A 57671-nucleotide genomic window follows, 5' to 3' on the forward strand; every position below is an offset into this window, starting at 1 on the left:
TTTCATGCGGTTTCCCTGCATTAGGCATCAATAGCTATACATGAAAAAGCGCCAACACGGCGCTTTTTTACTGCCTATTTTAAAAGCACACCCATTTCAGCGACTATGATAACTTATCTAATTAGTGACGAGACACTGTTACTAGGATACTTACATTGATCACAAAACAGACAATGGCGCTTTATCTTTGAACAATTTGATTTGTTGCTAAAAATAATTATTAATCAATAAATTAAAACAAAATCTAACGAATTCAAGCTTGGTTATGCTGATAAATCCAGCAAAAAAAACTTGATCAGTATCTACAACTCAAATACTGTATACACATACAGCATGTATGAAAGGACAGTGTTATGCTTCAAGTAAATTTCGCTTCTCAACTATCAGCTCAGTACCCTTTGGCTAATGCCCATCGCTCAGTAAATACGATTGAACAAGCCATGATGTCAAAGCTTGCTAAGCTATCTCAGCACCAACAGCAGTGGATCTTATTCACCTCTGAATGTCCTCGACCACAGTATGAACAGTTTGCTTCTTTCAATATACATTGCGACAGAGTGATCCACATGAAACCCTCTCAAACGTTATCGGAATTAGAGATTGTGATTAAAGCTATCCGCTCCGGAAATGCCAGTGCGATAATCGCGTCAAATACTATTGAGCCTATCAACCAACACCTACTCAAGCAATTAGCGGCCGAGCAGCACTGTGATGTATTTTTTGTTGCAGGGAAACAGCAACCGTTTCATTGATCGAGAAAATGCTGTTGAGGGTGAATAATGCTGTATTACCCTCCATAACAGCAAAGGCCTAGCACTGTGGCTAGACCTTTGAGATTAGAACATCTTAATTGTGTTACTGTGACACCAATAGATTAGATATCAATTACATCGAATGCCACTTCAGTATCGACATCGGCTTCGTAATCAACGCCATCAACGCCAAAACCGAATAACTTCAAGAATTCTTCTTTGTATTCAACGTAATCCGTCAGCTCTTTTAGGTTTTCAGTAGTGATCTGTGGCCAAAGCTCACGGCAATGCTTTTGAATATCTTCACGCAGTTCCCAGTCATCCAGACGCAGACGATTTTGCTCATCTACTTCCGGCGCACTACCGTCTTCTTTATAAAGACGTTGGCTAAACATGCGATAGATCTGTTCAATACATCCTTCATGTACACCTTGCTCACGCATTTTCTTAAACACCATTGCGATGTAAAGAGGCATAACAGGAATAGCTGAACTGGCTTGAGTAACAACCGATTTAAGAACGGCCACATTAGCCGTACCGCCTAATACAGAAAGCTGTTCATTCAGTGCCGATGCGGCGCGGTCTAAATCCATCTTCGCTTTACCTAGCGCACCATCCCAATAGATTGGCCAAGTTAGCTCAGTACCGATATAGCTATAAGCCACGGTTTTACACCCTTGGGCCAATACGCCAGCTTCAGCAAGTGCATGGATCCATAGCTCCCAATCTTGACCGCCCATAACCGTTACCGTGTCTGCAATTTCCTGCTCAGTTGCAGGTTCAACACTGGCTTCAATGATGATGTCTTTATTGGTATCAACCGCTGTCGCGGTGTATGTTTGGCCAATCGGTTTCAATGATGAGCGAATCAGTTCGCCAGTTTCAGGTAACTTACGCACTGGTGAAGCAAGCGAGTAAACCACCATATCAATTTGACCTAAGTCTTGTTTGATTAGCTCGATCGCTTTCTGTTTTGCTTGGTGAGAAAATGCATCACCATTTAGGCTTTTAGCATACAAACCCGCCTCGTGAGCAAGCTTGTCAAACGCGGCTGCGTTATAAAAACCGGCGGTGCCTGGTTTTTTATCCGTGCCCGGTTTTTCAAAGAAAACACCGATGGTCGCAGCACCTCCACCAAAAGCGGCGGTAATACGAGACGAAAGGCCGTAGCCACTGGATGAGCCTACAACAAGTACACGTTTCGGTGCATTTTTGATAGGGCCTTGTGCTTTGGTGTAAGCAATTTGTTCTTTTACATTAGCTTCACAACCCACAGGGTGCGTTGTCGTACAGATAAATCCACGAATTTTAGGTTTGATGATCATATTCAACTTCCTTCAAAAATCTCCGCTAGGATAAAAGTTTCGCTCGAAGATCTCACCCTATTTCTTTAAAAACAGGCAGAAATTGCAAGTGGTTGGATCTCTCGTGGCTCAAAAAATCAGGGCACCCGACTAGGATGCCCTGATATATGGTCACACTTTTAGTGACGATATTCGCGACTAGGCGACATGATTAAGCTTTGGCTTTCCCGGCTTATTGGTCATCACCTCGCTCAAGTCATGGCTAAAGTGATCAACTTGAATCGCTTTATAACGCAGTTTGTCTGCGGCCAAAATTTGGTCTACTTCAGTTTGAGTCAACACATTTTCACTTAAGGCTTGAGCTAATCGCTCAGTCAGGGCACCTTTACGCGCAATTTTACCCTCTTTGGCTGCGCGGAACAGCTTGCGCTCAAGTGCACTGATACCGTACATCGCCAAAAACGCTTTTTCCATCAAGCCAACGCTATCGTCTTCCTCTGGCCCAATGTAACAAAGATGAGTGAGACGATCTCGATGTGCTCCAGGAGTCATTAAGCTTTCCGCCAGTTTGACCGACAGCTCATCGCTAGGTTTGTCATAATGGTTGCCCAAAGGGAAGACCAACACTTTAAGTAAGCGCCCAACCACTTTGTTGGGGAAGTTGCTGTACGCCTCTTGCAAAGATTTAGCCGCGTGGTACAAACAATATTGCACCGCGTAGTGCACGTAATCTAAATCGGTTTGTTGGCGGCCTTCATCTTCATACTTTTTCAAGGTCGCTGAAGCCATGTACAGATAACTCAAACCATCACCTAAACGCGCTGAGATCATCTCTTTACGTTTAAGATCGCCACCTAACGTCAACATAGCGAAATCGGCACTCACGGCAAGTGCTCGGCTAATGCGCGTCAACTGTTGGTAATACGCTTTTGTTGGGCCGCTCATCTGCGCTTTGACAAAGCGCGAACCCGTTAATGCAGCACCGAGTGCCCCAAAGGTATTTTTGGTCGCGTGGCTAATGTGCTTAAACAACAGCTTATCGAAATCTTTCGCGCCTTGCTCTGTATCAGGATTAGCCGCCGCTTCCATCTCTTTCAAAACATAAGGATGACAACGAGTGGCACCTTGGCCAAAGATCATCAAATTGCGAGTTAGGATATTGGCCCCTTCAACCGTTATTGCGACCGGGATACCGAGATAATGTGTTCCGAGGTAGTTCATTGGCCCATCTTGAATCGCTCGACCAGAGTGAATATCCATCGAATCATTTAAAATTGTGCGCGCAATTTCTGTCATATGATATTTGGCAATGGCAGTCACTATGCCCGGCTTTTCTTTCAAATCGAGCGAGGTTGTGGTTAAGGTTCGTGTCGCTTCAAGCAAATAAGTTAAGCCACCGATACGGCCCAGTGCTTCAGCTACCCCTTCAAATTTACCAATCGACATGCCAAATTGCTTGCGCACATAAGCGTATGCACCTGTCGTGCGCGAAGTTAAGTGACCAATCGCCGTACCAAGTGCGGGTAATGAAATACCACGCCCTGCCGACAAACATTCCACCAGCATGCGCCAGCCTTTACCCGCATAGTCAGCACCACCGATGAGCCAATCCATCGGGATGAAAACATCTTGACCACGCGTTGGGCCGTTCATAAACGCAAGACCGAGTGGATCATGTCGCTCGCCAATTTCCACGCCTTTGTGATTAGCAGGGATCAACGCGCAGGTAATACCGATATCGAGCTTATCGCCTAGAAGTTTTTCAGGATCACTGAGTTTGAAAGCTAGGCCTAGCACAGTTGCAACCGGAGCCAGCGTGATATAACGCTTATTCCAACTGAGTTTAATCCCAAGGACTTCTTTGCCCTCGTGCTTGCCGTAACACACCACGCCTTGATCAGGAATGCCGCCAGCATCGGAGCCTGCTTCTGGCCCTGTCAGCGCAAAACAAGGGATATCCGTACCGTCAGCTAAGCGAGGAAGCCAGTAGTCTTTCTGTTGTTGTGTACCGTAGTGAGAGAGAAGCTCTCCCGGGCCAAGCGAGTTTGGCACCATCACTGTAACAGCGGTACTGATACTGCGCGTCGCAATCCGTGACACTATGGTGGAATTGGCGAGTGCGGAAAATTCACGACCACCGTAGGCCTTTGAAATAATCAAAGAGAAGAAACGCTCTTTACGCAGAAACGTCCACACTTCCGCTGGCAAGTCGCGATCTTCTTTCACGATTTTATGGTCATCTAACATAGACAGCAGCGTTTCCAATTCATTATCAATGAAAGATTGCTCTTCATCTGACAAGGTTGGTTTTGGGTAATGATGCAGCTTGGTAAAGTCTGGACGACCTGAAAACAGTTCACCATCCCACCAAACGCTGCCCGCTTCCATCGCCTCTTTTTCTGTCTCCGATAACGGAGGCAAAACTTGCTTAAACAGTTTAAAGGCGGGGTCGCTTATCCATTTTCTTCGTAGAGAGCTCATGATCAGATCCTTTTGTTCGCTTGGATTGTTACTTCTTATAATAGATTTAATTGGGTTAATCAGCCGCAACGCCGGCGGCTAAATAAGGAATAAGTAAGTCGACGACGGCTTTGGCATCCACTTGGTTGCCAAAATCACTTTCGGCAATCTCAGCCAATGCTTGGCTCGACGCCATGGTAAAAACACACGTGCCTAACGTGAAGTGCAAACGCCAGAATAGAGTTTCAGGCGTCAGTTTTGGATTCGCCTTCATCACTGACTGAGTAAACAGTGACAATACATCGCTGTAGCGTGTGGTGATAAACCAACGCAAATGACCTTGCACATCGGTATAGCCGCGACCAATCAACAACATAAAACGGCTGGTACCGTTGGGCCTAACATCATTCAACGCACGTAATGGTGTACGCAATGACTCAAACACTTCCGACATTTGATATTCATCTTGGGAGTTTAACTCCTGCAGCGCTTGTTGAACGGCAGGCATAAATGCTTCTAAATAACGATTCAACACTGCACGCACTAACGTTTTCTTATCACCAAAATGGTAGTTAACCGAGGCTAGATTTACTCCAGCTTTGCTGGTGATAGCTCGTAACGATGTATCGTTGAAGCCATGTTCAGCAAACAATCCCTCTGCAACATCTAGGATTTTTTCTTTGGTACTACTTCTTGGTGCCATTTCAATCACTCGTATCAAACAGGTGTTTGAAATATACTATCGACACAATTGATTAACAAGCAATTAACATCACATTTTTACGAAATGATCGGAGCTGAAGAGTAAAATAGAAGTAAGCTAATGAAAGATAAATATTTTAAAAATAAATTGAAAAAAATGGCTTTGAGATGGAACTGATTGTGAAATGCTCAGTCTCAATAAGTGTAGTTAGCAGAGCATTAAGAATTTTACAGGCCGTCAAATTTTTCTTCTTACTGTAACTACCGATATGCTGCTTTTTCTTATTAACTCCTATGTTTATTTGTATCCGCCCAGCGCCTTTTGCTCTGGGCTTTTTTTTTGCCACATGAGAGGCAAAGCAGTAACTGACGAGCGATAAAATCGGCCAACACTGCAATTTTTACTCAGGTCAGTATATACTACGGCCCTTTTCTGCTCGAAAATCATCATGAAACTGTCTGACACCCCCATAACGCAACATACTTTTGCCAATAACCGCTTCTATTTAAAACGTGATGATCAACTTCACAGCCATTTTTCCGGAAATAAAGCGCGTAAGTTCATGGCGTTATTGGATAGCGATCTCCCCGGCATCAACACTTTAATCAGCTATGGTTCGGCGCAATCGAATGCTCTCTATTCTCTGGCAGCTCTTGCGCGCATTAAAGGGTGGAAATTTGAGTTTTATGTAGACCACATTCCAACGTGGTTACAACAAAGGCCGATTGGCAACTATCGTGGTGCACTGGATTTAGGAGCGCACATCATCGAAGTTAGCCCCATCAATATAATGGCCCCCGAGCAGTATATTGATACGATCCGCCAGCCTGATGCTTCATGCTTAGTCGTACCGGAAGGCGGTCGCTCAAAGATGGCCGAAACGGGCATTAAGCAGTTGGCTCTAGAAATTCTCAACTGGATGAGAATGGAGACAAAAACGCAATTCGTCGTTGCGTTGCCCTCCGGGACAGGAACCACTGCGATCTACCTGCAAAAATATCTAAAACCGCACGGCATTGAGGTTCTGACCTGTGCTTGTGTAGGGGGAAATGACTACCTCATCCAACAATTTGACGAGCTTGAAGAGCGCCAGTACCCTACGATTATATCTACAGAGAAAAAGCATCACTTTGGACGATTATACGAAGCCGATTATCGGATGTGGCAAAATCTACTTGAGCAGACTCATGTGGAATTTGATCTGTTGTATGACCCTATGATGTGGCAATGTTTGTTACCTTGGATGGAAGCTCATCCAGAAAAAACGGTGATTTATATTCATCAAGGTGGGTTACTGGGCAATGAAAGTATGCTGCCCCGCTATCAGCGGCAATTTGATTAACTACCTCACTATAAATAGGAGATACACCATGCTGAAGTACTGTGTTTGGTTATTATTGATTGCTCCTAGCTTTGGCTACACGAAAGTAATCAATACCGCTTCGCTACCGGTTGTGGTGGCTACAGAAGGTAAAACTTTGCAACGTGTTTGCTATTATAAGGACCAAGCTTATTCTATCGGTGCAGTGATTCAAGTCGGTGAGCTGTATATGATCTGCCAAGAGGCCAATGATTTTGAAACCAATGGCCCCTTAAGATGGGTGTTACTGACTCAACAAAAATAGTGAGAGGAAGATTAGTTTAAGCCTCCCATTAGGGTGTATTTCACTTCCAAATATTCGTCTAGCCCCTGCTTTGCTCCCTCGCGGCCAAGACCTGACTCTTTGATGCCGCCAAACGGTGCGACTGTAGTTGATATCAAACCTTCGTTAATACCAACAATGCCGACTTCCAGTGCCTCACTCAATCGCCAAGCCCGAGCCAATGACTGCGTATAGCAGTATGCAGCTAATCCAGAATCCGTGTGGTTTGCACGTTCAATCACTTCCTCTTCGTGAGTGAAACGAAACAAAGGTGCAAGTGGGCCAAAGGTTTCTTCTTGAGCCACCAACATCTCTTCTGTCATCTCAGTTAATACGTGAGGCTCAAACAAGCGGCTACCGGCTTGAGGCAGAGTGCCATATTGCACTAAAGCGCCCTGCGCGGTGGCATCCGCAATATGTAATTTGACTTTAGCCACCGCCGCATCATTGATTAAAGGCCCCATTGTTACGCCTGATTCCAACCCATTTCCCACAATCAGCTTGCTGACTTTATCAACCAATTTTTTAACAAATTTATCGTACACGCCCTCTTGCACATAGATTCGATTGGCACAGACACAAGTTTGGCCAGCGTTACGAAATTTCGCCACCATCACACCCTCTACGGCGGCATTAATGTCGGCATCATCAAACACAATAAAAGGGGCATTACCACCCAGCTCGAGCGACAACTTTTTGATGTTGTGCGCGCACTGTGCCATTAATATTTTCCCCACTCCTGTTGAGCCAGTAAATGAGAGTTTCCGTACCACTTTGCTGCTGGTTAATTGCTGCCCGATTGCGATTGCCTCTCCGGTCACCACTTGCAATAAGCCAGCGGGAAGCCCAGCACGATGCGCCAATTCCGCCAAAGCAAGAGCAGTAAAAGGCGTATCTGGTGCTGGTTTGAGTACCACTGCGCATCCAGCCGCAATCGCTGGAGCACATTTACGAGTCACCATAGCCGCAGGGAAATTCCAAGGCGTGATCGCAGCAACCACACCAATAGGTTCTTTCGATACCAGTATTCTTGCATCCGCTTTATGACTCGGGACAAGCTCACCATAAGCTCGTTTTGCCTCTTCGGCATACCATTCGACAAAGCTGGCAGCATAGCTGATCTCGCCTTTCGCTTCCGCTAAAGGTTTGCCTTGCTCGTTGGTTAAAATCAGTGCCAGATCATCGCTGTGTTCAACAATCAATTCATACCAAGCTCTAAGCACTCTCGCTTTGTCCGCCGCTGGCTGTTTTTTCCACAGTTTCTGCGCAAGCTCTGCACCCTCAATCGCTTGTTGAACTTGCGCACTATCTAGCTGCGGAACCGTTCCAATCAGAGTGCCGTCATAAGGGTTGTAAACAGTTGAGGTGAGCGAATTGGATGCACAAACCCATTGACCATTGAGATAACATTGTTGTTTAAAAAGTTGAGGATCACGAAGCTGCATGACAATGCTCCTAGCGATAATAAAGGGGGGGGGAGAAGCACAGGGTAAAAGGAAACTGAGTCAGGTTCAATTGATAAACGGTATTATTCAGGGATTGCGGCTATCTACTCATGCATCAGCCTCGACCCAGCCGCTTCCTATGCAGAAAAATGGCGTTAACTCACCACGTCTTCCACTGTAAAAACTCCCCTTAAGGGATCAATGTTTTGACAATAAGTGTTACCAACCACCTCTTTCGCTTGATACATCGCCTCATCAGCCAAGGCCATTAAATGGTGCATACTATTGGTTTGTAAGGGGAAATAGCTGATACCGACACTAACACCAACGGTTAGGCTTTGCCCTTCAAACTCAATGGGCAGCCCTAAGCATTTGATAATTCGTTTGACTTTCTCTGCGACAAAATCGTACTCATCAATCAGATCGAGGCACACTACAAATTCATCGCCTCCAAGCCTTGCCGAAAAATCAGATTGGCGGATACTGGCCTCTAAGCGAATCGCGATTTGCTTTAAAATTTCATCTCCCGCGCAGTGGCCTTGAGTGTCGTTAATGGTTTTGAAATTGTCCAAATCAATGAAGAGCAGCGCTAACTTCACCTTAGTCCTGTTGGCTTTTACGATGGCGTTATCCAACAATTTTTCAAACGCTCGCCGATTAAGTAGCCCCGTCAACGAATCATGTTCAGATAGAAACTGAAGCTGATCTTTTTGAATTTTTAACTCTGAGGTTTGTCGCTCAACCTCTAATTGCAATTCATCTTTTGTCACGGTTGTCGTTTTTAGTGAGACCTTCATATGGTTAAAAAAGTCAGCCAAAGCTACAAATTCAATATCCAGATTAACTGGTTCAATCTTGCTTTCAAGGTCACCATACGTCAAAGCTAGGATACCTTGTTTAATTGACGCAAACCCCCTTTTGAAACGTTTCAAAATCAACCAGGCAATGCCACTCACTAAGATTGAAAAAAATAATATTTTCAGTGCACTCACCATCAAGGTCATTTGTTGACTCTCAATGCTTTTTGCTAAGACTGATTTTTGTAAGTAAAACAACTCTTCAGTCATATTTTGCACGAGCATATTGTAACGTGAATGTAACAGCCCTTTCGCGCTGATTAAAGAGTTGCTTTTTGCTTCAGCATCTTGATGAGTAAGCTTTTTTTCTTGTTGCAGTAAGACGGCAAGGCTAGTATTCATGCGTTGTAAGTTTTCGATATGTTTGCCCATCATCTTATGATTAAGCAGTCTCTTGGAGAGGCTTTGCTGAGCAATATCAACCTGGTCCAAACTTGATACATCAGAATACTGCAGGAAAATCCAAAGTTGGCTACGCAACAAATCCACACTCAATTGGATCTGCATAATATCTTCTAGATCTTTTTTTGTTTGCTCTTGTTCTTTAAGTAAGCCCCACAGAGAAAAAGTGATCAAAAGGATTAGAAATGCCGTGGATGCGAACAATAATGTCAATTTACGTACAATCGAACTGATCATTTTATCGATACCTTAGTACGTAGCACTTCCTCGATCGGCTTGGAAGCAAGCACTGTCCGAAAATCCGGCTTGTCGCCCGTAACCATACCAGCCTCAATCGCCCATCTTGCTTGAAGCTGTAAGTTAAATAAAAGTGCATTACCTAACGACAAACGAAATACATAATCATTCCAAGACCACTCGAGTTGGGGTAACGGAATATTTAAGGCCTGTGCAATCACCTCTCTCGATTGTTCAGGATTGAGGTTAATCCATTCATTAGCCTCTTTTAATGCGCGTAATATTGCCACTATCTCGTCATGCGCCTCTTCGACGGTTGCTTTCATCGAAAGTAAATTAAACGACAAATGATAAATACCAGATAGCCCAAGGTTCAATACATCGGATGGTGCAGAGGTTTCAGTTTTATAACCGTAAGGTTCCCAAACAGAAATAGCATCAACTTGTGAGGAGAATAATGAGTCATTTAGCGCTTCTGGTGGTAAATAGACTTTTTCAACAGCCATCTCTTTCAGGTCACTGGCAATCAACAATGAATCAAAGTAAAACTCACTGGCACTCGCCTTAACGATGCCTACTTTTTTACCTTCCAAGTCACTCAGGTTAACAATGCCTAATCGCTCTAACGTGAGCAGCTTTAAATCGTTATCTGACTCAACAAAACTGGTTAATAGTGCAAAATCATTACGCTGGAAAAGCTTAAACATAACCACCGACTCAGAGGCAGTCGCATAGCCTACATTCCCACTAAACAAAGCTTGAGAACAGGCCACACCTCCAGAACAGGGCACTAGTTCGACATTCACCCCTTGTTGTTCAAAAAAACCCAAACTTTCGGCAATAATAAAGGAGGAAGAGAGTGGCGTTTGCGAAACCGCTATTCTTACTGCTTTACGCTCTTCAACACGGCTAGCATCATAAAAATGACCAAGTTGCCTATTAAAAATAGCAATAGTGACTACCAATACAACAATAGCCACTGCAACTTTATGAAAGGTCTGAGCTTTGTGCTTTTTCGTAACCATAGCCAATAAGTGAAATTATTTTATATACAACAGTTTAGCTCTTAATTGGAATTATTTTTGAGTGAATGGCTATTTAATAACCGTTAGCAGGGGATGCATTGAGATTGTTTAGATTAAACAGTGAGTTAAGCTTGAGTTAGCATGGTATTTTACGCACAAAAAAACCGTAGACAATCGTCTACGGTTTAGAATATGGCGGGAGTGAGACAGCAGAGTTTAACCATTAAACTATTGATTTAGTTTAATTTAAAACAAAAACTCACACCCAAGTATTACCTAAGACAACCGATACCGCATCTTGGTACGCAAGTTTTAATGAGCACTATTTTAATTTGATGAAAGTTTAACCTTTTCTAACAAGTTCACCTGCTTTCTGGAAAGCCCGGCTTTACCATATCTATAGCACAAGTAATCTGAGATATCCTGTTCATGGGTAGACATTACTACTTGCCTATCCCTTAGTTCAACACGGAGCAAATCACTCAACGATGCTATGTTAATCTCATCCATACATTGTGTTGGATCGTCAATAAACACAAACGCAGTTTTGGCGTATTTTTTGTTAAGCGCAAGAAATAAAGATAGCGAAAGAGCGCTGATTTGACCGCTGCTCATCGAGAGCGCGGCATCATGCTCAGAGTCACGTACCGTAGTAAAGTTCATTGCAGCTGTTTTTCGCGGTTTACCATTAGGCGTATCGATAAACACCCCTAGCCCACTTTGATAGTTTTGTAGCAATCGTCCACTATAGATATGAAAAAGTGACTCCATTTGACCTAGTGTTTGATTGGTATAGTGTGTACGTGCACGTTTAAGCTGGGTTTCTATATTTTCTAACTTTGAACATAAGTCTTCTAAATGCAGATATTTTGAATGATAAAATTCTACATCCTTTTGCCGCTCAATAATCGACGCATTTACCGTCAATTTATACTGTTGCTGAATGTAGTTTTTCTTCTGCTCAATCTGCTCTTCTGTCAAATTTTCAAGCTTGCTTAGATCGGAAAAATGAGCTTTGAAGAAGTCAAACTGATTCGTTGATAACATCTCATCTTCTGGCTCCAACGATCGAAGAATAGCGGTATTGACTGCTGAAACTTGTTTCGATTGGTCTTCTGAGTCAGAGGCATAAACCCTAGGTAACTTAATCCCTTGCATTTCCAATTTTTGTCCAATAGAGACCAATCGCTGCATTTGATGTTCATATTCAGCTAACTCAGAATGCAATTTTACGTTAAACTCACGCCTGACCGTTTCTAACAATGGAATATATTTTGCCTTCAAAGGTACAAGGATGGCCTCTAGCGCTTGGTAACATTGATTAATTTGCAAACCGATCGTGGTTAGTTTCTGCTCCAGTAGAGCTGTCTTCGCCTCGATTGCCGATAGTAGTATGCTGTTCTCTTGATAGTCAAAGCCACAAAGTGGGCAGTCATGCTCACTATTATCAACTGTTTGGAGTAATTTTGTTCGTAATTGCATCACTACTGCTTGCTTTTTGCTCACACTACTGTGGCCTAAATGTAGCTTATTCTTATCATCAAGCAATTGCATAAGTTTGATAGATTCTTGTTCTTCTATATATGAAGAAATTAACGAACCATGTGATGAAGTGAGCTTTGATACATCAGTATCCAGTGCACTACAGATTTTTTCTAACTTATCTAACTCCGCTTTATTTTTATGTAAGTCTGGAAGCTTGTCGAAATGATGAAAAAGCCTAACAGCCAAATCAAATTCATTTCGTTTAGTGAATTCAATTTTTTGTTGGTTCCTTATCCTCTTAGCAATCTCGTGTCGGCCAACATAGACTTGATTTAGTAAATCAAGTTGACCCAATAGTTGATCTAAGTTTTTGAAACTACCTACAGTAAATGGCGTTTTAAGATCCCACTGAGGAGTAATCTTTAGCTCCGTAAGCTTAGTGTAAGCAACTGGGGTTGCATCACTAACAGTTAAAGTCCGCTGTAACTCTTCTAGCTGAGTTTTTTGCTCAATATATACTTTATTCGTCTCTCCGAGCTGTGCCTTTGACTCAGACTTTAACTTACCAATGGTATCAATTCTGATATCTAGCTCATCAAGGTTAAGTAGGTGACTTATTTGATCTGTTCGTTTATCACTATTACATCCGTCAGGAATAACAATTGATTTACTATCTTGCTGCAAGTAGTTAAGCACTGGGAAGTTTTCCAGAAACTTATCTCCAAATTTCTCTGACCAAAACTTTTTCTCATCATCAATTAGCCTAGGACTAGCAGTTTCATCGAAACCAGATAGCTCATAAAGCTTAAATTCATTAAAACTATTAGGTCTATTTACACTTGAATCTAAATCTTCCTGTTTAGCCAGCCTCATCACATAAAGTATTTCATTACCTTTTTTAAGCTCTGCGATAATAGATATCCCATCATGGCAATTGTGATTTTGAAATATACTACGATTGTATTTTTTGCTACCACTTTTGATCGCGCGATGTCTAGCCGAGATTCTCGGAAGTTCACAACAAAAAAGCAGTTGTTTGGCATCAAATAAGGAGGTTTTACCAAAGCCATTCGGTCCATCATAGATAACTAGATCAGACGAATAGCTTTCTGAAAACTGCGTAAATACCTTGAAACCATTAATCTTCAGCCTGTGAATTCGCCATCTTGCCACGAATATACTCCTCAACTATTCCTTTGTAATTATTACTATTGCTTGTGAGCGCTTCAAATTCATGGCCTATCGCCAATAAACCTATTTTTTGCAAGTATTCATCCGCCAACTGACAAGGGTCATCTAATTCTGATTCATCTACAGGAACAGATAAAAAAGGAAGCTTAATGTATATACGGCTCGCAATGCCGTACTCTGACTCAACCATTGGAGATTTCTTGTATAAGCTGAATTTACTTTGATCTTTTATCAAATTAGCAATATCACTTGTATCATTTTCATTAAGAAGATCTAGTTCGGTTTGAGAGTAATACAAAACATGTTTTTTAAAACTATAGCTATCTTCCTCTAAAGCAAAAATCTCACTTTCATGATCAACTATATCAGCTAGCCGATTCAGCTCGAACAACACCACAACATCTGTATTTTTTGCAAAAGTAGGTTGTTCTCTCAATACATCTGGTGTGTTTTCCAAAATCCACTGATTAAGCTCATTTGGTTTCATCAGTTTCAAAACCTTAACAACTGCCAAAAAACGTTGGTGATTGTTCGACGTAGATTGATAAAAAGAAAAATGCTCAGCATCTTGTTCTACTAGCTCAAACTGACACGGAGAGTTGCTTGATAAAGTTGTAATTATCTGATTAATCATTTATTTCATCACTTGCGTCACGCACTGACACAAACCTCACATTGTTTATTTTTGTAATTCTGTTTTTATCGTTTTCAGAAATTTCAGTAAATTTACCACTAGAGCTCGATTCACTACGAAGTAGAAATGGTGTGCTATCCATATGTACAACTAGATTATCGTAATCATAGAGCACATCTTGTACGTCTAGGTTTCCACGCAGACCATCAACATTTTCTTGAATTTGCTTTACGTCTAATTTCTTATTTAAAAAATCAAACTTCATCGCAGTAGGAAGGAACGAACCAAGTCCGCTTTTAAAGTAGTGTGGTAAGTCTTCAGATGTTTTAACTCCCATGATACAGAGAATTATTCTTAAATAATGATCTACAGTATCATTACTGAAACCAGCTAAAGTGATTTCCTTTTGATTTGGTTTCTTTGAATAGTAGAGGCGAGTTAAAGCTGGAATATCCATATTCGCTACTGCAAATCTACACTTACAAATACCATTCAAATCAATAGACTCGCCTTCCTGAAGACTATCTAATATTTGGTCTGTTCTATCCAAAAGTGTCCTTCTAAACTCGAACAGAATTACTGCATGATCATCACTATGAATTACCTCGGAATGTAAACAACACTCTATCTCCGAAAAGTAAATTGGAATAGATTCCGCCGCTTTAAACTTGTTCATCGACTCATGTTGGTTTCGGTAGTGAGCTAAATTCACTCGCCCAGCTAGCAATACATGCAACTTAGCCAATTTATGCGCAATTAGTAATTCTGTGGATGGCAGTCCGTATGCTCCAAGGTACTGCTCAATAATTTCATTGAGTTTAGTATCGATAGAGTTCGTTTCAACATAACAACGATCATCATGGTACTGATAAAACTGAACAAGATGCTCGCCATTAGCGACATTAGCAGCCCTATCAGAAAAATCATCAAGCCCCACTGAAACGTGAAACCATCTAACCGTGTTCTCATTACATCTCTCTGATATTTTTGATGCTTGTTGCAAGGCAGAGTTATAAGAATACCGCTTGTCACTCTTCATAGCTTTGACCTGGTGAAGAGATAAAACGTGACCGCTGCGATCATGTATCACAAAGTCATCTAGGTGCTCGACATTCAGGTAATCAGCTTCGGAATCCTCTTGCGTAAGAAGACGTATCGCGTGATACAAGGCAACTTTACCTTGATAAACAAACCCACTCCACGCAGGAATGGCGCTGCTGTTTACAATCTGAGAGGAGACTTCTGTCAATCTAAATATTCCTTTTCGTAAATGGTCCTGTGTTTTCAAGCTTTCATAACTACGTACAACGTCAGATTTAAGCTAACGCTCACCAAAAACCAAGCAGGCACGACTTCATATACAGTTGTTGCATATTAAACTGAAAAACCATGTCAGAAAAAGGGAAATTAACAACAATCTAGTTCTAAAAAATGAACACATCAAAATTAGACAAATCACTATCATCGCCAACTGCTTGCGATTAAATAGTTTTTGAAATATCCCTTCAACAGGCATGATTAAATGCCTAATCACATTAATCGTACAACCTGATATGAACACATTCGCGTATTGGTTATAGTTTACTCAGCGAGCTAAACAATGAGAAAAGATTATGACTATCAACTTCAACGAAAAAGTTAGAGGGACGAGGGTATATCACAATGGAACTGCCACTAAACCTCGTTCACTGACTGAACCTGATAAAATTGCTGCACAAGGAAACTTCGAAAGTGATCGAGGTAGAATCCTCAACTCTGCTGCAATCAGAAGGCTTCAACAAAAAACTCAAGTGTTTCCTCTCGAACGCAATGCTGCTGTTCGCAGTCGTCTCACTCATTCCCTCGAAGTTCAACAAGTTGGCCGATACATCACTCAATTAATCTTTAAAGAGCTTTCAGAAAAATCTAAGCAAGACTACAAGCTAATCGGATTAGAGCGTCAATTTGAATCGATAGTCGAAATGTCATGCTTAATACATGACGTTGGCAATCCACCATTTGGACACTTTGGAGAGCAGGCAATAAATGACTGGTTTTCTCGTAACTTATCTTCTCTTATGAAAGATGAGAAAGGAAACTCGCGAGTGAATTTACCTAAGCCTATCCAACAGGACATAGTTAACTTCGAAGGCAATGCGCAAGCCATTCGCCTAGTGCACACCATACTCGGACTCAATCTGACCTATTCTCAAGTATCCGGAGTGTTCAAGTATACTCGCCGTGGAGATCAGCCATCACCTAAAACACAGAACAATCCGCTATTAAAAGACTATGACTATTTGATGAAAAAAGTGGGTTATTACTTAAGTGAACACCGCTACATAGAATCATTGAAAACAGTGTTGTCTATGGACTCTCATTGCCGTTCCCCATTTTCATACATAATGGAAGCTGCCGATGATATTTCTTACGGGATTGCAGACATTGAAGATTCCGTTGAAAAAGGCATTCTCACTGTTGAGCAGCTAATAGATGCTTTAGATTACGAATATCAATCTCTTGTGGAAAAGTATGGCTTACAGAACGATGATGAGATGAAAAGGATCGTTAGTGTCGCCAGTGAAAGTGCTTCAAAAGCTGATAACTGTGCGAACAGCCATTTCTTCATTACTCTTCGTGTAGAGATAAACAAACGCCTACCACAACATGCATGCAAGCAGTTTATAGATAATATAGATAAGGTATTTCATGGGAACTTCAATAGAGCACTAATTGAAGATCATAGTCAGAACCATGCATTAGTAAAAGCTCTTAAGAATGTTGCTATGAACTATGCTTTCTGCGATCCAGAAGTAGAAAAAAGTGAACTGCAAGGATATAGAATCATTACAGGGTTACTTGAGGCGTATAAGCCCTTATTACTTTTGAGCGCAGATACTTTCACTAACATTGAAAAGGCCCCTCTATACGAGCGAAGACTCTACAAGAAGCTGCCCAACAAGCACCTTCGAGCATACGAAATCGCGATGCAAACATTAAAACAAGAAAAAGATAAACCGTCTGACACTCCTTATTTACCCTACGACTTTGATTACGACGTGTGGGAGTTTTATTTTCGAGTCCGCCTCATCCAAGATTATATTAGCGGTATGACCGATCAGTACGCTTATGACGAATATCGTAATCTACATGTGTTGAACTAACTAAATGCAAATAACTTGAATTGTCGTAACAATGACGATATTTATTAGTACATACAAGGGAAGTCACCTTCCCTTTCTAGTAGCTGTTAATCAGCTGATTGGGATGATTCAGCTTCAATCTTCATCAATCCATTGATATCTAATCGGTCTTGTTAGCTTGGTGATCAAATTTTGCTCTAGAGCGAGAGATAACCAGCTTTTTACCTGCCCTTTGTGCAGTTCTGATGCTTCAACAAGTTCTGCTTCTGATATTGGCTCACTGGCTACAGTTTGTAGATACTGAACAAACAATAGATAAAAGCTGTCTTTGGAAATAACCTCAGGCTCTGCCTTTATCGGTGAAGCGGATTCTTTAATATCTAGTGCAGCTTCGTTATGTTTGGTTTCTGTCTCAGAACCGTCCTCTACAACCTGATCATCGTTGCTCTCTCTCTGAGGCATTTCATTCGGCTGTGCGAACAAGTCTGCTTGCGGTTGGTTAAACAAATCCGTTTGATGATTAACGTTAGGGTTGGTGCTGCTAACCAACAATGATTGAACATCCAGTTCTGCAACATTCTCGCTACACCAACTTGCTCCTGCTGCAACAATTCCAGCATTGCCAGCCGAAGAATCTTGGGTTTGTTTCACCCAAGTAGGAACCCAACCTTTCTTTAAGTTCTGAATAGCCCCTTCCCAAGTACCACCTTTAGCTCCTGAATGAACGACTAAAGAGGTATCCGCTAAACAATAAATGTATTTGTTTCTGTCCATTGCATTGAAGCGGTTGAAACCAGCTTCTGGGTTGAAAGGAGATACTAGTACAACGTTGCCATTCATTAAGCCAGTGCGGTACTTTGCTGAAGTGGAAGCTTTCAACAAACTATCAGCGAGTATACCCACTACGGCCCCCCCGGCATTCATCGCCCCTAACATTGAAGACTCATCGACTCCTCTTGCTCCACCAGAAACTGTCCCCAAACCAGCACTCGCCGCTTTAGATCCAACCTGTTCGGCATACGCTATATCTGAAGGTGAAGCGTTACGCGAACCTACTACAGCAATACCACCAGCCTTGAGTAACGCTTTTTCTCCGCATCCATAGAGTACAGGAGGAGCCTGGTTACCAAGTTGGTGAAGTAGACGTTTGGGGTAGCTATCTTTGTCAGCACGAGTAATGACCCACAAGCCTGAGCGGCTCCATTTTTCGAGCGCTAGTGCCATGCTGTGCCCTCGCTTCAAGAGGGCTTCAACTCGCTCTTGAGTGATTTTATTTTTGGGATCGCGCCACTGAGATAACAACGCTTTCTTGTTGTTATCCAGTAAGTCGGCAGGACTGAGTTTGCTATCTCTCAACCACATAGCGAAACGCGCCCACTCCGCATTGGTGAGCGGCTTTGCGGCATCTTTATCCTGCTTACCAAAGTAACTGGTAAGCAGGATAATCGCTTGTGCTGTTGTTGTTAAATTCATTAATCATTTACCGATGTGGAAGCTAAAGCGACTGGGTATACTTTTCCGCTGCCAGCTTGCTTCAATAATGCAGCTCCAACCGTAAAGGTCCATTTAGAACGAACAACATCATCAACCAATAGAACACTGCCTTCAGGGCCTAATTCATTAACCTTGAACGCACCATCTAAGTTCGAACATTGATGATATCGGTTCTGCTGCCATTTTTGCGGTTCATTTTCTAATACTTTTTCCAAAGAGTCTACGAAAGGGAGCCCCAATTTATCAGCTAAACGTTTTGCAAAATCAGGAACTAACGTCTTGTGTTTTAATGAAGGAATACAACATACCCATGTTGGAAAATCATCTGGCTTCCATCGCTCAGTTATCATCTCGACAGTTGCATCTACTAACTCATTTCTAAAATGGTTATTGTGCTTGTCATCAGCCACCATTTGGCCCCAACCTGCATCTCCCCAACGTGAGAGGATTCGACCAGGTTCTGCTGCTAAATCTCCCAACGTTCTTGGAAAGTCGTATTTCATAAAGGTTTTAGCCGCTTCATCGTTAGACGCTGCGATTTGTTTTCTTGGTTCCATAACCATTTCACTACGACACAGGAAATCTGCAGCTTTTTGACCAAGCTCTGTATCTACGTGAGAAGGCAATAGCTCTTCACCTATACAGTTACTGCATTTGCCACATGACTCAGTAGAGTGATCGTCCAATGCATTTCGAACTTTGAGCATCAAGCAGTCTTTGGTTTTTAGATAATCACCGATTGCAGCCCACTCAGCTTCTCTTATATCGGTTATGGCTTGAACTTTATCCATATCCATTTGATAAGGAACAGGGTTTCTATGCCATTTCTTCCCATCATTACTAACAGGAGCCGGATATTCTGCTGCTAAAAACTTAAGCACATGCTCAATTCTCCCCTGCGGTAGATTAGCTTCTTTCTCCAGTCCTTCTGGAGTTAGATACTCTACTGGTTCTAAAGCTTTCAAGATACGTTTTACGTTCGCTTCAGTCGGGAAAGCGGTTTTGCGGAAAAACTCGTGAATTCTGGCATCTTCTTCTCCAGACATTAGTACACCTACCGCAGAGTCAATACCACGTCCAGCACGACCAACTTGTTGATAGAAAGCTACTATTGAACCAGGAGCTTGAAAGTGAATAACGAAACCTAAGTTTGGTTTGTCATATCCCATACCTAACGCTGTCGTTGCTACTAAGACTGTCAATTTATCGTTCAACAATTGCTGTTCTAGATGCTCGCGATACGCATCAGTATCCAATTTACCTCGTTCATTAACAAACTCAGGGTCCGTAACGCCACTATAATAAGGCTTTGCGTCGATGCCGCATATATTAAGCCATCGAGATACTATGTCAGCATCTCGTTGAGTAAGTACGTATACAATACCTGTACTGGCTAAGGTAGGGATAGTTTGAGCCAACCATGCTAAGCGTGATGGTTGATCTGGTAATACTATGTTTTGCAAAGCAAGACTCTCACGGATAAGCGTCCCACGTTGAATTTCGATGTTACCTAATTGGGTTTGAATATCATCAACAACTCGATCATTCGCTGTCGCTGTCGTCCCCAGTACTGGCGTATTTTCAGGTAATAGCTTTAATATATTAACTATACGTCGGTAATCAGGGCGGAAGTCGTGTCCCCAGTCCGATATACAATGCGCTTCATCCACCACCATTAATGAAATGTTATCTGAGATTGGACGAAGAACCATTTCAACGAATTTATCGTTAGCTAAACGCTCTGGCGAGATCAACAAACAATCAACTTTATCCGCAAGAATGTCTTGAGTAACTTTCTCCCAATCAGCTGTATTAGTTGAGTTCATCGTCACCGCTTTGATACCTAAACGCTGCGCAGATTCGATTTGGTTACGCATTAAAGCAAGCAACGGCGACACTATAATTGTTGGACCTTTGCCTCGGTCTCTGAAGATTTTGGTACTGATAAAATATACAGAACTCTTACCCCAACCTGTGCGCTGAACAACTAACAACTTCTGATTAAGATTAACCAAAGCGTCGATCGCTTCCCATTGACCATCTCGAAATTGAGCACCTTCATGACCGATTGCTGTTTTGAGTAACTGCTCTGCCGCCTGTTTGTCCATCTAGCCCACCAATTGAATTTTTGTAGTATCTGGCCAGAGTACCAAATGGCTACGGTGCCTTCAGTGATACATGCCAATAATCACTATAAATATTCCTCTATTAATTCAACTAGCTACCAGAATCTATGGCCTTTCGCTCCATTAGTATATTCTCCATCCAATCATCAACTTCACTTTCTACCCAGGCCACAGCCCTATCCCCCAAACTGATGGATTTTGGAAACTCACCATCATTCATTTTGCGGTAAATCGCTGAACGACTTAATGCTGTTTTTTTCCATTACTTCTTTTAGTTTTAGAAATCTCATGGGACGTCCTCCTATGGCTGTGGTCCTCATGGGATAAGCAGGTTCGGTAAAAAAAAGTGGCATTGGCGCATAGTGCGCACAATCAAAAATTCTTCAGATATATGTCATCTCTGTGAATTCATTACATGACTGATACAGGAAGCCTAAATATGTCCCAATTTTCCCGTTACGGTAGTTTGTTACCTCAAAAAGAATATGAGCACCGAGTGCTCGAGGAAGCAGCTGAAATACTCAAAGATCGTTATGTTCGTGGTGATGCGTTTTCAAGTCCCGCGGCAACCTCAGATTACTTACGCTTTAAATTAGCAGGGTATGAACATGAAGTTTTCGCGGTTATGTTTTTAGACAATCAGCACCGCTTGATTGAGTTTAAAGAGCTGTTTCGTGGCACGGTTGATTCCGCAAGTGTTTATCCTCGCGAAGTAGTGAAAGAAGCACTGCACGTTAACGCCGCTGCGGTGATCTTCGCCCATAACCATCCTTCCGGCGATCCTGAACCATCACAGCTTTACGTATTTGATTCTTATCAGTGTGAGCAAGCGCTGCCTCAATGACATCAGGCTCAAAACCCTGTTCATTAAGAGTGGTACTGGCCAAAGCACGAAGACCATGCGCAGTAGTTCTATCTTTGAATCCCATTCGGCTCAACGCTTTATTGGCCGTTTCTGAATCGGTAGGTACCTTCGGATTGCGACTGGATGGGAAAACAAACTCTCTATGACCACTGATAGGCTTAATCGCTTCAAGAATAGCCATTGTTTGGTCTGTTAGAGGCACTAGGTGCTCGCGGTTCATCTTCATTCGTTCTTTCGGGATGATCCATAGTCGATTTGCTATGTCGATTTCATCCCAACGAGCACCAGAGGCTTCATTAGGTCGCACCATCGTGTGAAGCTGCCATTCAATTAAAAATCGCGTCACGTGCTGTATATTCGCTGTAGCAACGGTGCGTATAAGCTCATGCATTTCATGCGGCTGTAACGCTTTCATGTGCACTACTTTGTGCTTCTTGAATACGTCACGGATACCAGATAATGGATTAGAATGAATCACACCGCTGTTTACAGCATAGTTCATGATCTCGTTCATCAGTTGGGCGGTACGTTTTACGGTTTATAGTAAACCTTGTGTTTCAACGGGACGCAACGCCGCTATCGCAATAGGCGCCGTAATTTTGCTAACGGGTATCGTACCTAGCTTGGGAAAAGCATAGAGCTCCAGTTTGCGCCAGTTACCATTGAGAGTCTTCTCTTTTATCTGCCCTTCTTTCGTAGCCTTCCACTGCTCAGCGACAAACTTGAACGTCGCATTTTGCTCAACAATAACTTTGGCTTTTCGCTCTTCTTTGGCCAACTGAGGATCAATACCATCCGCAAGCATCTTTCGAGCCTCTAGCGCTTTCTCTCGCGCTTCTGCCAATGACATATCTGGATAAGTACCAAAGGAAAGATAAGTGATTTTGTCCTGACCAGGTCGTTTATAACGAAACTGCCAAGAACGTGAATTGCTTGTACGCACACAGAAGTAGAGATTGCCGCCATCAGATAAGCGATAGAGCTTATCTTTGGGCTTTGCCGTTTGGATTTGCCTAGCCGTGAGATTATTCGCCATTTTGATCCCTCAAGTAATACCTGAACAAAGCTCAATTTTCGAAAAATCTAGGTATTACTTTTGGTCGATAACTGCTTAACTTACATCAAGTTAAAGATCGAACTGATAGGGGAAATGATAACAACGTAATACCTGATTTAGTGCTCAAAAGTAATACTAGCATCAAGTAGGAATACTGGGTATTACTCTAGACAAGCGCTTTCACGACACTTTATGGAACGCTAAGAAACTGTAACTCATTGATTTTAATAATCTTTAGATAAGAAAAAAGACGTCCTGAGACGTCTTTTTTCTTGAATGTGGCGGTGAGCAAGAGATTCGAACTCTCGATACGTTGCCGTATACACACTTTCCAGGCGTGCTCCTTAAGCCACTCGGACAACTCACCAAATTATATTGTGGTTAGCGCATTTGGCTAACGAGGCGCTAATTTAATGATTCTATAGGATTAGGTCAAGCCAAAATAATAAAAAAGCCCACCACTTTGGTTCGTTTGACTACTTATTGACTTATTTGATCAAATTCAATACAAGCCTTTCTTCAGTGAGTGTCACGGTTAGGCACTACGATGATAGCCAGGGACACGGAACCAACGGCGGCACATATCTAAAAAATAGCCATAGAGAACGCCCATTCCACACGACACAATGGCATTGCTTGATACTGCGGTTATGATCTGCTCTGTAGATGCGCCTACAGCCCATAGAATGGCGGCATAGACAGGAGATTGAAATAGAACGTAAGCAACCAAATCCGAGACATTCTTCATTAAGCCAGTCTCAGACCATTGACGTCCCTGGCGCAGAATAAAGTCACGAAATACGCCATAAGGCCATGCTATTGCGATATTAACTGGGATAGACAGTGTACGTGATGCTAGCGACTGTTCGAAGGTCATTCCAGAGATGAAAATTTCAATGATCATGCCTGATATAAAACAAAAAACAACCATTGCAAATGTGTCCGCCGCAGCATGACGAATACAAAATGGGCCACGAGCTTTCATTACTTCCCTCTACACAATAGATATAACTATTAAATATGCCAATCAGCAATACAGATACCTAGAAAATAACAACAAGCTAGATAATGAGGGAATTAGAACACATATTTTGTAGATTTAGTGACCAATTTTAATTAACTTAGGTAAATTTATAACCAATTTTGAATCGGAAACTAGAATCTAACGCTATTCTTTAAATTCCTGTTACAACGCATTCTTACTAAATCTCAAAATGGTTATTTAATTACAAAAATCGGAAAGCAACACCGTTAGCAAATCGACTTGCTGCTGTGTAGGTAACTGGTGTTTTTCTAAGCTTGTTTGGGTATCGATTAACACTTGATGAATATGAGTATTTTCAATCTCCGGCAACTGCTGTATCAAACGTTGAATCATGGCTAATGCAAGTTCTATGTTTTGATCTTCCACTGCCATATAAAACGTCACCAATGATTCCTCTGCTGAGCCTATCTTTAGCGGCATAGAGGACTCTGGATGATATTGATACAGTTTTTCGACAAATTGGAAAAGAGCATCATCTAATTCATTGTCATCAATGGGTTTGGTGACAATATAATCAGCGCCGGCCGACAACATTCGCTCACGAGTTTCTTTGAAAACATCAGCAGTACAACCAAAAATGAGCACATTACGTTGCTCCCCAACTAAGATCCGAATCGCAGACACCGCTTCTACGCCATCCATTACGGGCATATGGTTATCCATCAATATCAGGTCATAATTCCCGCCAACAACCGCTTGAATTGCCAATTCACCATTCTCAACACAATCGCATGTAAACCCTTTATTCTTCATAAAGGTTTCGATGATGATAGAGTTGGTCCGGTTATCTTCCACAATGAGAGCTTTCAGTCCTTGGTAATTAAGCTTGCGACGTGGCTTGACTTCAATGGTCCCGGGCGTCGCTGTTTCTATCGCCAGCATAACGTGAAAACTGGTACCAATTCCTAACTCACTGGTTACCGTGACTGTCCCATCCATTAGCTCTACAATTTGTTTTACAATTGCTAAGCCCAACCCCGTTCCACCAAAACGCCTTGTCGTCGATGATTCAGCTTGTTCAAATGGGCGGAATATTTTTTCCTGAGCTTCTTTTGCTATACCTATCCCCGAATCCCGTATCCGAATAGAAAGATACCGTTTATCTTCCATCTGCTGCTCTTTTAGAGTCACTTCGACAAAGCCGTGAGAGGTAAACTTGACCGCATTATTAAGTAAATTAAACAGAATCTGTCTCAATCGTGCTTTATCTGAGTAATACCAGCGATCGTGAACAATATCGCTGTAAATCCTAAACTGCAGTCCTTTTTCATTGCATAAGGTATGGTAAACACTGTTAATACTACCAATCAGTGAATCCAAGGGGAAACGGGTGTTATCAAGTTCTAATCGCCCTTGTTCAATCTTGGAGAAATCGAGAATTTCGTTAAGCAGCACCATCATGTGCTCGCCAGACTCATACAGACTATTAAGGTGTTGCCTCTGTTCTGGGGAAAGCTCTGTTTTCAATAAGATTTGCGCGGTTCCTAAAACACCATTCATTGGAGTTCTGATTTCGTGTGACAGGGTTGCTAAGAAGGCACTTTTGGCTTGAGTGGAAGCTTGAGCTTTCACTTTTTCCGCTTCAAGATAAACGGTTTTTTGGTTAAATGAATCGATAAGCTGGCGGATCTCATCTTGGCTTCGATACGGCATATCAATAATACCGCCTTGTTTAGAATCACTCACTTTTTTGGCAATCATGGTAATCGGTTTGATCACATATTGATTGATCAAGTAATAACCGATCATAACGCACACTAAAAGGATTGGAATGATACTCCGTTCGACATTCATCACCAGATCAAACACTTCGTCATTCACTAACCGATGGGCATTAATAACATCAACTCGCCATTCAAAATCACCAAAACCGAAATGACTTACGTTAGCTTCTTCACGTATTATAAAATTATGTTCAGTGATCAGGGAGCCCCCCGAATCACTTAAGGATACGCCAAGGTTATAAAGCTCCGCTTGACTGGCAATAAATGTGGCTAACCCCGCCAATGACAGATCGACTGTTGCTACTCCAGCAAATTCACCGTTAACGTAATAGGGCGATGAAGCCGTGATCATCTGAACGTGCGTATAGGCATCAACATAGACTTCTGACCATACCACACTACCGACAGGCTTCTCTTTTACTGCGTTGTACCACTCTTCGTTATCGTAACCATGCGCTTCTTGATTGTTCCAAGAATGCAATTTGTCGACTTGACCGTCAGCGGCCCGATTATAAAACAGGCTACTGTATCGCTGAGATGCATTAATACTGTAGGGTTTCGGCCATAGCCCACCACTGACGACAACATCATCAAGTATAGTGAACAGCGAAGAGAGCATTCTGTCTTGCTCAGCTTGGTTGGTTGCAGCTTGCCCAAGGCTCACAATGCTTTGGAGCACACCAATAGAACGGTTGAGAGGTTCGCGAATTTGGGCTGATAACACTTCTGCACGAAGATCTAAATTCTGTTTTAATTCAGCTCGTAGTGGCGCTTCGACAACCCAATAAGTAACGGTACCTGTGATCGCAATAAAAAAGCAGAGATAAAAAGAAAGGGCGATAATGCTCTTCTTCTTCAATGAAATAGGTGCTCTCATAAATCCTTTCAATTTTTTCTTTTGTGCAAATTATAGTGAACAATCTTAGCGAGCAATATGTTGATTGTTGTAAAACCTCATTAAAGCCAACAAATTATCAGCAAAATTCGCATATTGTATCGCTTTAACGTTAAAATGGCTGCAAATACACTCGGCAACTGATGGGATCTGCTGTGAATTTACAAGAACTCCTTACCCAACCCGAACTAGAAGATAAATTGCTTAATGAGGCCAAAACTCAAGGTTTTGTCGCATCCATGGCGTCAGCGCCTAACTTGCTCCCGCCAGAGGAATGGCTCCCTTTTCTATGGGGGGGAGAAGAGATCGCGCCATTTAGCGAAGGCAAACAGCTAGAAACCTATTTCCAACTGATCGTTGAAATGTGGAATGACTATCGCCCTGCTTTGCTCGAAAATCAATGGAGCTGGCCTACTGGTTGCTCACTCGATGAACAAGAAATAGTGACTGAACACGTTCGTGATTTTTGTGAAGGTTTTCTTCAAGGTTGGCAACTTACGCGTGATGATTGGGAAACGTTAATGCCTGAAGATAGCCAAGACAATGCACTACTTGGGGGCGTACTCCTTTCGCTGAGTATGCTTTATGATCCGGAGACGTCCTTGGCAACACTTTCCCAACAAGGTATGCAAGGACTCGACCAGTTTGAAGAAATCTATCAGGCTATACCGGTGATGTTGTGTGGTTTAACGCAACGCGGCGCTCAGTTGGCACTAGAGCAATAAATTTGTTTTTGAATAGTTTTATTTTCGAATAACGTTAATTTCAAATCAATTTGCTTGCGATAAAAAAGGCTCTGAATAAGAGCCTTTTTTCATCCACTACCGCCGAAAGGAATTAGGCATTCCCTTTGACTTGCAAATTTAACTGTTCAGCAAAATCCAACATACGGTTTAATGGGATGAGTGATTTCACTCTCACGGCTTCATCGACGAAAATTTCGTGATCTTTACCGCCTTCCATAAGAGCTGACTCAATCGCTCGAAGACCATTCATCGCCATCCAAGGACAATGCGCGCAGCTTCGGCATGTTGCCCCAGCCCCTGCCGTCGGTGCTTCAATCAATTCTTTCTCAGGGACTAACTGCTGCATCTTAAAAAAGATGCCTTTATCGGTCGCCACAATCATTTTCTGTTGAGGTAAGGATTTTGCTGCCTTAATCAACTGGCTTGTAGAGCCTACAGCATCCGCAAGTTCTACCACACTGGCTGGTGATTCTGGATGCACAAGGATGGCCGCATCAGGATACAGTGCTTTCATCTTACGCAGTGCATCGGCAGAGAACTCGTCGTGAACTACGCATTCACCTTGCCAGAGCAACATCTTTGCGCCCGTTTTTTTCTCGATGTATGAGCCTAAATGGCGATCTGGCCCCCAAATTATGGGTTTATCTTCCGCATCTAAGTGCTCAACAATATCAAGTGCAATGCTCGATGTAACCACCCAATCGGCACGAGCTTTGACCGCCGCCGATGTGTTTGCATACACAACAACGGTATGATCTGGGTGTGCATCACAAAATTCTGTGAATTTATCGGCAGGACACCCCAGATCCAAAGAGCATTCTGCTTTTAAGGTTGGCATTAAAATGCGTTTTTCAGGGGTTAAGATTTTTGCTGATTCGCCCATAAAGCGCACACCAGCGATGATCAATGTACTTGCAGGATGGCGATTACCAAACTTGGCCATCTCTAATGAATCACCGACAAAACCGCCGGTTTCTTCAGCGAGAGCTTGAATTTCAGGATCGGTATAGTAATGCGCAATTAATACAGCATCTTTTTCTTTTAAGAGTTGTTTGATGCTTGCTGTATAGGCTTGTTTTTGCTCAACCGTCAGTGGAATGGGCTTTGGCGGAAATGGATAAATAGTTTCAATCGTATCTAATATGTGGCTCATTGCTCTTGCTCTACGCAACTTCCAAGAATCCGAGCATTGTACACCGCACCTAACGAAGGATCAAAAGCGATTCATAAAATAGTGCCGTCGAAAAAAGAGGCCACAAGGCCTCTTTTTATTAACTCAAATTGTTATCAATTCAAATTCTCTTTAGCAACCTTGGCAGACGCACTTGTAGGGTATTCATCCACAACTTGCTGATAATACTTATTTGCTTGCGCAGTATTATTATTGCGCTTGGCAATATCACCTAACTTAACCAGCGCATCAGCACGTTTATTGGAGTCACTGTAAGTGAGCACGGCGGCAAAACTTTGCGTCGCTTCTTTATCCTGCTTTTTCGCAAAATAGAGCTGCCCTAACCAGTAATGGGCATTAGACGCAAAATTAGAATCTGGATAATCTTTTTGAAACTGTTGAAACGCTGCAATAGCACCACTGTAATCCCTTTTCTTCAGGATTAAATCAACCGCATTTTGATAGGCAGTTTGTTCATCAACATTGCTGCTAAACGTTCCTGCAATATCAGTGTCCGTTGTCGGCTGTGACGAACTTGCGGTTGTATTCTTCATTTCGCCACGTACGCGATCTAACTCGATAAAGAGTTCACGCTGACGCTGCAACATTTGCTGCATATCGTAGCTATTACGCTCTAACTGGCCACGTAGTTCGCTGATTTCAAGTGCCATATCATCGAGCTGCTGCTGCATTTTGAGTTGAACGCTATTACGGTTTTCAAGCAGACGTTCAAGACGTTGTACATTAGATTCAGATGATGATTGTTGAGCACGAGATGTGCTTGCTGAAGAGCTATTGCTAAGATCGGATACTGGAGCTGGTGCAGCGAGTACTTGACCCGCTGCACTTGCCAGTAACGTAAGCGTTACAATTCGCTTTAAGTTACTGAACATGAGGCGATTCCTCGATTAGTATACGAGAACCGCGCGGCGGTTCTTCGCATACACTTCTTCAGATTGACCAAGAAGAAGTGGCTTCTCTTCGCCATAGCTAACGATCGAGATTTGGTCAGCTTGTACACCTAGCGCTTGTAGATATTTCGCTACAGCTTGTGCACGACGCTCACCTAACGCGATGTTATATTCAGGCGTACCACGTTCGTCAGCATGGCCTTCGATGGTAACTTTCATTGCTGAATTTTTGCTTAGGTAAGCTGCGTGTGCAGCAAGCATATCTTCGTAATCACCAGCAATTGTCGCGTTATCAAATGCGAAATAAATGGTTTGAGTTTCACGAAGAGCTTGTTCCTTTAGCTCTTGTTCAGAGAGTTGGCCATTCGCATCAATTGGAGAAACTACAGTTGTATCAACGCTGTTTGCTGAACCTGAAGTAGACTGGTTAGTTTGAGTACCAGAAGCATTTGTCGCTTCATCGCTTGAACTACATGCAGTTACTGCAAGTACTGGTAGCGCAATCAGTAGCCCTTTAAGAACTTTATTAAGTTGCATTTTTTTTCCTTACTTTTTGATACTTACTTGCTATAAAAACGGAGACCACGCAGGAGCCCTAACGCGACCATTTGTTGCCGGTAATCTAGCTTTGAAACGCCCATCTATAGACACCATCGAAAGTACATTCGCTTTGTTATAAATAGAACTGTATATGACCATACCACCATTGGGTGCAATACTTGGAGACTCATCGAGCAAAGTCTTTGTTAGAATTTGCACTGAACCAGTTTCCAAATCTTGTTTCGCCAGATTAAAACCCGAATTACTTCGGTTTACCATGACAAGGAATCGACCATCAGGCGTTATTTGTCCACCTAAATTCTGGCTGCCTTGCCATGTCAGACGATTGGTAGAACCGTCTGATAAATTTACTTGATATATCTGTGGTTTACCACCCCGATCCGAAGTAAATATTAGCGATTTACCATCAGGATGCCAGAACGGTTCTGTATTATTTGATCTGCCACTCGTTATTTGTTTCAGCTTCTTGGTTGTCAAGTCCAGAGTATAAACCTGTAAGCTGCCCGTTTTAGACAACACCAAAGCGAGGGTTTTCCCATCTGGCGAGAACCTCGGTGCCCCATTATGGCGTGGGTACGAGGTCACTTTCTCTCTTTCGCCAGTATAAATATTCATGATGAATATTTCCGCTTGGCCGTTTTGGAAGCTCACATACGCCAGTTGCTTACCATCAGGTGACCAAGTCGGTGACATCAAAGGCTGTTTTGAACGAAGTACTAAACGTTCATTGTAACCGTCATAGTCAGCAACCCTTAGCTGGTAAGGATATTGTTCATCGTCGTTGACCACCACGTAGGCAATACGAGTGAGAAACGCACCCTTATCACCCGTGAGTTCTTGATAGACCAAATCTGAAATTCGATGCGCATACTCACGCATTCGGTTTGCTGGTACGGTGGCAACTTTATTGAATAAAACATGATCTTTAGAAAGCACCAACTGTCCATCGTTACTTAATGCTTTGCTTTGGCCTTGTGTCAGTTGACCACGCACTACATCTACCAATTGGTAGTTGATGACATAATTACCTTCTGCATTTTGCGTAATGCTACCTGTGAGCAAAGCATCAACGCCGATGCTGGTCCAAGCATCAAACTTGACATCGGTTTCATTGTAAGGGGTTTGTGGCATTTTATTAGTATCGATTGGACTGAATTTACCACTACGCTGTAAGTCTGACGCGATCACCGCAGAAATATCCTGTGGTAATTTTGTTTTACCTTCCCACTTAAACGGTACGATAGCAATCGGCCTTGCTGAATTGATACCGTCGGTTATCACAAGCTCCAATGCGGCGTTGGCGAGCTGTACGCTACTTATAATGGTAAGTAGGCATCCTAACATCAATCGCTTTAACACAAGCTTTTCCTTTTAATTTGGGTCTACAGTTAAATTAATGTTTTTCAATTTATTGACTACATCAAGATCATCTTTAGGAAGTGGAAATGTGCCCACCTGCGCAACAGCACGTTTTGTCGCCGCGCATAGCCTAGAGTCTCCCTCAATAATGCTTAGATTCCCGAGTACCGCTCCCGTTCCCGTAGGAATAAGCCGTAGGTTCACTTTGCACTGTTTGCTTTTAAAACTGTCTTCAAGCAGCAAATTTTGTTGAATGAGCTGCACATAAATTGCTCCATATCGCTGAGCTTCACTCATTACAAATTGGGAACGAGCTGAGCTATTTTGCTCGGCTTCTGATTCTAACCCGGAAAAAATGTTGTTCAGTGCCGCTTCTTGTTCTTTGCGTTCGCGTTCCAATCTCTCCAAGCGTGCTTTCTCTTTTTTTGCATTCTCGGCCGCTTTTTTCGCTTCTTGTTCTTTGGCTATTCGCTCTTTCTCGGCTCGCTCTGCGGCTTCACGCTCTTTACGAGCTTTCTCTTTGGCCTGCTCAGCTTCTTTCTCGCGGGCAATGCGTTCTTTTTCCGCTTTCGCAATTTCAGCCTCTTTAACAATGCGCTCCTGTTCCGCTTTTTTAACTGCTTCTTCTTTTATCTTGCGTTCCGTTTCTGCTTTTAATGCTCGATCTTTTTCTTTACGGGCTCGCTCTTCTGCTACTTTACGCTCTTGTTCTTTTGCGGCACGTTGCTTTTCAGCTTCTCTGGCCGCTTTGGCTTCCTGAGCTTGTTGCTCTTTTAATTGGCGAATATTCTCTTCTTCCGCTTTGCGGCTTTTTTCCAACTGCTCACTTTCGCGGCGTAACTTATCCAGCCGATCCTGCTCTTTTTTGGCGACGGCCTCACGCTGATTACGAATTTGCTGTGCCTGTTTTTGTACCAATTGTGGGTCAATCACCACGGCTTGAACCATCGGCCCTACAGGCTCGGGCTTAGTGAGGTTAAAATCCGATCCCCATAACAAAGCAATGATCAACACTGTATGCAAAGCAGCCGAGATAATGATGGGCTTTTTGTAATCGCTTTTTTTGGATTTATGATCTTTCATGAACAGTACAAACTATCCTTTAATTTCGGTTAGCAGACCTACTTTTGAAATGCCCGCACGATTCAATTCATCCAGAACCAGTATCACTTCTGCATAAGGCGTTGCAGCATCACCGCCAACCGCAACCGGTGAATCCGGTTTCAACGACAATTCAGCTTTGACTCTAATGATGACATCTTGCAGCGAAAGACCCCGCTCGACTTCCTCATTATTTACGCTCAACCCGAGACGACCTTCTTTATCTATTTCCACGATGATAAAACTACTATCACTATCACCTTTCAGCTCAGCCGCTGACTTTGAAGTGGTGGTTTTAGGAAGCTCGACATCAACGCCTTGAGTGACAAACGGTGATGTCACCATAAAAATAATCAGCAACACGAGCATAACGTCGATATAAGGGACAACGTTAATCTCAGCTGTCAACTTGCGCTTTTTACGCTGGTAACCCACCATCGTCTATTCCCTACCAGCCATCGCTTGGCGGTGAAGAATGCTATGAAATTCTTCAGAAAAGGTGGCGTAATTATGCTCTAATTTGCTGACTTTATTGCTCAACCTGTTGTAAGCCATCACCGCAGGAATAGCCGCAAATAAACCCATAGCGGTCGCAATCAGCGCCTCTGCAATACCAGGAGCCACCATTGCTAACGTCGCTTGCTTCACCGCATCTAACGCAATAAATGAGTGCATGATTCCCCATACCGTACCAAATAATCCAATGTATGGGCTGATAGAACCCACGGTCGCTAGAAATGGCAGACTGGTCTCTAACTCGTCCACTTCCCTTGCGACAGCAACTCGCATCGCACGTCCCGTCCCTTCCATGATGAAATCGGGTGAAGTGGCGTTAGTCTTGCGTAAACGTGCAAATTCGGTAAAGCCAGAGTAAAAAATCTCTTCTGTACCCAAAAGTTCATCTTTACGCTTTTTGACATCTTGATAAATAACGGATAAGTCAGTACCAGACCAAAATTTGTCTTCGAAAGCATCAGCGTTCTTTTCTGCTTGGGAAAGGACTTTACTACGTTTGATGATCATCGCCCACGAAACGATAGACATCCCCAAAAGGATTAGCATCACCATCTTGACCAATAAGCTGGCTTGCAAAAACAGATCGAGAATTGAGATATCAGCAGTCACTATGGGTTAACTCCAAAATTATTGATTGAGGCATCGCTTTTGGCCTCATGTTCTGATTGTCGATGCATGCTACCTTAACTATTGCTTTACACAATACTTTACCCTCAGGATTGACGAGCTCTTGACAGAAAATCAGAGACGCTTTTTTCAAAGCTGAAATTACAGTTTTTATCGTCAGCATATCGTCTAAACGTGCAGCTTGTAGAAAATCGATGTCAACGTGCCTGACCACAAAACCAATGTTCTGCTGCAAAAACGTCTGCTGAGACACTCCAACTGCGCGTAACATTTCAGTTCGGGCTCGTTCAAAGAATTTAAGATAGTTTGAGTGATAGACGACACCACCAGCATCCGTATCTTCATAGTAAATCGTTACAGGCCAATGAAAGGCTGAGGCTGTATTTTGCACAAAGGTTCCAACACATATACAGATTTAGGCGGATACTATAACGCAACTCATTGACGTTAGTACAAGCATTGAGTGGACTTTTACAAAACTTGAAACAAAAAATTAGTGCTGTCTCAAAGAGGCAGCACTAATGTGGGTCGTTAATCAACCTTCGACAGGTTATTCATACACAGTAAATATCAAACGAGTCGAATAATCGTTAAGTAAATTAAGATCGATAATGAAATGTAGGGGCTAAACAATAATTGCCAAAACCATTTACGTGGTCTAAAGCCAACACCAAAAACCATACTTGCACACAGCGCCCATATCATGAGTGGTGAAATAACCGCGTTAAAACCACCAATGCTCTGAGAATACAACTCGGGATCCCACATAATCATGGCGATATGATAAAAACCAAGCAAGAGCGATAAGACTCTGAGCAGAGTCTTATCAACCAGTTTATGGTACTCAGTGACTTGCATTGCAAGTTTACTCACTGTCTTTGTCCATCATTTCAGAATGCTCTAACCAAAGAGCGTTGATGATGCCAAATGCACACGCTAAAAGCACACCTAGAATCCATGCGAAATACCACATATCTATGCCCCTTAGTAAAGTGAGTTTTTGTTTTCTTCAATAAACTTGCTATCAAGACGACCAAACATCTTGTAGTAAGTCCAAGTGGTGTAACCAAGAATGATAGGTACCATTACAAAAGCGACCACTGTCATTAAGTTCAACGTCAATTCACTCGATGTTGAGTCCCACATGGTCAAGCTGTTACTTGGTACTAAGCTTGAAGGCATGATAAATGGGAACATCGCAAAACCAGCGGTGAAAATCACACCTGCATTGGCTAAGCTAGAAGCCAAGAATGCGAGACCACCTTTTTCAAAACGCGACGCCAACACAGCAAGTAGTGGCATGGCAACACCCAAAGCTGGCGCTATCCATAGTAATGGGTAAGCGTTGAAATTAGCCATCCACGCCCCCGCCTCACGTATCACTTCTTTATTGAGTGGGTTTGATGCAGCATGTGTATCAATGACGCTGGTAATCACGTAACCATCGATGTTTTGGATCCAAAACCCTGCAGCGACGAAAGTAACAGCAACCAACAAGCCCATTAGTTGAGCGACGCCACGAGCGCGTGCATGCAGCTCATCGGTGGTTTTCATCTGTAGCCAAGAAGCACCTTGTAAAATAATCATAAACAAGCTGACTAAGCCACAAAGCAGAGCAAATGGGTTCAACAGACCAAAAAATGAACCGTGATACGTTGGCATCATGAAATCACTGAGTTGGAATGGCACGCCTTGTAGTAAGTTGCCAAAGGCAACACCAAAGATGACTGGTGGTACAAAGCCACTAATTGAAATACAGATATCCCAAGTATTACGCCACTTTGGATCTTCAATTTTTGAACGGTAATCCAAACCAATCGGACGAAGCCATAATGCAGCCAATGTAACAATCATAGCCAAATAAAATCCGGAAAATGATGTCGCATAGACTAACGGCCAAGCCGCAAACAGTGCACCACCTGCCGTGATAAGCCAAACTTGGTTACCATCCCAGTGTGGGGCAATAGAGTTGATCATGACACGACGCTCACTGTCATTCTTACCAATGACGGGAACAAGAGCACCAACGCCCATGTCAAAACCATCTGTGATTGCAAAACCAACCAGCAGTACGCCGATCAGCACCCACCAAATTAGTCGCAAGATTTCGTAATCAAACATTATTCTATCTCCCTGCCTTATGCTTCGACTTGACGGCTAACTTTGTCTTCAACAGAGTTTGCGTTTTGCTCAAAGTGATAACGACCAGTTTTCAGACTGCTAGGCCCTTTACGAGCAAATTTAACCATCAGGTAAACTTCAGCAATCAAGAACACAGTGTACAGTGCAAGAATCGCAAACAATGAGGTCCATAATTCGCCCAGAGTTAGCGCAGAAGCGGCAACATTGGTCGGCAATATTTCACCAACAGCCCATGGTTGACGGCCATATTCAGCAACAAACCAACCCGCTTCAATTGCAATCCACGGTAGAGGAATACTGAACAAGGCGGCTTTAAGTACCCATTGTTTTTGCTCAATTTTCTGACGGCAAGTTTGAATAAATGCTGCACCAAAGACAAATAGCATCACAAAACCGACACCAACCATCAGGCGGAATGACCAAAATAGTGGCCATACGGTTGGAATTGAATCATCAGCGGCGGCTTGAATTTGCTCTTCCGTTGCATCGCTCACTTTATCGGTATAACGTTTTAGCAATAAGCCGTAGCCCAAATCGCCTTTCACTTCTTCAAAAGCGGCAATGTTTGCTGGCGATTTTTCGCCTGCACGTAATTTTTCTAACAGTTCATAGGCATACATACCGTTACGGATGCGATCGACGTGATCATCACGTAAATCACGCAACCCTGTGACTTCAGTATCGAGAGAACGTGTAGCGATAATACCCATCACGTATGGAATTTTTACTGCATAATCGGTGTGCATGGCGTCTTGGTTAGGCAAACCAAACAGTGTAAATGCAGCCGGTGCAGGTTCCGTGTGCCACTCAGCTTCAATCGCAGCCAGCTTCACTTTTTGAACTTCACCTACTTCATATCCTGATTCATCACCAAGCACAATCACGGACAAAATAGCGGCCATGCCGAATGATGCAGCGATAGCGAATGAGCGGCGTGCAAACGCAACGTCTCGGCCTTTCAGCAAGTAATATGAACTAATACCAAGAATGAACATCGCACCAGTGGTGTAACCAGAAGCGACGGTATGCACAAATTTTACTTGAGCGACAGGGTTGAAAACGACTTCAGCAAAGCTGACCATTTCCATACGCATAGTTTCAAAATTGAATTCTGCGCCGACTGGGTTTTGCATCCAACCATTCGCAATCAAGATCCAAAGTGCCGAGAAATTGGACCCCAAAGCAACCAACCAAGTCACGCCCAAGTGCTGGCGTTTTGATAGTCTATCCCAACCAAAGAAGAACAAACCGACAAAGGTTGATTCTAAAAAGAAGGCTACAAGTGCTTCAATCGCAAGAGGGGCGCCAAAAATGTCACCTACATAGTGGGAATAGTATGACCAGTTTGTACCGAACTGGAACTCCATAGTGAGGCCAGTGGCCACCCCAAGGGCAAAGTTAATACCAAAAAGCTTACCCCAGAACTTTGTCATGTCCTTATAGATTTGCTTATCAGTCATTACATACAAAGATTCCATGATGGCTAAAAGAAAAGCCATACCTAGAGTCAATGGAACGAACAGGAAGTGATACATCGCTGTCAGTGCAAACTGCAACCGCGATAGATCAACGACGTCAATCATGGTAACTCCTTTGTGCCGGCTGAATGACACTTTTGACATGCTGAACGGGTTAAAATTCCTCAAAATTCATCAGTGATATAACCTCATCAAATGTTGAAAAAATATCAGAATTTTGTTGCAAGCATGTACCGTTATGGTTAGTTAATTGTTAAGCATCAGCTAATATAGCTGAGACTAATACTACTTCTAAATGCAGGTTGTTTCAAAAGATTTATGGGAGAAAAACGCCTTGATTTACATCAATTTTCACGCGCCAAACCTGAACAAAAAAAGAACAAAATGATCCACATCAAAGGAAGAATGAAATTGTTGTGAGTATTTAGTGAAAGGGATAGAAATTAATACAACGAATCACACAGAGAGTTAACAATACACTTCACATCATTAACTCTTTAGTGATAAGAAAATTATCATAAATAAGATTTAGTTCACACTTTGTGCTTACCACCTAAAAATGACGATGAGATGTAAACTTATTTTTCAATTCCGAAGTGAAGATAGGCGCGATCGGTCGCCATTCGTCCTCTTGGTGTCCGTTGTAAATAACCTTGTTGGATAAGAAAGGGTTCTAATACATCTTCAATGGTATCTTTTTCTTCGCCGATTGCAGCGGCTAGGTTATCGAGACCAACAGGTCCACCGCCAAATTTGTCCATAATCGCTAGTAATAGCTTTCTATCCATATAGTCGAAACCTTGGCTATCAACATCCAACATGTTTAGCGCTTTATCTGCAGTCTCTATACATATGTGCCCGTTGCCTTTCACTTCAGCGTAATCTCGAACTCGGCGCAATAAACGGTTGGCAATCCGAGGCGTTCCCCTTGCTCTCCTAGCCACTTCAAGTGCACCATCCGCTTCCATCGACAATCCTAAACAGTCCGCGCTTCTTTGCACTATGTACTGTAGATCATCAATTTTGTAATACTCAAGGCGCTGTACAATACCAAAGCGATCACGCAAGGGGGAGGTTAACGAGCCAGCGCGAGTTGTTGCCCCAATCAGCGTAAAAGGGGGTAAATCGATTTTAATGGACCGAGCGGCTGGACCTTCGCCAATCATTATATCGAGCTGGTAATCTTCCATTGCGGGATAAAGAATTTCTTCAACCACTGGACTTAATCGATGAATTTCATCAATAAAAAGAACGTCGTTCTCTTCAAGGTTAGTCAGTAATGCCGCCAAATCACCTGCTTTTTCCAATACCGGACCAGAAGTTGTGCGGATATTCACTTCCATCTCATTGGCAACGATATTGGCTAATGTTGTTTTTCCAAGCCCTGGAGGGCCAAAAATCAGGAGATGGTCGAGTGGTTCGCTGCGCATTTGTGCCGCTTTAATGAAGATTTCCATTTGATTGCGTACATGATCTTGGCCACGATAGTCCGCTAATTTTTTGGGACGAATCGCGCGATCAATAATATCTTCATCTTTAAAAATAGGACTATCAGGGGCAATTAAGCGATCAGCTTCAATCATACCATTGCTCTCAAGGCTTCTTTAATCAGCGCTTCGCTGGTCATGTCAGCCTTCATTACTTGTGCCACTACTTTAGAAGCTTGTTGAGGCTTATAACCCAAAGAAAGTAACGCACTGATCGCTTCTTCTTCCGCATTGCTCGTGAGCGCTTCCAAGGAATTGTTATCGACTGGCGCAGCGTCAGTAGCGGGAGTGAAGAGGTCACCGGCTCCCCAACCTTTCAGCCTATCTTTCATCTCAACAACCAAACGTTCAGCGGTTTTTTTACCCACGCCAGGAAGCTTAACTAATGTGGAGATATCTTCACGCTCAACGCATGAAACAAATTGACCGGCCGTCATTCCGGACAAAATACCCAAGCCTAATTTTGGCCCGACGCCATTCGCTTTAATCACTTCACGAAATAAAGCTCGCTCTTTTACCGTGTTGAAACCATATAAAAGCTGCGCATCTTCTCGGACCACAAAATGGGTATAAATGACTGCTTCTTCGCCCAATTTAGGGAGTTCATAGAAGCAACTCATTGGCATTTGGACTTCATAACCAATGCCAGCGACTTCAATCAATAGCTCTGGAGGTTGCTTTTCAATCAGAATGCCGCGAAGACGTCCAATCACAGGAAATTCCTTAGAGAAATGAGGTTATTTGACTCGGATGATAATAAATAACTGGATGTATAGCCAGTAGAAAAATACCACCTCGCTCGGGATCGGTTTTTCAGCGATATCGGCCTTTTTTAGCACTGCTTGCCCGCCCAGCTAACGCGATCAAGGTTTTATTGGTATTCGCATGACAAATTGCCACACCCAGAGCATCAGCGGCATCCGCTTGTGGCTTAGCCGATAATTTGAGCATTTGCTGGACCATATGTTGTACCTGCGCTTTATCAGCACTACCCGTACCAACTACAGATTGTTTAACCAGTCGAGCGGCATATTCATAGACTGGAAGATCCGCATTCACCGCCGCCACAATAGCACTGCCCCTTGCTTGTCCGAGCTTGAGTGCTGAGTCCGCATTCTTTGCCATAAATACTTGCTCGATGGCAAAAACATCAGGCTGAAACTGTGTGATGATTTCCGTCACGCCAGCGTAAATTTGCTTGAGCCGCCCTGGTAACTCTTTTTCGGAGGTACGAATACATCCACTACCAAGATAGTACAAATATCGTCCATGCTGCCTGATCACACCATAACCTGTGATTCGCGAGCCGGGATCTATACCTAAAATAATTGACATGAAAACCTTAATCGTGGACGAAAAACAAAATGGGCTTAACCAATAAAGTTCAAGCCCATCATCGACAAGTTAACTGCCTGATTATTTACGACGCCAAGTAGTTCCACTTGGGCCATCTTCTAAAATGATGCCGAGTTCGTTCAACTTATCGCGTGCCACGTCAGCATTAGCCCAATCTTTTGCTGCACGTGAGTCATTACGCAGTTTGATCAAAGCTTCAATCTCCGCCACTTGTTCGTCGCCATTAGTGTCTCCTTTAAGAAACGCTTCTGGATCTTGATGCAAAATTCCAATCACATCGGCAAGCTCACGCATAAGTGCGCCAAGAGCGCTGGCTTGCTGAAGATTTTCTGTCTTCAGCTTGTTGATATCACGTGCCATATCAAACAAGACGGAATAAGCCTCTGGCGTATTAAAGTCATCATTCATCGCTATCGAAAAGCGACTGACATACTCTTCACCGCCCGCAACTGCTACGGTTAAATCCAACCCTCTCAACGCAGTGTATAGACGCTCTAGCGAGGCACGCGCTTGTTTTAGGTTATCTTCGCTATAATTTAATTGGCTGCGATAATGGCCCGACATCAAGAAATAGCGCACCGTTTCCGCATCATAGTGAGCAAGTACATCGCGGATTGTGAAAAAATTCCCTAATGATTTAGACATTTTTTCTCTATCCACCATCACCATGCCACTGTGCATCCATGTGTTCACATAGGGAGTGTCATGTGCGCAGCATGATTGAGCAATTTCATTTTCATGGTGAGGAAACTGCAAATCAGAGCCTCCACCATGAATATCAAAGTGGTTACCCAAAATCGCTGAATTCATCGCCGAACATTCGATGTGCCAGCCTGGGCGTCCTTCTCCCCATGGGGATTCCCAAGTGGGCTCTCCCGGCTTCGACATTTTCCACAACACAAAATCAAGTGGGCTACGCTTAGCAAGATCAACATCAACACGAGCGCCCGCTTGAAGCTGATCGAGATCTTGTTTGGATAACTTGCCGTATTCGTCAAATTTGCTGACTTCAAACATCACATCACCATTAGAAGCAACGTAAGCAAAACCGCGTTCAATCAGTCGTTGCACCAAGCCTATGATTTCTTGGATATAAGCGGTTGCACGAGGCTCGACATCTGGACGTTTCATATTCAATGCATCGAAATCTGCATGCATGTCTGCGATTAAGCGCTCGGTTAGCGAATCGCAAGATTCACCATTTTCGGCAGCACGTTTAATGATTTTGTCATCAATATCAGTGATGTTACGCACAAATGTAAGGTCATAGCCTAAGTAGCGCAAGTAGCGAGAAATCACATCAAAAGAAACGAAGGTGCGACCATGGCCAATATGACAGAGATCATAAATGGTGACTCCACAGACATACATACCCACTTTGTTGGCATGAATTGGTTTGAATTCTTCTTTTTGTCTAGTGATTGAGTTATATATTTTCAGCATGATCTCTATCTAATAACTGTTTGAACTAAAATGGCTTCACAGTATAACAACTCTAGCCTAGCTTGGTCATCCTTATTCTCTCGCAATAATACGGCCCCTAAAGACATTTGTTGATTTGAATGTGTCCAAAGTTCAGTTAAAATCCGGGCCTCAACGAAAAATAGATAAAGGTAACTATCATGATCATCCTTCACACGAATTTTGGTGATATTAAAATTCAACTTAATGAAGAAAAAGCACCAGAAACAAGCGCAAACTTTCTACAGTACTGCCGTGACGGTTTTTACGATAACACTCTGTTCCACCGCGTTATCGATGGATTCATGATTCAAGGCGGCGGCATGACCTCTGGCCTAAAAGAAAAAACAACTCGCGCAACGATTAAAAACGAAGCCAACAACGGCCTAAGCAATAAGATCGGTACTCTTGCCATGGCGCGCACTATGGATCCACACTCTGCAAGTTCTCAGTTTTTCATCAACGTGAACAACAACACATTCCTAGATTTTCGTTCAGAAAGCCGAGATGGCTGGGGCTACTGCGTGTTCGCTGAAGTGATCGAAGGTATGGATATTGTGAACAAAATAAAAGCCGTGAGCACAGGCTCTATGGGCATGCATCAAGATGTTCCACTAGAAGAAGTGTTCATTTCTGGCACAACCATCGAAGAGTAACGGTAAAAGGAGCGCTATGCGCTCCTTATTTTTATTATGCATACACTATTTATTTCTGATTTACACCTAAGCCCTTCTCGACCAGATATCACCGAGTGTTTTATCCGTTTCATGCGCGAAGAAGCCATTCATGCCGATGCACTGTACGTGCTTGGCGATCTTTTCGAATTTTGGATAGGTGACGATGATAATTCACCTTTCGCCAACCAAATAAAATCGGAATTTAAACAACTGACTCGCGAAGGGGTTGCTTGCTATTTTACTCAAGGAAACCGCGACTTCTTGCTTGGCAAACGATTTGCGAAAGAAACCGGAATCACTCTTCTCCAAGAAGAACAAGTAATTGACCTTTACGGAAAAAAAGCCGTGGTGTTGCATGGCGACACACTCTGTATTGACGATATAAAGTATCAAGCCTATCGAAAGAAGGTTCACCAGCCTTGGCTACAATGGGTATTTAATCGGCTGCCATTTTTTGTAAAGGTTCGTATTGTGGGTAAAGTACAGTCGGGCATCCATAATGATAAGCAAATGAAATCTATGGATATTATGGATGTTACACAAAGTGAAGTGGATAGAGTTCTGACCCAGTATGGGGTCGATTTAATGATTCATGGCCATACTCATCGACCAGAGATTCATCACAGAAATCAACTTCATGGCACCGCAACGCGAATTGTTTTGGGTGACTGGTACACCCAAGGTTCAGTCTTAGTCTATGCTAATGATGGTTACGAACTGCAAACTCGACCTTTTAGTTCTAAAAACTGACGACAAGTCGCACTCTGGTACTAATTGGTTTAAGTGGTCGAATCAAAAGTTAAGCTATAATAAGTATAATCAATAATATCAATAATTAGATAAGAGTCTTGCCTTGAAATACTCCTATATCGCCAGACAACCCATACTCGATCGTGACCGAAAAACTATCGGCTACGAGCTGCTATTTCGAGACGGTCCTAAGAACACCTTTCCAGATATAGACCCGGACTTAGCAACGAGCCGGTTACTCTCTGATCATTTTTTATCCACTCATTACAATACGCTGGGTAAGCATTTAGGGTTTGTCAATTTTCCTTATCAAAGCCTGATTAACCTCGTGCCTACGCTTTTTCCTGCGCAAAACTTGGTCGTTGAGGTATTGGAAGATTGCGAACCAACTTTAGAGTTATTAGAAGCAATTAAAAAGATGGCGAAGCTTGGTTACCGAATTGCGCTTGATGACTTTGTACCCAGTTCAGGCTGGCTCGTCTTCTTCCCCTATGTGTCAATTATCAAATTTGACATCCGTATCGTTCCCCTTGAAAAAGCCACTCGCTTTATTCAAAAACTTGGTGCGACGAAAATTGAGTTCCTTGCTGAGAAAGTAGAAACCTATGAAGAGTTTAAGCAAGCTAAAAAGGCGGGCTTTACCTATTTTCAAGGCTACTTTTTTAGCAAACCAGAGATGTTACAGCGCAAAGCGTTAGAACCCGCATTTCTTACTGTGGTGCAACTGTTCAAAGAAATAGCCAAATCTAACCTCGATTACAAAGCCATTGAGGAGCTTGTCGCCACCGACCTGACCTTATCTTATAAACTGTTAACCTTTGTTAACTCATCCGCAACAGTCAGTTCAAAAATCCATTCATTTAAACAAGCGCTGATTTATCTCGGTGAACAACGATTGAGAAAGTTTATCTCCTTGGTTGCTATTGCTTCGACGCAAGAATCTAAACCGGACTATTTGTATGGTTTATCCATTCAAAGGGCAAGATATTGCGAGTTAATCGGTGTGAAAGCAAAAATGAACGTCGAACCCGGTTCGGCCTTCCTGACAGGAATGTTTTCGCTACTCGATAGCCTACTTGATCAACCTTTAGAAAGTATCATGGAAGAGATGCCTATCGACGAATACGTTAAACTTGCATTAATAGAAGGGAAAGGAGAATTAGGTCTGGTACTCGAGTTAACTCGAGCTTATGAACAGGCTGACTGGCAAAAGGTTGAGAAAATTGCTAATGCGTTAAATATCGAAGAGCCCGTGGTGAAAGAGTGTTACAACGAAGCTGTGAAATGGACAGCCGATTTACTGGGTGTCCACTCCTGAGTAGACATCGAGTTTAGATCTCCTTAAACTTCCCCGTCTTATATGAATGGGCAATTTGAGAGGATTTATGAACCAATGCTATTGTGGTAGTCATTTAGATTACCAACACTGTTGTGAACCAATCCACAGTGATTCAGCTTTAGCCATCTATCCAGAGCAACTGATGAGAGCCCGCTATAGTGCCCATGTTCTGGGTTTGGTTGATTTCGTCATCAATACCTATCATCCGAGTTGCAATGCACCACAGCAACGTGACGCGATTGAAGAATCAATCAGCAGTCAATGGTGTGGGCTAGACGTCATCTCCGCAAGTATCCGCAACAACGAAAATGAAGGCTTCGTTCATTTCAAAGCCTATTACACACAGAATCAACAGCAATTTTGTCTGCAAGAACGTTCACGATTTATACGAGAAAATGGTATCTGGTTCTACGTTGACGGTGAATTTCCACAGGAGAACACACCAACGAAGCTAGGACGAAATGACCCATGTCATTGCGGTAGCGGCAAGAAATTTAAGAAGTGTTGTGCTTAAATTAAAACGCCAAAGTAGAGAAATTTGGCATTTCATATTTGATGGCGATCACTCTTGTTCGATAATCCATTTTCGAAACGATTTGCGCTCTTCCTTTGTTGACTTTAGATACCATATTTGAAGTTGGGTCAGAGAGTCTTCAGTTGTGCTAATGGCATCAGAATTATTCACCATATCTATTTTCTTGAGGTTGTCAGAAAAAAATATTGCGTTGTCAATGTTATATGATTTAACTAAAGATCCCACATCCATATATGGGAATACTTCGACTGTCGAAGGAAGAATTTTCTGTTCGACACTCACATCCTCAGAAGTTTGAATATCAAAAACTGGTTTTTTCCGTTCGTTTTCAGCATTAATTTTGTCATAACGATTAGAAATCAATTTTATAAATGCTTTACTATTTATGTCTTTCTGCCCCTGGAATGTCAGGGTAACCAAATAAGGGTAGGTAGCATAATACTCCATTTTTCCACCACTTTTTAGGCGTCCAGAATACCGGAGAACAAGTTGCAAATATTCACTGTCAAAGGTCAGAGAGTTATCAGCCTTCTGCCCATTTACGTAAAGTATCTCGATGCCAGAGTCTACAGACAATTCATACCCATTAGCCACTGTTGAGCTACATAAGAAAACTAAAATACAAATAAAGGCTCTCAACAACAAATCAAATCTCCCGATAAATAAAAAGCCAATGCACTGCACTGGCTTTTATGATACTTAAAAATTAAAGTATTTTAGAACGTGTAGTAAGCACCGATTAGAGCAACATCTTTTTCTTGGTTACCACCTGCAGCAAAATCATTTGATGTTTCTGCAGTTTGATATTCAGCAAATACCGTAATGTTGCTTGCTAGAGCATAATCAACACCGACAACTAGGTTTTCTGTATCACCTTTAGCATCTACACCGGTTTTAGTAACTTCATCAATACTCATAACAGCATAAGTTGAATAGAGGCGTACATCATTAAATGAGTAAGAAGCAGCTACACCAATCGCATCACCAGAATAGAAATCTGAGGCTGTGAAGAAACCATACTTGTTGTTACCTTCATATTGGCCATAAGTCACAGCGAAGAAAAAGCCAGATACATCAACAGAAGCCGAGATACCTGCTACAGAGTAATCAGTATCAGCTGCAGCTTCACCTGTTAGGTATGAAGCACCGATAGAAAACATATCTACAGTGTAGTCAAGTGATACACCGTAGGTATTGTCAATATTTTCGTTAGATTCTGTATTGACATCAGCTACAAATACTAAACCGTCTACAACTTTAGCTTTAAATACAGCGCCGTGACCTGTTGACTCGCTACGGTGACCACCTGTAGAGCCCATGTATTTACCTTCATTGGTAATATCATCTTTTTGGATAGCATCCATAGAGTCAGCTAGATCTCCAACTTCACCTACAGCAACACCCCAAGTCTCAGTTTTAACGCCGACATACAAATCGTCAAATGATGCTTTGCTATCAGTAGACTCGTAATCAGAACCAGCCTCTATTTCAAAAGAACCAAACGCTTTCAGGGTATCAGTCAGTTTTGTTTCTGCATCAAGCTGGATTTTTCCCCAAACATTAACATCTGGATCGGTTTTTGTTTCTACTTGAGCGGTATTTGTAGATTTAGTTGTTGCCAAATAAGCATCAACTTCGCCTTTGAGCTTCACGGCTGTCGTGTCGTTAGCGTAAATTTCTGCTGCGTTAACTGAGCTTGCTGCCGCAAGCACTGCTAGTGCTAATAGAGTCTTTTTCATAATTAATCCACTGCCTTTTCTTATGTATGGGAATTCCTTATCCGGTTCCCTTTGTTTTTGCTGGCAACTTCCAAATTTAAACTCGGTTCGTTGCCGCCATTAAATCTCAAGGATTAGATTGCAAAAGATTATCCTGCATGTCAAATATCCTAAAAAATAAACAAAAATAAAGGTAAAAATAATTAAAAACATGTAGTTACATGATATTTTCATAAAATTACGGGCGACTTCCAAGCAAAAACATCACACAATCTAAAAACTAACAATCATGAAACATCAGAATTAAACACCAGTAAAATTTAGTTTGGCAAGATTAAATGGATGTTGATGTCATAATTTAACCGAGTGGATAGTTTTATATTTTTCACAATGAGAATTAAACATAAGTTCCTGAAGGTTCAGTTTTTTTTTGTGAACAAGATCTAGATTTGATCTAAAAGCATACGATTTCGTGAACTGCGTATCCTTTAGTGAACTGTGCTAGACTCGGCACTCTGCTATTTAGGTCTGTGTATGCTTACAACAAAAATCCAAAAATCCATTCGGGATAGTTATCAAAACCTGCAATTTCAGCTCGAAAACTTCATTCCTCGCCGAGGACAAAATTATCTTGTTGCTGAGATTGCAAAAACATTGTGTGGTTCATATCACAAATCCAACCGAATCTTGATTGCTGAAGCGGGTACAGGAATAGGGAAATCACTCTCCTATTTAATGGCGGCGGTTCCTGTTGCAGTATTGAATAATAGAAAGGTTGTTGTTTCGACAGCCACAGTGGCACTTCAAGAACAGCTGATCAGCAAAGATTTGCCTTTATTTAGACGCATCACTGATCGTCAATTCTCTTTTATCCTTGCCAAAGGACGTCAACGATACTGTTGCACCGAAAAACTCGCGGCTGCGTGTGGGGTAGATGGATCACAAATTGCTCTGTTCGAATCAAAGCCACAAAAAAAAGACGTTGAATTATTCACCACCATGTATGAAAAACTGACTCAAGGAAAATGGAACGGTGATCGCGACTCGTGGCCAAAAGCGATTAAAGATGAGTTATGGCAACTGATTGTGAGCGATAAACACAGCTGTAATGGCAGCTTTGCTGGCCATAGAGATTGCCCTTTTCAAAAGGCAAGATCGGAACTGGACAAAGCCGATGTCATTATTGCCAACCACAGCTTGGTCATGGCGGATGCTGACCTTGGCGGTGGTGTCATTCTGCCTGAGCCCGAAAACACCATTTACATTTTTGATGAAGCACACCACTTACCTCATGTAGCACGAGATCACGCTTCAGCGTCCGCAAGCTTGAAAGGCGCAGCTAGTTGGTTGGAAAAACTCAATCAATCCGTAACCAAGTTTTCAAGCTTAGCCGAAGAAAAACGAGTGGCACGTTTTCGTAACGAACTGCAAGAGACACTGCAACAACTTATCCCAAGCTTGAGCCAACTGACAAAGCAGTTTGTGCCCGAACAATTTGAAGAAAAGCGATACCGTTTTGAGCATGGCGAACTGCCACAATGGCTTGAAGAAGAGTCTAAAACCCTGAAGCGGCTCTCTCAAAAAGCCAATCAATCCGTCGCTAAAATTGCGGACTTGATTGCTGAACGAGTTAAAGAAGGCGAACTCGCCGCTCGGTTGGCAGAACCAGCACTGACTGAATTAGGCTTTTATATTCAGCGTTTAGAGAACCTTGCCCAAGTATGGCTGCTGATGGCGGAGCCCAAGCGAGAAAAAGGAGCCCCTTTGGCACGTTGGCTTGAAATTCACCCTGAACGTGAAGGTGATTTCATTGTTAACGTTTCACCGCTAGAAATTGGTTGGCAACTTGATCAACAGATCTGGAGCCGCTGCATCGGCGCAATCTTAGTCTCCGCGACGATGCGAGCTCTTAACTCGTTCAGCTACTTTTGCTCGCAAGCAGGGATCAGTGAAAAGGCAGAAGATGGCACACGTTTCCTAGCACTCGCTTCACCGTTTGATTATCAAAATCAGGCCGAGTTACTCATTCCAGCAATGCGTTTTGAACCGCAAGCGAAAGAGTATACTGATTATCTGGTAGAGCGGCTCGCTGAGTTTATTCAGCCAAACAAAGCTAATTTAGTGCTATTTGCTTCTTACTGGCAAATGCGCGAAGTGGCTGAAAAAATATCAACAGATTTTGTTAAACGAGGCTGGGCGCTGCAAGTCCAAGGTGAAATATCACGCACAGAAATTCTAAATAAACATAAAATGCTAGTGCAGTGTGGTAAAACGAGCGTAATGTTTGGCACCAGTAGCTTTTCGGAAGGGCTAGACTTACCAGGAGAACTTTTGGAGAATCTGGTGATCACAAAAATTCCGTTTGCCGTACCAACCTCTCCAGTTGAGCAAGCTCACGCCGAATACATAGAGAAACGAGGTGGAAACTCTTTTATTCAGATAACCGTTCCTGAAGCCAGCAAAAAGCTGATCCAAGCCGTCGGGAGATTGCTGCGCAAAGAGCGTGATTCTGGTAGAGTCGTGATTCTCGATCGCCGAATCGTTTCAAAACGCTACGGAAAATCATTATTGGACTCGCTTCCTCCATTTAAAAGAACAATAGAATATTAGCTAGGGCTTAACACTACGCCCTTTCATCTCATTACTCAGGGCCGATTTTATTCATGGAATTTGTTGAGCCAACCACTTTGATTGTGTTGGCGCTTGTTGCTTTTATTGCTGGCTTTATCGATGCAGTCGCTGGCGGCGGTGGCATGCTTACTGTACCCGCGTTATTATCAATCGGTCTTCCGCCGCACATCGCACTAGGAACGAATAAGCTAGCGGCAACATTTGCCTCATCAACTGCCGCATTAACCTACTATCAGAAGAAGTTGTTTCAACCAAGTTGCTGGGTCAGAGCTTTCATTGCCACCTTAATTGGCGCAACCATAGGTACTTTTGCTGTCGATGCGATCAGCACCGATTGGCTACAAAAAGTGCTGCCGCTTATTATTCTAGCTGCCGCTATCTATACGATATGGCATAAAACACCGCATGCCCACCAGAATGTCAGCCCGCCTCCCTGCCCTGTACTTCACAAAAAGCAGTATGCGCAAGGCTTGATACTTGGATTTTATGACGGGCTGGCAGGGCCGGGAACTGGCGCATTTTGGACAGTCAGTTCGATGGCATTATACCGACTCAACATTTTATTGGCCTCTGGCCTTGCTAAAGCGATGAATTTTACCAGTAATGTAACGTCATTGGTTACCTTTGCCATTTTGGGGCATATTGACTGGGTGCTGGGACTGACTATGGGAGTTTGTTTGATGGCTGGAGCTTTTGTTGGCGCACATTCAGCGATTCGTTTCGGCGCTAAATTTATTCGTCCGGTATTTGTGAGTGTGGTCAGTGTGCTTGCAATCAAGCTGACTTATGATGCGTGGTTTGCAGGCTTATGAACCATTTTTCTCAATTGAAGTCCTTAATTAAAGAGTTGAAACAACAAGCCGCCAGTGTTGACCGAACTCGTGGTGAACACCATCAGGCTCTATTTGATGAGCGCCTGTTCCACTGTAAAGCGCACTTATTAATCCCTTGTGTTATGGAAGCAAAAGCGACCTTTGACTCCATCATGCGCGAACAAGAGAGCCAACGGCTAACCAGTCAACGAGCTCAATATCTAACCGATCGACTGCTTGCACAAATTGCGGCAATCCAACGCGAAATATCGACAGTATCGATCAGAAAAAGTGAGCCCAAGCATCGCAGCTATTATCGCAAACCGATCAATGCGTTATATCAAGAGCTGGCCCAGCATCAAGAATGGGAGCGGAGGCTGATGGATATGGTGAGAGAAAAAGAACTCGGGCTCAAGCAAAATTCTGCTGTTAGTCAGCAGCAAGCACAAAAAGCGTTATTGACCGTAGAGCAGCGGCTCAAGCGTTGCCAAGAAGCCAAAGCCAAAATTGAGAAACAAATTACGTTCAGGGAGAAAAACCAATAAAATGAATGATCCTACTGTACCGCTAGACGGTGCGTCTGAAGAGATAAAGCTCGCTGTCGATCTCATCTACTTATTAGAAACCAATCAGATTGAACCACACACCGCACTTGAAGCGCTGAAAATCGTACAGCAGGATTTATTGCGTAAACTGGATGATACTGCGAGAGAGTAAGAAGCAAACATCTACTTCTTACTCTTTCAGCCGTTAGACTTTAAATTGCCCAACCAACTGTTGCTGCTTAGCCGAGAGTTGGCTTATCTGAGCACCAACCGATTCTGATTCACCGACCAGTATCAATATCTGCGCGCTAAGATCACGAATATTGGATAGGCTGAGGTTGACTTCACCAGAGACGGCTTGCTGTTCTTGGGCCGCTTTCACAATCTGGCTATTCATATCGTTAATTGCTGAGATGGATTCAAACACTATTTCTAATTCAGCAACGGCCTTTTGGACTTGTATCGCAGTTCCATTTGCTAACGCGTTTCCTTGCTGGATCACCTCAACTACGCCCTCAGTACCTTGTTGAACTTTTTCTATCACTTTGCGTATTTCACCCACAGAATTCTGAGTCCGCTGGGCCAAATTACGTACCTCATCGGCGACAACAGCAAACCCTCGCCCTTGATCTCCGGCCCGAGCCGCTTCTATAGCCGCATTTAATGCGAGCAAATTGGTTTGCTGTGAAATTCCCTCAATGACCGTTAAAATTTCGGTAATATTGATATTGTTTTGAGCCAACTCTTCAACAACCGGCACCGCATCACTCATTCGCACCACCAGCTTATGCATCTCAGCTTCAGAGGCACGGATGACATCCTGCCCAGTCAGTGCGGAGTGATTAGCTTGCGAAGCGGCTTGCACCGCAGCCTCGGCATTTTGCACAACGAGACTTGCTGTTTGTGTCATTTCTTCAGAGGCAGTCGCCACCATATCCATCTCTTTAAATTGAGACTCACTACGGCTACGTGTTTGTACGGCAGACTGCCGTGCCTGTTCAGTCGTTTGAGCTACTTGGTTCGCACTTTCTACGATCTGCTGAATGATAGCCTGTAATTTGTCTAAAAACTGGTTAAAGCCGCGTGCCAAATCACCGATTTCATCATGACTACTGATGACAAGCCGCTGAGTTAAATCCCCTTCGCCAGAAGCAATATCTTGTAACCGCTCCACGACCGCTCGAATAGGTTTCACAATTTGGGTGGCAGCTAGCGCAATGATTGCGAGCCCTAAAAAGACTAGCAATGCGCCGACTAATAACTCCGCTCTAACGCCATTCTCTACCTGTTGAGTAATGATCTGATCCAGTTGATTGGCATCAGCTAGCACACTCGATGTCGGCATTTCAAAAACCACGCCCCAAGTCTGGTTCGCCACCTGAATAGGAGCAAAGACAGACAACCACTGCCGATCTGAATTCCATTGAGAATGGACTTTACCCTCGGCTAGAAGATTGGCGATCTCCTTTGTAGTCAAAACGGAATCAGCCAGTGGCGCGCCTAAGGTTAATTCACGCTCATCAGTCGCAATAAGCGTGTTATTTAAGCTGACAATAAAGACCTTACCACTACCGCCAAATAGACTTTGATCTGAACTCAGTGCAATAGCTACCAGTGGGCTAAGCTTTAAATCGATGCCAAAAAAGCCAATCGCAACACCATCAATCAAAATGGGCACAGAGAGAGAAGAAGTAAGAAACGTTTCATTGTCTTGAATCACGATTTTAGGCGATGAGATACATGCACTAGCTGTTGTTAACGGGCAGGCGAAACGCTCACTGTTTCCTTCATCCTTCAATGCCACTTCGCTTAATACATTTGCCACCACATTTTCACCATTGGAGGAAGTTATCCAGTATGCAGCGAATCGACCTATTTCATTTGAGCCTACATAGTCAGCATTCTGGTAGTTGTCATCCTCGCTATCGAGCAAATTTGGCTTAAAGACGAGATAAGCCCCCTGAACATTGGGATAATTGACTACCGTCTTGCGAACCATTTCATCTAAAGATGTCCTTAACGCTTCGTTTTCACCAAAATTTTCTTCGGTATTTGACTTGAAAAACAAGGCCGTATCAGCAAGCATCTGAGCCCGATACATGGCTTCACTGAGATATTCAGATACTTCGGTGGCATTGAGCAGCGCCCGAGTTTCTAATAACTGCTGCGATTTATTGATCACAGAATCTGAACTTTGTTGTTTTATTGCTTGTTGGTTATTCACTGCGTTATAAACAGAAAAACCAATGAGAGACAATGACGTAATTAACAGGCAAAGGCCGGCTAAAAGGGTTATTTTCCATTGAACCGAAAGTGTTCGCATACTACATCCTTATGCTGCGCTAATAGGGTTTTCAGACAAAACGGTGACCGTTTTAATTAGAGCATATTGACTTGAGAGATCAATCGTAAGTTTACATAAATGTTAATAAAAATATCATTTCTGACTATTCAAAAAGTTTACGTATTACAATTGATTCGCTTTTCGTCTTGTCCTTGCGCCTTGAAATGGTAACATCTTGCGCACAACTCATCTTAAGGATCCCTTATGAAAGTCATCAGTTTTAACATCAACGGTTTGAGAGCTCGCCTTCATCAACTGCAAGCGATTATTGATAAGCATCAACCTGATGTCATTGGACTTCAAGAAATTAAAGTACACGATGACGCTTTTCCTCTTGAGGATGTTGAAGCCATGGGCTACCACGTCTATTTTCATGGTCAAAAAGCACATTATGGCGTCGCCATGTTGTGCAAAAAGGAACCCATTTCAGTACAGAAAGGCTTTCCTAGCGATAATGAAGATCATCAAAAACGCATGATTATGGCCACTTTTGAAGATGACAACGGCCAAAAAACAACCATACTCAACGGCTATTTTCCTCAAGGGGAGAATATTTCCCATGAAACAAAATATCCCTATAAGCGTCAGTTTTATAAAGATCTAATGGGTTACTTAACGTCACATCACTCCCCTAACGAACAAATAATTGTGATGGGAGACATTAACATCAGCCCTATCGACTTGGATATTGGGATTGGTGAAGCCAATAGAAAACGCTGGTTGCAAACGGGAAAATGCTCTTTCCAACCTGAAGAGCGCGAATGGTTACAAACTTTAATGGACTGGGGTTTGGTTGACACATTCCGTCAGTTAAATCCGGATGTAAATGATCAATTTTCGTGGTTTGATTATCGCTCACGTGGCTTTGATGATAACCGCGGGCTACGAATCGACGTCATTTTAGCGACCCCGAACCTAGCAAAAAAATGCCAAGAAGTCGGCATCGACTATGAACTTCGAGGAATAGAAAAACCTTCTGATCACGCGCCAATTTGGTCCAGTTTTTCTTTGTAGGAACAGAAAGTAACGTGCCAATAAGAAGCGCGCATTCAGCGCGCTTCTTATTTTAATCTATGCCTGGATTATATAAACAAACTCGGTACAACAAATTGCTACTTGCAGCCCTTCAGCTTAATGGGCGCAAATAAGCTAAGAAGCGTTTTTCAGCCTGTTTAAAGCAGAACAAAATAATGAAGGTCAAGCCCATATAGAACAAACCTGCGGTTAAAAATGACTCGAATGGAGCATAATAACGAGAGTTCACTAAACGCGCAGCTCCCGTTAAATCCATAATGGTAACAATACCAGCAACCGCAGAGCCGTGGAGCATGAAGATAACTTCATTACTATAAGCGGGCAGTGCGCGCCTTAACGCACTCGGTAGAATAATTCGCCGATACGTTTTCCAAGTACTCATTCCGTATGCTTTCGCCGCTTCAACTTCGCCTTTCGGCAATCCATTGATCGCGCCGCGAATAATTTCAGCCGTGTAGGCGGACGTATTGAGAACAAAAGCAACCAACGCGCAAAACCAAGCGTTTTCCCACAAGGTATCTTTCACCGGGAAAAATTGATCCATTCCATAGTAGATGAGATAAAGCTGGACCAATAACGGTGTACCACGAAAAAAGTAGGTATAAGCCCATGCTGGAGTACGAATAAAATAGTTGTGGCTATTTCTAGCAATCGCTAAGGGGATCGCAAGGCTCAAACCGATAATTAACGACAACCCCACCAGCCAAACCGTTGTCCACAGCCCACTAAAATAAATTGGTAGGCTTTGAGTAATAAGGGAAAAATCCATATTTACCTCGTGTGAATGCTGAACTTGCGCTCAACCAATTTGAGAAGACCAGTTGATACACTGGTAAAGAAAAGGAAGATCACTGCAACAGCCATATAAAAGGTGAATGGCATTTTTGTCGAACCCGCCGCGAGTGAGCTGACTCTGACCATATCTTCTAATCCAATAATGGAAACAAGTGCCGTCGTTTTGAGCAATACTAACCAGTTGTTACCAAATCCTGGTAACGCATGACGGACCATTTGAGGAAGCAAAATGCGTCTAAATGCTAACGTGGAACTCATACCATACGCTTTCGCCGCTTCCATCTCCCCTTTATCAACCGCCATAATAGCGCCACGAAAGGTTTCAGCCATATAGGCACCGAAAATGAAACCTATGGTTAGCACCCCTGCAATGAAAGGGCTAACATCAATATAATCGGGGAGATAAGCGGTCCATTCATGGCTCGGGTCACTTGCCATAAACCAATTGTTTAGCCATTCGTTGATTGAATAAAGGCTATTATTCAACAATATTTGACCGCCAAAGAAAATAAGCATCATTAACACAAGGTCTGGAATACCGCGAATGATGGTCGTATAAAGAGTGGCAATGGCTCTTGCCCAACGGTAAGGTGCAAGCTTGGCTAGCGCACCTAGCATGCCAAGTAACATGGCAAGTAATAAAGAGAGCACGGCAACTTCAATGGTCAGCACCGCTCCCTTCAAAATTGAGGCTTCATATCCGTGTAGGTCCAACATAATTCATCCCTAGTCCCTGGAGAATTTAACGGCTGGGTACTTCTGGAACTAGGATCCAGCCGTTAAGAATCAATGGATTCCCATCATAATTGAGAAGGTGGAGTCAACTGAGCTAACCAGTCCTAATTACAGAGTGATCGATAAACATATTCATATGCTCGGCCCACTCTCACCTTCTAATTATATGGGTAAGATATGATGTTACAGCTTATTCACCGTATACATCGTAATTAAAGTATTTGGTCGCAATTTCTTGGTAAATCCCTTGTTGACGAAGAGATTTAATCGCCATATCAAGTTTTTGAGTGAGATCTTTGTCTTGTTTACGAACCGCAATACCAAAACCATCGCCAAACCATTTCGGATCGGTTAATGATGGGCCGACGAACTCATACGCTTCGCCGCCCGCTTTGTTAAGCACACCCTCTTCCAATGCAGAGGCATCACCCAATACTGCCGCAATACGACCATTGGCTAGGTCAAGATAGGCTTCATCAAATGAACCATAACGGACAATTTCAACTGCATCGCCATAATTATCAGTAAGATACTTATCGTGCGTTGTTGCACGTTGTACACCAATTTTCACCCCTTTTAGACCTTCTTTAGAAAAATCCAACGCGGCTCCCTTCTTGGCGATAAATTTATTGGGAATTAATGCGTACTTACCAGTGAAATCGACTTTTTTCTTGCGCTCGTCGGTAATCGACATGGCTGCAATAATCGCGTCATATTTACGTGCAAGCAGTGATGGGATAATGCCATCCCAGTCTTGTGGAACGATTTTACATTCCACTTTCATCTCCTTGCACAACGCATTGGCCATATCAACATCAAAGCCTTTGAGAGATCCATCAGCCTCTGTCCAGCTAAAAGGAGGATAAGCCCCTTCTATACCAAAACGAACCGTCTTCCATTCTTTCGCTTGGGCCATACCAGTCATTGCACTAGCAGCAACGGCTGCAACTAATAACCACTTTTTCATTTCCATACTCCTGTGATTGAGGTCTTACTTATTTATCATGCTATGTTTATGTTGGTTTTGCTTAATATTTATGTCGTGACGAATACCACAACATAATGAACACATTAATAAATAGAGGATATAAATTGTTTTAACCGTTCAGATTTAGGCTGGGTGAACAGGATGGCTGGATCTCCTTGCTCTTCCACTAAACCTTGGTGCAAGAACATCACATGGTTTGAAACATCGCGAGCAAAGGCCATTTCATGAGTCACTACCAGCATAGTACGGCCTTCTTCTGCCAAGTCTCTCATAACACCCAACACTTCACCCACCAATTCAGGATCAAGTGCAGAAGTGGGCTCATCAAACAGCATGACTTCTGGCTCCACGGCCAACGCTCTAGCAATCGCCGCACGTTGTTGTTGCCCACCAGAAAGGTGACCAGGATAATAGTCTTTACGTTCATACAGGCCGACTTTTTTAAGCAGCACCTCAGCACTCTCGATGGCTCGTGCTTTCGGTACTCCTAACACATGAATTGGTGCTTCAATAACGTTTTCTAACACCGTCATGTGCGACCAAAGGTTAAATCCCTGAAATACCATAGCAAGGCGTGAGCGAATTCGTTGCACCTGCTTTTCACTCACAGGTGAAGCTTCACCTTGCCGATTTTTTTTCATTTGAATGAGTTCACCATTGACCCAAATATCACCAGAGGTTGGTGTTTCAAGTAAATTGATGCATCTAAGAAAGGTACTTTTTCCCGAGCCAGAAGAACCAATAATGGAGATAACATCACCCTTACGAGCTTCTAGTGAGATTCCTTTTAGTACTTCGTTTTGACCAAAGGTTTTGTGCAGCTCTTTAATATTCAGCGCCGGTACATCAGTCATGCGCTTAACTCCCTGTATTTGCTACTGCAGAGTATTCCAACTCCCATTTTTGATACAAACTAGCATTCACACCGAAAACATGCAACAAATTATTAACCTAGAAAATAAGGATATTTAGTTATTTTATCTGATTAAAAATTCACATTTTAGCCAATACTTCTCCATATGGCGCATATAAATGGCACATCAAGCAATTAACAGTTAACTCATTTCATTAACATTTACTTAAAAATAGACAACCTATTCATGTATAAAGTACACCTAGATTCATAGGATATTTAAGGTCATTAATATCATTGAAACTCTTTTACAAACATCACAATGTGAAAACTTATTTCAAGCAAGTAACGCCTCAACCCCCCGTTTTCATTAGGCTGCTGTAGTTTTCTTTCACATTTATTCTTAAAGTGATCAAGATCAATCACCCTAAAGGATAAGCAAGCTAAACTCGCGAGCAAAGATAAGGTTGTATAAATAACCACACTCTCTTTTTTAGTTGTTGTTATGCAAGCACATATGAGATGTGCTACA

At 42.7% G+C, this 57671-nt stretch carries 50 protein-coding genes, 1 tRNA gene and 3 pseudogenes; 15 read left to right on the top strand and 39 right to left on the bottom strand.

Going from position 1 to position 57671, the window contains the following annotated elements; genetic code table 11:
- Positions 1-353: 353 nt before the first annotated feature.
- A complete protein-coding gene (locus PL85_RS11875; RefSeq protein WP_013856596.1) occupies positions 354-752 on the top strand; it encodes a hypothetical protein in 399 nt (132 codons plus the stop codon).
- Between the two features lie 122 nt (positions 753-874).
- Here the strand turns inward: PL85_RS11875 and fabV are convergent, their stop codons facing one another.
- The 3 genes from fabV to PL85_RS11890 all read right to left on the bottom strand — a co-directional run bounded on the left by fabV (position 875) and on the right by PL85_RS11890 (position 5219).
- On the bottom strand, positions 875-2077 hold the full coding sequence (gene fabV, locus PL85_RS11880; protein ID WP_026028134.1) for an enoyl-ACP reductase FabV: 1203 nt from the start codon (positions 2075-2077) through the stop codon (positions 875-877).
- Positions 2078-2254: 177 nt separating this feature from the next.
- Complete coding sequence (locus tag PL85_RS11885; protein ID WP_026028135.1) at positions 2255-4537, bottom strand: acyl-CoA dehydrogenase; 2283 nt, start codon at positions 4535-4537, stop codon at positions 2255-2257.
- Between the two features lie 55 nt (positions 4538-4592).
- A complete protein-coding gene (locus tag PL85_RS11890; RefSeq protein WP_010319039.1) occupies positions 4593-5219 on the bottom strand; it encodes a TetR family transcriptional repressor PsrA in 627 nt (208 codons plus the stop codon).
- A gap of 448 nt (positions 5220-5667) precedes the next feature.
- Between PL85_RS11890 and PL85_RS11895 the strand changes: the two genes are divergently transcribed.
- Positions 5668-6561 carry a pyridoxal-phosphate dependent enzyme gene (locus tag PL85_RS11895; RefSeq protein ID WP_019280929.1) on the top strand — a complete coding sequence of 298 codons (894 nt, stop codon included), beginning with the start codon at positions 5668-5670 and terminating at the stop codon, positions 6559-6561.
- 28 nt (positions 6562-6589) lie between these two features.
- Entirely contained in the window at positions 6590-6844 is a 255-nt protein-coding gene (locus tag PL85_RS11900) for a DUF1496 domain-containing protein (protein WP_105977014.1), read from the top strand.
- 11 nt (positions 6845-6855) lie between these two features.
- Here the strand turns inward: PL85_RS11900 and PL85_RS11905 are convergent, their stop codons facing one another.
- From PL85_RS11905 to PL85_RS11930, 6 genes are all read right to left on the bottom strand, one after another.
- On the bottom strand, positions 6856-8307 hold the full coding sequence (locus PL85_RS11905; protein ID WP_194545246.1) for an NAD-dependent succinate-semialdehyde dehydrogenase: 1452 nt from the start codon (positions 8305-8307) through the stop codon (positions 6856-6858).
- Positions 8308-8462: 155 nt separating this feature from the next.
- On the bottom strand, positions 8463-9803 hold the full coding sequence (locus tag PL85_RS11910; protein WP_115339089.1) for a GGDEF domain-containing protein: 1341 nt from the start codon (positions 9801-9803) through the stop codon (positions 8463-8465).
- The gene (locus tag PL85_RS11915) at positions 9800-10834 is read right to left on the bottom strand and encodes an ABC transporter substrate-binding protein (RefSeq protein WP_115339090.1); all 1035 of its coding nucleotides are present in this window, start codon (positions 10832-10834) and stop codon (positions 9800-9802) included. Before PL85_RS11915 ends, PL85_RS11910 begins: the two co-directional genes overlap by 4 nt.
- Positions 10835-11155: 321 nt before the next feature.
- Entirely contained in the window at positions 11156-13486 is a 2331-nt protein-coding gene (locus tag PL85_RS11920) for an AAA family ATPase (RefSeq protein ID WP_160117732.1), read from the bottom strand.
- Complete coding sequence (locus PL85_RS11925; protein ID WP_115339092.1) at positions 13452-14138, bottom strand: ABC-three component system middle component 1; 687 nt, start codon at positions 14136-14138, stop codon at positions 13452-13454. Before PL85_RS11925 ends, PL85_RS11920 begins: the two co-directional genes overlap by 35 nt.
- On the bottom strand, positions 14131-15387 hold the full coding sequence (locus PL85_RS11930) for an ABC-three component system protein (protein WP_160117733.1): 1257 nt from the start codon (positions 15385-15387) through the stop codon (positions 14131-14133). Before PL85_RS11930 ends, PL85_RS11925 begins: the two co-directional genes overlap by 8 nt.
- 364 nt (positions 15388-15751) lie before the next feature.
- On the opposite strand from PL85_RS11930, the gene dgt reads away from it, so the two are divergent.
- Complete coding sequence (dgt, locus tag PL85_RS11935; RefSeq protein WP_115339094.1) at positions 15752-17281, top strand: dGTPase; 1530 nt, start codon at positions 15752-15754, stop codon at positions 17279-17281.
- Positions 17282-17395: 114 nt separating this feature from the next.
- Here dgt and PL85_RS11940 read toward each other — a convergent pair whose 3' ends face one another.
- From PL85_RS11940 to PL85_RS11950, 3 genes and pseudogenes are all read right to left on the bottom strand, one after another.
- Positions 17396-18733 carry a DNA-processing protein DprA gene (locus PL85_RS11940; RefSeq protein ID WP_115339095.1) on the bottom strand — a complete coding sequence of 446 codons (1338 nt, stop codon included), beginning with the start codon at positions 18731-18733 and terminating at the stop codon, positions 17396-17398.
- Positions 18733-20862 (bottom strand): RecQ family ATP-dependent DNA helicase, encoded by a 2130-nt coding sequence (locus PL85_RS11945; protein WP_115339096.1) that lies wholly within the window; start codon positions 20860-20862, stop codon positions 18733-18735. The genes PL85_RS11940 and PL85_RS11945 overlap by 1 nt, the downstream gene beginning before the upstream one ends.
- A 109-nt stretch (positions 20863-20971) precedes the next feature.
- Positions 20972-21170, bottom strand: a pseudogene (locus PL85_RS11950) (AlpA family transcriptional regulator).
- Positions 21171-21319: 149 nt separating this feature from the next.
- Between PL85_RS11950 and PL85_RS11955 the strand changes: the two are divergent.
- Positions 21320-21676: pseudogene (locus PL85_RS11955) on the top strand (JAB domain-containing protein); the annotation flags it as partial.
- Here the strand turns inward: PL85_RS11955 and PL85_RS19025 are convergent.
- The 4 genes and pseudogenes from PL85_RS19025 to PL85_RS11975 form a co-directional block, all read right to left on the bottom strand.
- Positions 21675-22781: pseudogene (locus tag PL85_RS19025) on the bottom strand (tyrosine-type recombinase/integrase); the annotation flags it as partial. The pseudogenes PL85_RS11955 and PL85_RS19025 overlap by 2 nt on opposite strands.
- 300 nt (positions 22782-23081) lie before the next feature.
- Positions 23082-23169, bottom strand: a tRNA-Ser gene (locus PL85_RS11965).
- 168 nt (positions 23170-23337) lie between these two features.
- Positions 23338-23787: an L-alanine exporter AlaE gene (locus tag PL85_RS11970; protein WP_017042265.1), complete on the bottom strand. Its 450-nt coding sequence runs from the start codon at positions 23785-23787 to the stop codon at positions 23338-23340.
- A gap of 237 nt (positions 23788-24024) precedes the next feature.
- The gene (locus tag PL85_RS11975) at positions 24025-26448 is read right to left on the bottom strand and encodes a hybrid sensor histidine kinase/response regulator (RefSeq protein ID WP_214608573.1); all 2424 of its coding nucleotides are present in this window, start codon (positions 26446-26448) and stop codon (positions 24025-24027) included.
- Between the two features lie 161 nt (positions 26449-26609).
- Between PL85_RS11975 and PL85_RS11980 the strand changes: the two genes are divergently transcribed.
- Positions 26610-27191: a UPF0149 family protein gene (locus PL85_RS11980; protein ID WP_017045210.1), complete on the top strand. Its 582-nt coding sequence runs from the start codon at positions 26610-26612 to the stop codon at positions 27189-27191.
- A gap of 112 nt (positions 27192-27303) precedes the next feature.
- Here PL85_RS11980 and nadA read toward each other — a convergent pair whose 3' ends face one another.
- The 16 genes from nadA to cysS form a co-directional block, all read right to left on the bottom strand.
- On the bottom strand, positions 27304-28365 hold the full coding sequence (gene nadA / locus PL85_RS11985; RefSeq protein ID WP_026028138.1) for a quinolinate synthase NadA: 1062 nt from the start codon (positions 28363-28365) through the stop codon (positions 27304-27306).
- A 134-nt stretch (positions 28366-28499) separates the two neighbouring features.
- Entirely contained in the window at positions 28500-29276 is a 777-nt protein-coding gene (ybgF, locus tag PL85_RS11990; RefSeq protein WP_019280925.1) for a tol-pal system protein YbgF, read from the bottom strand.
- Positions 29277-29291: 15 nt separating this feature from the next.
- Positions 29292-29831, bottom strand: a complete 540-nt coding sequence (pal, locus tag PL85_RS11995) for a peptidoglycan-associated lipoprotein Pal (protein ID WP_013856577.1) — start codon at positions 29829-29831, stop codon at positions 29292-29294.
- Between the two features lie 30 nt (positions 29832-29861).
- Positions 29862-31199, bottom strand: a complete 1338-nt coding sequence (gene tolB, locus PL85_RS12000; RefSeq protein ID WP_214649685.1) for a Tol-Pal system beta propeller repeat protein TolB — start codon at positions 31197-31199, stop codon at positions 29862-29864.
- A 27-nt stretch (positions 31200-31226) separates the two neighbouring features.
- Entirely contained in the window at positions 31227-32297 is a 1071-nt protein-coding gene (tolA, locus tag PL85_RS12005) for a cell envelope integrity protein TolA (protein WP_115339100.1), read from the bottom strand.
- A 12-nt stretch (positions 32298-32309) separates the two neighbouring features.
- Positions 32310-32753 carry a protein TolR gene (gene tolR / locus PL85_RS12010; protein WP_013856574.1) on the bottom strand — a complete coding sequence of 148 codons (444 nt, stop codon included), beginning with the start codon at positions 32751-32753 and terminating at the stop codon, positions 32310-32312.
- A gap of 3 nt (positions 32754-32756) precedes the next feature.
- On the bottom strand, positions 32757-33440 hold the full coding sequence (tolQ, locus tag PL85_RS12015) for a protein TolQ (RefSeq protein WP_115339101.1): 684 nt from the start codon (positions 33438-33440) through the stop codon (positions 32757-32759).
- A complete protein-coding gene (gene ybgC, locus PL85_RS12020; protein WP_115339102.1) occupies positions 33430-33849 on the bottom strand; it encodes a tol-pal system-associated acyl-CoA thioesterase in 420 nt (139 codons plus the stop codon). The genes tolQ and ybgC overlap by 11 nt, the downstream gene beginning before the upstream one ends.
- Before the next feature lie 179 nt (positions 33850-34028).
- Complete coding sequence (gene ybgE / locus PL85_RS12025) at positions 34029-34331, bottom strand: cyd operon protein YbgE (protein ID WP_013856571.1); 303 nt, start codon at positions 34329-34331, stop codon at positions 34029-34031.
- Entirely contained in the window at positions 34324-34431 is a 108-nt protein-coding gene (cydX, locus tag PL85_RS12030; RefSeq protein ID WP_000270284.1) for a cytochrome bd-I oxidase subunit CydX, read from the bottom strand. The genes ybgE and cydX overlap by 8 nt, the downstream gene beginning before the upstream one ends.
- A gap of 11 nt (positions 34432-34442) precedes the next feature.
- Positions 34443-35579, bottom strand: coding sequence for a cytochrome d ubiquinol oxidase subunit II (gene cydB / locus PL85_RS12035; protein WP_115339103.1), 1137 nt, complete (start codon positions 35577-35579; stop codon positions 34443-34445).
- Between the two features lie 17 nt (positions 35580-35596).
- A complete protein-coding gene (gene cydA / locus PL85_RS12040) occupies positions 35597-37183 on the bottom strand; it encodes a cytochrome ubiquinol oxidase subunit I (protein WP_115339104.1) in 1587 nt (528 codons plus the stop codon).
- A 473-nt stretch (positions 37184-37656) separates the two neighbouring features.
- On the bottom strand, positions 37657-38661 hold the full coding sequence (ruvB, locus tag PL85_RS12045; protein WP_017042275.1) for a Holliday junction branch migration DNA helicase RuvB: 1005 nt from the start codon (positions 38659-38661) through the stop codon (positions 37657-37659).
- On the bottom strand, positions 38658-39278 hold the full coding sequence (gene ruvA, locus PL85_RS12050) for a Holliday junction branch migration protein RuvA (RefSeq protein ID WP_013856566.1): 621 nt from the start codon (positions 39276-39278) through the stop codon (positions 38658-38660). Before ruvA ends, ruvB begins: the two co-directional genes overlap by 4 nt.
- A gap of 100 nt (positions 39279-39378) precedes the next feature.
- On the bottom strand, positions 39379-39900 hold the full coding sequence (ruvC, locus tag PL85_RS12055; RefSeq protein ID WP_013856565.1) for a crossover junction endodeoxyribonuclease RuvC: 522 nt from the start codon (positions 39898-39900) through the stop codon (positions 39379-39381).
- An 81-nt stretch (positions 39901-39981) separates the two neighbouring features.
- Positions 39982-41364 carry a cysteine--tRNA ligase gene (gene cysS / locus PL85_RS12060; protein ID WP_094133911.1) on the bottom strand — a complete coding sequence of 461 codons (1383 nt, stop codon included), beginning with the start codon at positions 41362-41364 and terminating at the stop codon, positions 39982-39984.
- A 179-nt stretch (positions 41365-41543) separates the two neighbouring features.
- On the opposite strand from cysS, the gene PL85_RS12065 reads away from it, so the two are divergent.
- From PL85_RS12065 to PL85_RS12080, 4 genes are all read left to right on the top strand, one after another.
- A complete protein-coding gene (locus tag PL85_RS12065; protein WP_010319203.1) occupies positions 41544-42038 on the top strand; it encodes a peptidylprolyl isomerase in 495 nt (164 codons plus the stop codon).
- Positions 42039-42074: 36 nt separating this feature from the next.
- The gene (gene lpxH / locus PL85_RS12070) at positions 42075-42809 is read left to right on the top strand and encodes a UDP-2,3-diacylglucosamine diphosphatase (RefSeq protein ID WP_019280922.1); all 735 of its coding nucleotides are present in this window, start codon (positions 42075-42077) and stop codon (positions 42807-42809) included.
- Positions 42810-42912: 103 nt separating this feature from the next.
- On the top strand, positions 42913-44127 hold the full coding sequence (locus PL85_RS12075) for an EAL and HDOD domain-containing protein (RefSeq protein WP_088728945.1): 1215 nt from the start codon (positions 42913-42915) through the stop codon (positions 44125-44127).
- A gap of 67 nt (positions 44128-44194) precedes the next feature.
- Entirely contained in the window at positions 44195-44662 is a 468-nt protein-coding gene (locus PL85_RS12080) for a YchJ family metal-binding protein (protein ID WP_115339105.1), read from the top strand.
- A gap of 48 nt (positions 44663-44710) precedes the next feature.
- On the opposite strand, the gene PL85_RS12085 is transcribed toward PL85_RS12080, so the two are convergent.
- Both PL85_RS12085 and PL85_RS12090 read right to left on the bottom strand, forming a co-directional pair.
- Entirely contained in the window at positions 44711-45259 is a 549-nt protein-coding gene (locus PL85_RS12085; protein ID WP_157724195.1) for a DUF2057 family protein, read from the bottom strand.
- A 140-nt stretch (positions 45260-45399) separates the two neighbouring features.
- Positions 45400-46422, bottom strand: coding sequence for a porin (locus tag PL85_RS12090; protein WP_088728948.1), 1023 nt, complete (start codon positions 46420-46422; stop codon positions 45400-45402).
- Positions 46423-46935: 513 nt separating this feature from the next.
- Between PL85_RS12090 and dinG the strand changes: the two genes are divergently transcribed.
- Genes dinG through rsmS form a run of 4 tightly spaced genes read left to right on the top strand, consistent with a single transcriptional unit; the run spans position 46936 to position 50561 of the window.
- A complete protein-coding gene (dinG, locus tag PL85_RS12095) occupies positions 46936-49011 on the top strand; it encodes an ATP-dependent DNA helicase DinG (RefSeq protein WP_088728949.1) in 2076 nt (691 codons plus the stop codon).
- A 53-nt stretch (positions 49012-49064) separates the two neighbouring features.
- Positions 49065-49844 carry a sulfite exporter TauE/SafE family protein gene (locus PL85_RS12100; RefSeq protein ID WP_010319210.1) on the top strand — a complete coding sequence of 260 codons (780 nt, stop codon included), beginning with the start codon at positions 49065-49067 and terminating at the stop codon, positions 49842-49844.
- Positions 49841-50389, top strand: a complete 549-nt coding sequence (gene priC / locus PL85_RS12105) for a primosomal replication protein PriC (RefSeq protein ID WP_174223792.1) — start codon at positions 49841-49843, stop codon at positions 50387-50389. Before PL85_RS12100 ends, priC begins: the two co-directional genes overlap by 4 nt.
- A gap of 1 nt (position 50390) precedes the next feature.
- The gene (gene rsmS / locus PL85_RS12110; RefSeq protein ID WP_013856554.1) at positions 50391-50561 is read left to right on the top strand and encodes a pleiotropic regulatory protein RsmS; all 171 of its coding nucleotides are present in this window, start codon (positions 50391-50393) and stop codon (positions 50559-50561) included.
- Positions 50562-50594: 33 nt separating this feature from the next.
- Here the strand turns inward: rsmS and PL85_RS12115 are convergent, their stop codons facing one another.
- Positions 50595-52712: a methyl-accepting chemotaxis protein gene (locus PL85_RS12115; RefSeq protein WP_115339107.1), complete on the bottom strand. Its 2118-nt coding sequence runs from the start codon at positions 52710-52712 to the stop codon at positions 50595-50597.
- 225 nt (positions 52713-52937) lie between these two features.
- Between PL85_RS12115 and xthA the strand changes: the two genes are divergently transcribed.
- Positions 52938-53747, top strand: coding sequence for an exodeoxyribonuclease III (gene xthA, locus PL85_RS12120; protein ID WP_115339108.1), 810 nt, complete (start codon positions 52938-52940; stop codon positions 53745-53747).
- Between the two features lie 112 nt (positions 53748-53859).
- Here xthA and PL85_RS12125 read toward each other — a convergent pair whose 3' ends face one another.
- From PL85_RS12125 to PL85_RS12140, 4 genes are all read right to left on the bottom strand, one after another.
- Positions 53860-54537, bottom strand: a complete 678-nt coding sequence (locus tag PL85_RS12125) for an ABC transporter permease (protein ID WP_010319214.1) — start codon at positions 54535-54537, stop codon at positions 53860-53862.
- Positions 54538-54539: 2 nt separating this feature from the next.
- Complete coding sequence (locus PL85_RS12130; RefSeq protein WP_094124743.1) at positions 54540-55280, bottom strand: ABC transporter permease; 741 nt, start codon at positions 55278-55280, stop codon at positions 54540-54542.
- A 208-nt stretch (positions 55281-55488) separates the two neighbouring features.
- The gene (locus PL85_RS12135; protein WP_026028918.1) at positions 55489-56265 is read right to left on the bottom strand and encodes an ABC transporter substrate-binding protein; all 777 of its coding nucleotides are present in this window, start codon (positions 56263-56265) and stop codon (positions 55489-55491) included.
- A gap of 104 nt (positions 56266-56369) precedes the next feature.
- Complete coding sequence (locus PL85_RS12140) at positions 56370-57140, bottom strand: ABC transporter ATP-binding protein (protein ID WP_013856548.1); 771 nt, start codon at positions 57138-57140, stop codon at positions 56370-56372.
- Between the last annotated feature and the right edge of the window lie 531 nt (positions 57141-57671).

The sequence above is a fragment of the Vibrio anguillarum genome (assembly GCF_001989995.2).
GTDB classification, from domain to species: domain Bacteria; phylum Pseudomonadota; class Gammaproteobacteria; order Enterobacterales; family Vibrionaceae; genus Vibrio; species Vibrio anguillarum.

Coding starts and splice junctions, on each gene's coding strand:
- PL85_RS11875 (WP_013856596.1), top strand. CDS start 354: ATGCTTCAAGTAAATTTCGCTTCTCAACTATCAGCTCAGTACCCTTTG.
- fabV (WP_026028134.1), bottom strand. CDS start 2,077: ATGATCATCAAACCTAAAATTCGTGGATTTATCTGTACGACAACGCAC.
- PL85_RS11885 (WP_026028135.1), bottom strand. CDS start 4,537: ATGAGCTCTCTACGAAGAAAATGGATAAGCGACCCCGCCTTTAAACTG.
- PL85_RS11890 (WP_010319039.1), bottom strand. CDS start 5,219: ATGGCACCAAGAAGTAGTACCAAAGAAAAAATCCTAGATGTTGCAGAG.
- PL85_RS11895 (WP_019280929.1), top strand. CDS start 5,668: ATGAAACTGTCTGACACCCCCATAACGCAACATACTTTTGCCAATAAC.
- PL85_RS11900 (WP_105977014.1), top strand. CDS start 6,590: ATGCTGAAGTACTGTGTTTGGTTATTATTGATTGCTCCTAGCTTTGGC.
- PL85_RS11905 (WP_194545246.1), bottom strand. CDS start 8,307: ATGCAGCTTCGTGATCCTCAACTTTTTAAACAACAATGTTATCTCAAT.
- PL85_RS11910 (WP_115339089.1), bottom strand. CDS start 9,803: ATGATCAGTTCGATTGTACGTAAATTGACATTATTGTTCGCATCCACG.
- PL85_RS11925 (WP_115339092.1), bottom strand. CDS start 14,138: ATGATTAATCAGATAATTACAACTTTATCAAGCAACTCTCCGTGTCAG.
- dgt (WP_115339094.1), top strand. CDS start 15,752: ATGACTATCAACTTCAACGAAAAAGTTAGAGGGACGAGGGTATATCAC.
- PL85_RS11940 (WP_115339095.1), bottom strand. CDS start 18,733: ATGAATTTAACAACAACAGCACAAGCGATTATCCTGCTTACCAGTTAC.
- PL85_RS11945 (WP_115339096.1), bottom strand. CDS start 20,862: ATGGACAAACAGGCGGCAGAGCAGTTACTCAAAACAGCAATCGGTCAT.
- PL85_RS11970 (WP_017042265.1), bottom strand. CDS start 23,787: ATGAAAGCTCGTGGCCCATTTTGTATTCGTCATGCTGCGGCGGACACA.
- PL85_RS11975 (WP_214608573.1), bottom strand. CDS start 26,448: ATGAGAGCACCTATTTCATTGAAGAAGAAGAGCATTATCGCCCTTTCT.
- PL85_RS11980 (WP_017045210.1), top strand. CDS start 26,610: ATGGGATCTGCTGTGAATTTACAAGAACTCCTTACCCAACCCGAACTA.
- nadA (WP_026028138.1), bottom strand. CDS start 28,365: ATGAGCCACATATTAGATACGATTGAAACTATTTATCCATTTCCGCCA.
- ybgF (WP_019280925.1), bottom strand. CDS start 29,276: ATGTTCAGTAACTTAAAGCGAATTGTAACGCTTACGTTACTGGCAAGT.
- pal (WP_013856577.1), bottom strand. CDS start 29,831: ATGCAACTTAATAAAGTTCTTAAAGGGCTACTGATTGCGCTACCAGTA.
- tolB (WP_214649685.1), bottom strand. CDS start 31,199: ATGTTAGGATGCCTACTTACCATTATAAGTAGCGTACAGCTCGCCAAC.
- tolA (WP_115339100.1), bottom strand. CDS start 32,297: ATGAAAGATCATAAATCCAAAAAAAGCGATTACAAAAAGCCCATCATT.
- tolR (WP_013856574.1), bottom strand. CDS start 32,753: ATGGTGGGTTACCAGCGTAAAAAGCGCAAGTTGACAGCTGAGATTAAC.
- cydX (WP_000270284.1), bottom strand. CDS start 34,431: ATGTGGTATTTCGCATGGATTCTAGGTGTGCTTTTAGCGTGTGCATTT.
- cydB (WP_115339103.1), bottom strand. CDS start 35,579: ATGTTTGATTACGAAATCTTGCGACTAATTTGGTGGGTGCTGATCGGC.
- cydA (WP_115339104.1), bottom strand. CDS start 37,183: ATGATTGACGTCGTTGATCTATCGCGGTTGCAGTTTGCACTGACAGCG.
- ruvB (WP_017042275.1), bottom strand. CDS start 38,661: ATGATTGAAGCTGATCGCTTAATTGCCCCTGATAGTCCTATTTTTAAA.
- ruvC (WP_013856565.1), bottom strand. CDS start 39,900: ATGTCAATTATTTTAGGTATAGATCCCGGCTCGCGAATCACAGGTTAT.
- cysS (WP_094133911.1), bottom strand. CDS start 41,364: ATGCTGAAAATATATAACTCAATCACTAGACAAAAAGAAGAATTCAAA.
- PL85_RS12065 (WP_010319203.1), top strand. CDS start 41,544: ATGATCATCCTTCACACGAATTTTGGTGATATTAAAATTCAACTTAAT.
- lpxH (WP_019280922.1), top strand. CDS start 42,075: ATGCATACACTATTTATTTCTGATTTACACCTAAGCCCTTCTCGACCA.
- PL85_RS12080 (WP_115339105.1), top strand. CDS start 44,195: ATGAACCAATGCTATTGTGGTAGTCATTTAGATTACCAACACTGTTGT.
- PL85_RS12090 (WP_088728948.1), bottom strand. CDS start 46,422: ATGAAAAAGACTCTATTAGCACTAGCAGTGCTTGCGGCAGCAAGCTCA.
- dinG (WP_088728949.1), top strand. CDS start 46,936: ATGCTTACAACAAAAATCCAAAAATCCATTCGGGATAGTTATCAAAAC.
- PL85_RS12100 (WP_010319210.1), top strand. CDS start 49,065: ATGGAATTTGTTGAGCCAACCACTTTGATTGTGTTGGCGCTTGTTGCT.
- priC (WP_174223792.1), top strand. CDS start 49,841: ATGAACCATTTTTCTCAATTGAAGTCCTTAATTAAAGAGTTGAAACAA.
- rsmS (WP_013856554.1), top strand. CDS start 50,391: ATGAATGATCCTACTGTACCGCTAGACGGTGCGTCTGAAGAGATAAAG.
- PL85_RS12115 (WP_115339107.1), bottom strand. CDS start 52,712: ATGCGAACACTTTCGGTTCAATGGAAAATAACCCTTTTAGCCGGCCTT.
- xthA (WP_115339108.1), top strand. CDS start 52,938: ATGAAAGTCATCAGTTTTAACATCAACGGTTTGAGAGCTCGCCTTCAT.
- PL85_RS12125 (WP_010319214.1), bottom strand. CDS start 54,537: ATGGATTTTTCCCTTATTACTCAAAGCCTACCAATTTATTTTAGTGGG.
- PL85_RS12130 (WP_094124743.1), bottom strand. CDS start 55,280: ATGTTGGACCTACACGGATATGAAGCCTCAATTTTGAAGGGAGCGGTG.
- PL85_RS12135 (WP_026028918.1), bottom strand. CDS start 56,265: ATGAAAAAGTGGTTATTAGTTGCAGCCGTTGCTGCTAGTGCAATGACT.
- PL85_RS12140 (WP_013856548.1), bottom strand. CDS start 57,140: ATGACTGATGTACCGGCGCTGAATATTAAAGAGCTGCACAAAACCTTT.